The following is a 57671-nucleotide window of genomic DNA, read 5'->3' as shown; positions in this document are numbered from 1 at the left end:
GCCAGGTGCCATTTCACAATCAACAACGTCTAGCCTGTCTATGATCTTTTCCATTAAGGAAAAAATTTATTATCTTGGTCGATTGGATATGGCTAGATTTCCTCAGCATCTCATCCTAACGGAATGCTCCGCAAACGACCGCTTTTTTCCCCTATCCAAGAGGAGGCTTTAAACCTGAATCATCTAATTATTTAATTGTTTAATTGTAAGCATTCAGCTATTAGCAGTCAGCTTGAGCGCAATAAAAATGAACGATGTAGCTCCATAGACTTTTAAGGTTAACTGATAGACTTTTACAGTAACTTTTAATTAGCATGAAATCTCGCTTATTACTTTTTCCTCTATTACTTTTTCCTCTTTTAAAGGTAATGAAGCTGTTAACGTTTCGCTTTCCTACGGAATGCTAACGCAAACGCGACATGAAAAGCGTTTGCGGAGCATGACCTAGGATAGCTCCTCTGTTAGCGCAGCTCCTCCGGAGGAGGCAAGAGGCAGTTACGACCCAGGAGGCTAGCTGATAGCTGACCGCTGAATGCTTACGTTTAATTATTAATTATTTCGGTAAAAATCAGAGACTAGCTCCAACTTCTTCAATAACTTCTCTCACCATTTCTCCTTTTTAGGAATTTTAGCATTGTCCATAATAATACAAGCTCCCCTCCACAGTAATGGTACTACTTCTTTAACTATAAAAGCCTCAAAAGTTACTCCATCTACCGCTCCATATATAATTTTAACTCCTTGATTTATGAGATTAGTTGAGAGACATATTATTCAACCCACACATTGGTTTTATGCTGAAATTGACCGACTGTGTGTTTTGTCGAAAAATCTCTATAAATATAATGTCAAGATATACCAGATGCTCCAAATTTGGATAATACATTTTGAAGTGCATCAAGGGGAAAAGTCCCGTTACAAAAAGATTTGGTATGAGAATATTTTCTAGAACCAACTACAGGTAGTTTGCCTAAAAAGCTAGATTTCAACAAAGTGGTTGATTATTAACCAGGATCTACTAAAAAAGTTATAGCCATTAGCATAGGGAACATCGGAGCTGGGATCAGCGAAAACTTCTCCCCTTATTTAACCCCATTGCCTTACTAATTAAAATTTATCGCTCATCTTGATTGCTCATTGTTTGAATTTTATTCAGCAAGCCTAACTACTCATACTTAACAAATTAAAAAAATTTGTGATATACTAAAAAATTGGAGACCTTATCGGGTGGAGGTATAACCGCGCAGAATGAAACAATTGGGAACCCATCTAGTCGTTGATGCTTGGCATTCTCCCGCAGAGCTACTCAACGACCCAGAACGTATACGTCGCTCTTTAATTGAGGCAATTTCAGCAGGAGGAGCAACCCTCATAGATTTATGTGTTCATCAGTTTAGTCCTCATGGAGTGACGGCAACAGCAACACTGGCAGAATCTCATATTGCCATCCATACATGGCCGGAGTTAGGTTACTTTGCGGCTGACTTATTCTTTTGTGGCCATGGAAACCCACACAAAGCTATAGAGATTCTAGAAACCGCTCTCCAAGCTAAACAAATAAAATTGACAGAGCTGAAGCGCGGGTTTGAACCTGGGATGGTTTTCCAAGATACTGCTACAAAAAATCAAAATGCTAAAAGTTTGGTGGAAATCAAGTTGAACTAGCAACTAACTACTGAAGTTGGGGGTTGCACATTAAAGAATGATAATAGGTTTTAAACTGTACATATATGAAGAAAAGAATTACCTAAAAATATCTACTTTCAGAGTTCATCATTCCTGATTGTGCAACGCCTTGGCTTTAGGTAGTTCACCTTTTCAACAGTATGTTTAAGATCTGTTTTCCTTTCACGTTTCATCTATTTATTAAAGTTAAATAGTGTTCTATCGCTGATTTAAAATTGGCCTCACTACCCAATAACCAGCACCAAATGCAGCAATTACAATCAGACAAACAGCAACTACTAACCAAATTCCATTCAGATTAGAGACTTGTGTAGCACTAGAAAATCTACTGTAGCGACTTTTGTCTGATTCTTCTGTAAATAGATGTTCTGGAAAATCTGGCTCTGTTGGTTTAGGATCGGTAAATGGTAGAGAAGGAGAAGAGGATGATATTTCAGGAGAATCGACTGTAAAACCAGAACTTAAATAATTAGAGCTAACAGTATTAACGCTAGATTGAGAGTGAGGAAAAGAAGGTATTTGTGGTTGGGCTACCTTGGTTACTGACTGGGCAGCATTTAAAGCTTCTTGTAACTGTACTGCCGAGTTAATCACCTTTTCAATTTCTATTCTCAGTTTTTGATTTTGCTGCATTAACTGTTCATTATGAACTTTGAGAGATTCGAGTTTGATTTGAGCTGCTTGTAGTTCAGCAGTAGCTTCTCTATATAAAGAAATAGGTACAGATGGAGAATAGTTATTTTCTGATAATGGTCCATTTTTACCAGATGTGCTGATATTTTGCATTATGTTACTATGTAATATTAATTTGATGGATATTTTTCAATAATTATGATTGATAATTATTGCAATTAGACCAATAAAACAGAAATTCGTCAAGTTACAATCAAAAAAAAATATTTGCTTAGATAAATTGAATCTCTAAATAGTTGGATTTTGTTTGCTTAATCTATATGAATAATAATGAAATATCTCAAGATACAAATATGCAGGAACTTAAATATGGAGAACGGAATATATTGGAGGGAGAGTTAATTACTTTTCCAAATCCTCGTATCGGACGACGTTATGAGATAAATATCAATTTACCAGAATTTACTTGTAAATGTCCTTTTTCCGGTTATCCAGATTTTGCCACAATCTACATAAAATATGTTCCCAATGAACGAGTGGTAGAGTTGAAAGCCATAAAATTGTATATCAATAGTTATCGCGATCGCTACATTTCCCATGAAGAATCAGTGAATCAAATTTTAGATGACTTTGTAGCAGCTTGCGATCCTTTAGAAGTCAAAATTAAAGGTGATTTTTTTCCACGGGGAAATGTTCATACTACTGTCGAAGTTAAACATTATAAAGCAAATTAGAGTTAAGGATTAAGGTATGAGATGTGGGAGAAAGAGAAAGACATAAGAAGTTGTGAGTATCACAGGCGATAGTTTTCTCCATTGCTACCTCTATCGCTTGCCTTTGACTGCTCAAAGAAATCTCTTCCCTGAAATGTCCCTGGGGATGATATGTTTGTAGTATAGTCAAAGGGAAGATAAAGGAGTTTAAAGGTATAAAAAGCAGAAAGTCTTTTGTTTCGCTACGCGACATGAAACCCGGAGCGGAACTGACTTCTATCGGTAATTATCCAGAAAATGATTAAGTTTCAAATCATACCATTTCTGTGTAACAATGCACTTAATAATTCTCGCTCAAACCTTCATTTTGCCCATGATTACCATTTATATATTAAATGCAACTTCATAGAGAATATGGTATAAGTTTTTATTTATCGATTTTCCGTGTTAGTAAGAAGGTGTTCAAATTGAGGAAATAACATCTTTAACAGTTCTGCTTTTAACAACTGGTTGAGGCAATAGAGAGTTAGGAACAGAAATTAAATAAGACCGGGAAAATCTGGTTTCTGCCGTTGAAATATATTAGACGTCTCCGAAAAAGATATAGATTTTTTGAGGCTAGTAGGGAACAGGGAATATATTTTCACGAAAAAGATACGAAAAATGATTTTGGAGAGTTAATTTGACAACTCTAGCTTGTCTTAAATAAAGAGCAATTTTATTTTCTGGAGAGGTCTATTGACCGTAATTAATTTTATCCGGTTTTATTTTGTTCTCATTCCTCAGTGGAGGTTTTGATTGACTTATACTTTGACTTGACTCTAGTTTGCTTTTTAACAAAGCCTAAAATATTTCCAGAAGTTGGCTTCTGAGAACCTAGATCCCGATTGCGACAGACCTGAATCTTTAACACTCCATTCTGCAAGAAATTATCCTAAAACAAAATATAAATCTTGTGTTATTTATAGTATTTTTCATTAATATAGAGTACAGATATTTTGGCTTGAAGGCACTTATACTCACGGCAAAGACCATAAGTTTTGTAGTCAAAATTTTGGAAAACTGCTATAATATGCAAGAATTAATATAGTGTTTCTCAAGTTAGTGAGCTAAAGTTATTTTTCTTATTTTATTTCTTGGTGCGCTACCAGGTGCATCTGTCACACCCCGCGGGGTCGCACCCCTATTCCCTTTTTCCCACGTTACTACTCCCTACTCCCTAAAATCAACTAATTTTGTACCTCACGCTTTTTGGGAATTGCTATAACTAATTTTAATATCCAGAGAAATAATACCTCTTACCTGTTAGTAAACTTCTAGAAATATATAACTTATAAAATTATAAATTTATAAACTTATAAACTATTATGTATAAATCCTAAATAATTAGTGAATAGTAATTAACCTCAAGGTCAAGTATAGACATAATATTTCTGGAGAAATGTTACAAATCAGATAGAATTGCTATATATTAAAATTAAAAGTTTTTCAATCTAAGGAAAATGAAACAAAAATCCCTAAAAATTATCTTAGGAGCAATCCTAACCAGCGTATTAATAATTTTCACTTCCTGTCAACAAACGCCAACTTCTCAAACAGTTACTATTCGTAGTGCCAATAGTACCTGGATACAAGAATTATTTCAAACCTATATTGTCAATATAGGTCTAGAAAAATTAGGCTACAACGTAGAAAAACCAAAACAAATAGAATATCCTCCCATTTATATTTCCATTGCCAATGGAGATTTAGAGTATAGCACCGTTTATTATGACCCACAACACAATGAATACTTTGAAAATTCTGGTGGTAAAGAAAAGTTAGAGGCAGTTGGAATTTTAACCCCCGATGGCATACAAAGATATGATATTGACAAAAAAACAGCCGATAAATATAAAATTACTAACATTGAACAATTAAAAGATCCAAAAATAGCCAAACTTTTTGACTCAGATGGAGATGGAAAAGCTAATTTAGTAGGTTGCACTCCTGGTTGGTCTTGCGAGTTAGTATCAACCATCACCTCAAAACTTATGGATTAGAAGATACAGTAGAACATAATCAAGGACAATATGAAATTCTCCTGGCAGATGCAATGAGTCGCTACAAGCAAGGAAAATCTATTATTTATTATGCTTATAATCCTCACTGGATATCTACAGTTTTAAAACCAGGAGAAGATGTAGTTTCGTTAGAAGTACCTTTCACCTCCTTACCAAAAGGGATGGGAAATATAACTCAAAAAGATACATCTCTAGATGGAAAAAATCTTGGTTTTCCCATACTTCAACAGCGTATAGTTGCTAACAAAAAATTTTTAGCAGCTAACCCCGTTGCTAGAAAGTGGTTTGAATTAGTTCAAATTCCAATAGAAGATATGAATGGGGAAAGTTTACGCATTAAAGAGGGTGAAGACAAAGAAGAAGATATTTTCCGCCATGCTCAAGAGTGGGTAAAAAATAATCAGGAAAAATATGATAGTTGGTTAGAAACTGCCAAACAAGCATCTAATTAATTAGAGAAGTTTTGGAGTTTTGGAGGTAAGTAAAAATTTTGATAATTTTAGGAAACAGGAAAAAAGTCAAATAAAAGATCCAAAAATAGCCAAACTTTTTGACTCAGATGGAGATGGAAAAGCTAATTTAGTAGGTTGCACTCCTGGTTGGTCTTGCGAGTTAGTATCAACCATCACCTCAAAACTTATGGATTAGAAGATACAGTAGAACATAATCAAGGACAATATGAAATTCTCCTGGCAGATGCAATGAGTCGCTACAAGCAGGGAAAATCTATTATTTATTATGCCTACGACCCTCATTGGATATCTACACAATTAAAAAGAAATAAAGATGTAGTTTGGTTAGAAGTTCCTTTTACATCCTTACCAAAAGAGATGAGAAATTTGACTGAAAAAGATACATCCTTAGATGGAAAAAATTTTGGCTTTCCCATAATTCAACAGCGTATAGTAGCTAATAAAAAATTCCTAGAAGCTAACCCCGTTGCTCGAAAGTGGTTTGAATTAGTGCAAATTCCAGTGGCAGATATGAGTGCAGAAAGTTTACGCATTAAAGAGGTTGAAGACAAAGAAGAAGATATTTTCCGCCATGCTCAAGAGTGGGTAAAAAATAATCAGGAAAAATATAATAGTTGCTTAGAAATAGCAAGACAAGCAGCTAATTAATTACATAATTTTTGTAATTTTGGAGGTGAAAATTTTGAGCATTTTAGGTAACAGGAAAAAAGCCAAAGAGATTAATATTAAGCTTTACCTTCCTTTCCTCAAAACTTCTATAATTTTTATGCTATTAGTAGACTTAAAAAATCAGCAAAAGGCTGAGACTAGATTGAAAATATTTTAGTCGGATATTTTGTCCCTTGATTTTTCTGCCCTTGTCTACCCAAAATGCTAACTTTTTGAGCTTTTTACACCGAAAAGCTGGCACTTTTTTCAACCTAAAAACGCACTTGCCTTTATGTTTCAATGCTTTGATGGTTAATCCGCAAGCCCTAACTAAAATTTCAGTTTGACTCTATACCCATAAAATGGCGATTGAGACAAAAACACTAGATATAGTAATCAAAAACTATAACGTCTTATATATATAGCGCTTTGAAATTGAAGCGCCTAAATTATGATAATCTAATTAAAATTCAGTCTTCCTCTATCTCTGTAACAATATATAACAGTAAAACCACAAAATAAACAGCTAATGTCCAGCTCAGAATCTAATCCTTCTTCTGAACAACCAGAAAAAATCCATTTACCCCGCACTAGCGAGTCAGAAACTCTCAAAAAAATTCGCCATACCACATCCCATGTCATGGCAATGGCTGTACAAAAGCTATTTCCCAAAGCTCAGGTAACAATTGGCCCCTGGATTGAAAATGGCTTTTACTACGACTTTGATACCCCAGAATCATTTACAGAAGCTGACCTAAAAGCCATCAAAAAAGAGATGGTCAAAATAATTAAGCGCGATTTACCCGTAATTAGAGAAGAAGTCAGCCGGGAAGAAGCTAAAAGTCGAATTGAAGCAATTAAAGAACCTTACAAATTAGAGATTCTTGAAGATTTAGAAGACCCAATTACCATTTATCATCTTGGTGAAGAGTGGTGGGATTTATGTGCAGGTCCTCATATTGAAAGTACAAAACAAATTAATCCCAAAGCAATTGATTTAGAAACTGTTGCTGGTGCTTATTGGCGTGGAGATGAAAGTAAGGCTCAATTACAACGTATCTATGGTACTGCTTGGGAAACTCCAGAACAACTAACTGAATATAAAAGACGTAAAGAAGAAGCTCTCAAAAGAAACCATCGTAAACTAGGTAAAGAATTAGGACTATTTATGTTTTCCGACCTTGTTGGACCAGGATTACCTATCTGGACTCCCAAAGGTACAATGTTAAAGAATTCACTTAAAGACTTTCTCCAACAAGAACAACAGAAACGAGGTTATTTACCTGTAGATACTCCCCATATTGCCAGAATAGATTTATTCAAAACTTCCGGACATTGGCAAAAGTATAAAGAGGATATGTTCCCGATGATGGCTGAGGATGAAGAATCAGAAGCTCTGGAACAGGGTTTTGTTTTAAAACCGATGAACTGTCCTTTCCATATCCAAATCTATAAGAATGAATTACGTTCTTATCGGGAGTTACCAATACGACTTGCCGAGTTTGGCACTGTTTACCGCCATGAAAAGTCTGGGGAGTTAGGTGGTTTAACGCGAGTCCGAGGTTTCACTCAAGATGATTCTCATTTGTTTGTGACACCCGAACAACTTGAAGCCGAGTTTCTTAGTGTGGTAGACTTAACTCTATTTGTGTTTAAAAATCTACAACTAAATAATTTTAAGGCTAGATTAAGTTTCCGTGACCCTGAATCAGATAAGTATATTGGCTCTGATGAGGCTTGGGAAAAAGCTGAAGGTGCAATCCGTCGAGCTGTGGAAAAAATGGGTATGGAGCATTTTGAGGGAATTGGTGAAGCTGCATTTTATGGTCCAAAATTAGATTTTATTTTCCAGGATGCCTTGGAGCGAGAATGGCAGTTAGGGACTGTACAGGTAGACTATAATTTGCCCGAACGATTCGATCTAGAATATGTAGCAGAAGATGGCACTAGAAAACGTCCAGTGATGATTCACAGGGCACCTTTCGGTTCCCTCGAAAGGTTAATTGGAATTTTAATTGAGGAGTATGCAGGAGATTTTCCTCTATGGTTGGCTCCCACCCAGGCTAAACTTTTACCAGTTAATTCTGAATTTTTGCCTTTTGCTCAAGAGGTTGCCGAGCAGATGCGTCAAGTAGGTATTCGTGCTGAGGCGGATATAAGTAATGAGCGTTTGGGTAAATTGATTCGGAATGCAGAGAAGGCAAAAATTCCTGTGATGGCTGTCCTAGGTGCTAAGGAAGTTGAGTCTAATAGTTTGAGTATTCGGACTCGTAGTGCTGGAGAATTGGGAAGTATACCTGTGGGAGAAGTAATTCAGAAAATGACAGAGGCGATCGCCAACTATGAAAATTTCTAGGTTTTTGTGTACAGAACACCATTATCCTCAGTTTTGGGAATTTTCTGCTATCCCTAAACCTAGAATTTGGAGGAGGTCATTTCAGTTAACAGTACCTCCGGCTAAAACTAGAAGCTTGAAATACTGAATCGAATATTTTTTTCATTCCTTATCCAAGGAGAGACTTGAGACCTTATTTTTGAGTCCAGCTCTAAAGAGCTATACTCTTGAGTCGCCTCTCGATCAATTGAAAATTTAGAGTGAGTCTATTTATTTGATCTGTTATTTGATAAGCTCTTGATAGTATATGAAACTTTTGAGCTGAGAATGGGTAGTTGGCCATCAACTAATGATGACCAATTATCACTTATCCCTTTAAATCCTACTAAATTGTATTTGAGAGTCTATCTGTAGAAGGTGAAACTTTGGCATTGGTGAAGGGCAAGATAAATATAAGTGGGCTGGGAGCCTGCCCAGCCCGAAAATATCAGGAATAGGCAAGATGCCAATTCTACAAAACTATTCAAATCATCCTGCATTTATGCAATCCCTCTATCTATAGAAAGTAAAACTTTTATGTGAATATTTCTAAGTAGTCTTTAAGAAGTATATATAAATTGACAGAGATGATTGAGTAATAAATGACTAACTATAAGTAATTACACTGATAGTAGAAAACTCAAAATTATAGTATTCTCTTTCAAAAGTTCAATCAGATTGTTATATTATTAGTAGGTATATTACCTATTTTATTATCTAGAGCCAAGGTCGGCGATAATCTGAACTATTTTTTTTGCGAAAGGCGCTGGAACATGAAACCATCTAAATTAAAGGAACTATATGAGACCTACTGGTTTCAAAATAACAAAATTACAAATAAAAATGATTAATACATTTAGGGTTCCTCTGGGAAGAGGTGTGTTTTTCGCTTTTTTATGTCTGGAAAGCGCGAAAATGCAAAACACCAGATGTCGCTGTCCAGTGGCTCATGTACACCTAGGAACAGTGACTTAATAATATGAACTTTATGAGTACCGCTAAGAAAAAAGTAGAATCTCTATTAAGCAAATTGCCAGATAATTGCTCCCTTGAAGATGTTCAATATCATTTATATGTAATTGAAAAAGTTCTTCATGGTTTAGAAGTAGCTGATAAAGAAAGAAAAATTACACAAGAAGAAGCTGAAGGGCTTTTGAGTAAATGGGTTATAAAGTAGTTTGGTCTTCTAAAGCTATAGATGATGTGGATGCGATCGCTTCCTACATAGCTCGTGACTCTGTTTCCTATGCTGCGGCAGTAGTCCATAGGATAATTAATGTCACTAGAAATTTGATTAATAATCCTTTAGGGGGAGAAGTAGTCAAGGAGTTTGGTGATGATAGTTATCGACAAGATTATGCTTATAGTTATCGAGTCCTTTATAAGGTTAAGGGTGATGTGGTAATGGTTGCTGCTGTTATTCATGGAAAAAGGTTATTGAATTTATAATAAGGGAAAGCGATCGCTCCCCATCTAATATCAGCTCAGAACCGAGTTTCACCAGAAGCTCGGTTTTCTAACTGGGTAGGGAGTAGGGAGTAGTCAGTGTGGGAAGTATGGGAAGTGTGGGAAGTGGGAAGTGTGGGAAGTGGAGGAAGTGGAGGAATAATTGTAGCTGTATCTTTCTGTTCTTGTCTGCCACCCGTCCTAACTTTTTGGTCACTCAAGCTGAAAAATTTTTACTTTTTTCCGCCCCAAAAATGCTTTTGGCTTTATCTGTCAATCCTTTGAGATTTAATTAGCAAACCCTAAATAGAAACCAGGTTTATATGAAATGCCTGACTATAGTAATATCTGTCTCCCATAAATCCGGTTTCTTAATCAGCCTAGTATCCTGCATAATTCGAGTGAGTTAATGTAAATAATTCGATATAATATACTGCTTCATCACAGCTAAAATAGCAAATAAATTATCTTTTTTTGTTACTAAAGAACGTCTTTTTAATGATTGTATTGCTTTCCAGAAATCTGAGTGGGAAAGTGGAAAGTCTGGGGGAGTATTGGAAATATTTACTGCTGTTTCTTGACTTGCTATCCATAATATTACTTGTTTTTCTAGCTCTGACAAACGCTGAAAAATTATCTCTAATATCGGTTCTAAATCTCCTAAATATACACTAGGGCAAGATAAAAATTGAGCGACATTTCTATCACATAAATCTTCTACTGCATCGGCAATAATATTTAACCATAAGGGATTTCCGTCATAGAGATTAATCAAGTCTAACCATTTATCTTTATCTGTTAAGTTTTTACTTTCTAAAATTGCTGCTGCTGACTTTCCTAAACCATCAAGTTTTAAAGTCTGATAATAATTATTTGCTGATACTATTTTGGGTTTTTCTTGACTCAGAAGCAATAAACAACTTTGGTGGGATGATGTGGCTATTTGTTGAAAAAATTTACCATAATTTTCATGTTCTTCCAGATAAGTACCAGCTAATTTTCCACTGGCAAATATTTCTTGTAAATTATCAAAAATCAGTAAACAACGATATTTACGGAGGTAATCTATTAATTGATTGTTGATGGTTGGAGAATTGGAAAGTTTTTCTTTTTTCTGAGAGGGAGAATCTGTTTGAGATAAGAATTGAATAATGTTTGTTTGTAGAGATTCACAGGAGGGGTAGTTATCAATATTGCGCCAGATTATATAATCAAATTTATCTTTTATTTGTTGAATTAATTCTACAGTGAGGGTACTTTTGCCGATGCCAGTTAATCCTAATATAGTCAGGACTTACGCAAAGACACTATATATAGTGTATAGTAATTTTGGCGATCTTCACTATAGTTTTGTGCGTTAGCGGAGCTTTGCGTCAGCAATCGCTTGAGTTTTAATTAAAAAAAACTTCAGTTATTCAAGTTAAACAAGTTTCATTTTAATTGAAGGATATTTCAATTCTGAGACCAGATAATCTGATAACAATTCATGCTTAACTTGATAAATAGTTTTTCCTATTTTCACAGCCAACCTTTTTAAAAAATTCCACACCAACATCGCACAAGCAATATGATTTTTTTGAATTTTACCCAGACGACATTGGCAAAATTTTAGACCTGTTAATTGCTTAATTTATCTGTGGAATTCTTCAATTTTCCATCTAGGCAAGAGACTCAAATTCTACAGCATAAATGCGAAGATTGACTTAAGTCATTAGTTACAATGTATTCTGTTCTATTGGTAGAAATAGTTGCCCGTATGGAGCTTAACTTTCTTGTCTCTTGGAAACCCTTTAATCTTAATTATTTTACCTGATATTTTTTCTGATTCGTTCCAAGTTAATTCTCCAATATTTTTATATTTTTCTACACCACCAGTATCATCGACTAAACGATTTATTTTTAATGGACAATAATAAATTTTCCCTAAATTATCTATCAAGGCCATTAATCTTTGTGTTGCATACCAACTATCCATTAATACAGTTTTAAATGGTAGTTTTTTATGGTTTACAGCATAAAAAATCATTTCCTCAACATGATCTATTTTAGTTTTTTTGTCAGTATCTGGGTCATAAATTCTATAATCTATTATCCAACACTGTTCACTTTGAGGATGGAAATAAACACAGTTAACTACTCCTATACCTCGAATTACTTGATGAACCGATACCACTATATTGTCTGCGAACAATTTCAATTTTATCAGAAAATTTCTTGTTAATAACTGTATCATCAAAAATTAGATACCCTTCTTTGTCAGTCACAATTTATTCTTTGACATTTCGCCATAAATCTAGAGAGTTTAAATTTGCTATTCTTAAATAGCGATTAATTGTATCATGGCTAATATTTTCGCTTCGGATTTGCTAAATTTGTGATTGTATAGTTTGTTTGAAAATTGAGTAAATATTGACAGTAATCAACATAGGTAAAATCCATATTTTATACATTGGTGGTGGTGCATAGTAATGGTAGAGAAAGTGTGGAAAGTGTGGGGAGTGTGGGAAGAAATTAAAAAAAATATACATCTTCACCATTACTATGCAGGACTACCTATACATTTATACAATAATCAAATTATCTAACAATTACATTTCTATGGTGAATTTATTTAATAAAATTAAACAATGTTTACCAAAAATTTATGCTCTGATTTATACTAGAAAACGACTGGTATTTAAGATAGTATATATCCCCAAAAACTATGAACTAGAATCGAACCTACTCAACACATGAAGATACACTATATATAGCGTACCTGCGTAAGTCGTGTGTATATGAAATGATGCCAAAGTTGAGGGAGCGTAAAAGACGCTTTTGGGGAGACTATAACCCCTGTACAAAATGGTTTAATTTTGTTGTAAATTACGATGGTTTAATCTATCCCTGTATGGGTCTTGTTGGTATCGATGCTTGTTCTATTGGAACCATTGAACAGCCTCTACCTGTGGTCTGGGAAGTAATGAAGCGTCACTCGTTAAATCTGGAGCAATTGGCAAGTCAAGGACCGAAGCTAAACTTAGTTAATGTAGCATTAGAGGGGTTGAATTTTGGAAGCATTTGTGAAGCTCATCGTTATGAAATTCAAAGTCAAGAAAAGAAAAATACTGTGCTGGAAAAAATTTAAGCATAAAATAGCGATCGCTCCTTTCCAAACAAACCAGATTTTAGGAGCGATCGCCCCTCCTATAGCCAACTTTTTTCTAATTGGTATTAAACCTATGATTTCTTCTCTCTTTTCCCTGAATTCAAAACCTTCACAGCCGCTCCATCATTCAACCTTTGTATACCCGAAACAATCAACCTATCGCCAGACTCCAAACCAGATACCACCTCAGCCATATCACCCCGAACCAAACCCAACTCAATTATTTGACGCCTTGCCTTTTGCTGTTCACCTTCTCCCTCCAACAAATACACAAACCGTGTCTCCCCTTCAAAACCCACTGCCGTCATAGGAACTACTACTGCTTGACGCTGCTCCCAAATTACATTAACTTCCACAAACTGACCATCCTTTAAATTTCCAGCACTATTATCCACATCTACCTTAACCAAAATAGTTTGAGAATCACTAACAGTAGGAGAAATAAAACTAACCTTCCCGATTCCCAAAACCTTACCTTCAGGACTCCTAATCTCCACAGGTAAACCCAATCGTAAATCTCCTCGTCGCTCCAACGGAATTGGTAAATTTATATCTAATACCCGATTTGCCGTCACAGTAGTCATAGTGTCACCATCATTAACAAAATCTCCTATCTTGACAATCATATCTCCAATTAAACCTGCAAAAGGAGCTACAACTACCGTATCCTCAAACTCAGCCTGCCAACTTTCTACTTCTGCTAATGCTGCTGCTACTTCTGCTTGCCCCTGAACAATTTCTTCAGAGCGAGTACCATTTTGCAACTCCTCTAAATTACTACGAGCCTCTGCTACCTCTGCCTCTGCCCTCGCAATTTCTTCTGGGCGAGTACCATTTTGCAACTCCTCCAAATTACTACGAACCTCCGCTACCTCCGCCTCTGCCCTAGCAATTTCTTCTGGGCGAGTACCATTTTCCAGCCTTCTCAATATCTGCCTTTGTTGTTCCAATGCTGCTTCTAAAGTTTGAATCATAGACTCTCGATTTCTTTCCAACTGAGTTACTCGTCTTTTTGCTTCCTCTACCCTTGCCTGAGCTGCTCTCTCCTCCTGAAAAATTTCCTGAAAACTTAACTCAGCGATCGCTCCTTCTGCTCTTAATTTTTCGTTTCGCCTAACTTGTTCCCTAGCTAATTCTAATTCTGCTTGTTGTACTTCTATTTGCGCCTTAGCTTGAGCAATTTCTTCTAAAAGACTACCCGATCTGGCATTTTCTAATCGTACTTGTGCCTCTTGTAATTCTGCTTTTGCCTGAGCAATCTCTTCATCGCGAGTACCCGCCTCCAATTCAGCCAAGGTAGCCTGAGATTGTTGGAGACGCGCTTTAGCTGCTGCAATTTGTTCTGGTCGCGTACCTCTTTTCAGTTCAGCCAAAGTAGCCTGAGATTGTTGGAGACGCGCTCTAGCTGCTGAAATTTGTTCCGGTCTTGCCCCTGTTCTCAGTTGTGCTAAACGAGCTTCACTTTGCTGGAGGTGAGCTTTGGCTCTCCTTAAATTAGCTTCCACATTATCGCTTTTAAGTTTAGCGATCGCCTGCCCCTCAGAGACGAAAGTTCCTTCCTGTACTAAGATTTCTACTATCCTACCATCTATTTGTGGTCTGATTCTGACAGAGCGTTTTGCTTCCATAGTTCCCACAAATTCTGAGGTTTCTTGGAGAGAGGTAATTTTTATTGGTATTGCTTTAACCAAGATACTTCGTCGTCTACCTGGTGCTGGTTTTGATGGTTGGTTTGGTGTTTCATTGCTACGAGACTGCCACCATTGTCCTCCGATAAATCCGACTCCGAGAGTAGTAATAATTACTGTTGCCCAAAGTACAACAGAAAAATTCTTTTTGTCAGAATGAGATGATTTAGGAGTAGTGTTTTTCTGCTCCTCATGGAATTCTATTGTCGTATTTTCTTGTATATTTTCTGGAGATTTAGGTTTGTCTTTAATTGCTGAATTTGATGAATTATTGTTTAGCATTTTTTACCTTTGATTTTGATTATTTTGACTTAATCTATAGCGATTTATATACTTTTGAGATACAAAAATAGTGATTTTTAGACATTAGGGAGCAGGAGTTATGATTATGTGCGAATAGGAAAAAAAACCGTAATTCACTGATTTTATAAACGCTATTGTTCTGAGTTACCGAAATAATTAATAATTAAACAATTAAATAATTAGATTATTCACGCCTTGAAGCCTCCCCTTTCAAGGGGAAGAGAATAAATTTTTTCCTTAAATGTCAATCCTCTCCCTTTTAGGGAGAGGTAATTATCAATTATCCATTATCAATTATCAATTATTGAATACTCATTTTTTATACTGCCTTAGATTGAGAATTGAGCAGTTATAATTCTCTTTTTACCGAAAAATTTTGGTTTAAAGCCTCCCCTTGGATAGGGGATAATCAATAAAAATTTTCATGATTAGTCAATCCTATCCGTTTTCAAGGAGAGGTAATAATTAATTATTCATTATTCATTATTCATTATTCATTATTGAACTAACTTATTTTATTTCTAATTACTTTTGATTTCCGTAAAACGGTATAACTTACGAAAAAAAGTATTTTGATAGAATGAAATATATCTTAACAAATGATTAGTTAATTTTCAATATTTCTTAATACTTGTCCAACCTTGTTTAATGATTCATCGTGTTACAGTAAATAAATGTATTATTATTTATATAATAAATAAAAACTATAACGTTATAGTTATGACTGTCTCATTCGTAAGTACAACAGAAGCAGCATTTCTACTTAATATCTCAACAGGTAGATTACGATTGCTATTGAATCAAAAGCGAGTCATCGGTGCGAAAAAAGTTGGCAGACTTTGGAGGATGCCCCTCAACCATCGGGGAATGCCAGAAATTATAGCTGGTTGTCGCGGTCCTGAAGGTACTTGGAATAAATTTCAACGAGAAGCCAAAACTATTATTCATGTGCTGCGAAAGACTATTGATTATAACCGAGACAACGGAACTTCTCATCCAGCGGTTGCTGTGAAAGTAGGAAATCAAAAGGATTATTGCCATGCTCTGAAAATTCATGGCGGTTGCCAAATAGTTTATCAACCCCATCAGCCAAATAGAAGTCAAGCTGGGGGAGCCCGTTTGTGGATTGAAGTAGAACCAGAAAATATAGTAGAGCGAGTGTACTTTTCAGACGGAGATTATGGTCCACCTCCTGAAGTAGTTCAGCAAAGAGCGAGATTTGAAAATAAAAAATCAAAAGTTAAAAAGAGAAAGCCAAAAAAGAAAGGTAAAAAGTAAAAAGAGAATCAGTTCAATAAAAAATAAGGATGAAAAAGAGAATTTTTGAGCAGAGGTAATGTTCTGTTCTATTTTTGGGTGTCTATCCGAGGCATTAATCCTTTCTGATCTGAAATTTTTCTTGCTAATATAGAAAAAAAATGGATGCTTAGGGAATTTTTTTCCCTGTTGTCTTGTTCGTGTTTTATGGTTACTTTTACTCTTAACTACTTTTCTAACCAACTACTTCTTTTCCATGGAGTAAAATAAAAATTTGTCTAGCAGTTTTTTATCAGACAATTTCCGTAAATTTAAGGAGTTATAAGATAGTCATCCATACAACCAGATTACCTGCAAAAAAACTTAGTCAATCTGTGATTTTGGGTTAATTGTCTTGAGTTTTTTCAACCTTAGTGTCTTTATTAAATAAGTTCAATTGGGTGTTTTTCTATGAGAAGCAATCGCTTTATTTATTTATTGGGTCTGATAATTCCATTAGCTGTTCTTTTTTTTATATTTTTTCTACCAACATTGTCAAAAATACTAAAGGGAACTAATTTTTGTGAAGTTCAGGACATTAAGAATGAAATACCTCTATCCGTAAGAGATTGTTTGTAAAGGAAATATAAAAAGGAGATAGGGAACAGGGAACAGGGAACAGGGAACAGGGAACAGGGAATAGGGAATAGGGAATAGGGAATAAGGAGGAAGAAATCAAGACAAATATTTGTCGCTTAAAAATCTAGGAATATATGTACTGAATACTTCTCTACCTACCAAATTTCAATCTCTTGAAGTATTACCGCTTTTAGATTTTAGTCACTCGCATGTTCTCTTAATACTTATTTTACAAACAGTCTCTAAGTGTGCAACCTAATACTTCTATATATGGAAGTTTATTTGGAAATCAAAATTGTTTACCACACAAAATAATTTTAAGATTACCTGTAAATGCCATAATACAAAACAGTAAAAGTAGCCTTGAAAATGAAAAACATACTCCAAAAGTTTCGACAATAGTTACTTTCTCTAATCAACCTGAAACTTTTTATATAAGACGTATAGATGAACTTAAAGATGGTCTAAAGTATAGTGATGATGATACTTGTTTTGCTGGAAAATGGTCAAGTGAGGGAGACGAAGTAGTTTTTCACGCTAGTATGGAAAGAAATTTACTGATTAGCAATCCAGATATTACAAGTATTATTTTTATTGTGTCTCTTCCTCTAGAGATTAAAGAAGCAAAAACTAAGATTTTTATTGATAAGTATACTTGGGATAGAGTAGGAAATGAAAATAATTTTAGATTCAGAGAATATCAAAATATAAAATCTGTATTGAGAGGAAATGATAAGCGCAAAAATAATCAAACTGATGATGTTTCTAGTGGAGATAAAGTTAACGCAGACGTGGCTAGTGAATTAGAAAATTTGGTTAGAAAAGGAGGATTATATTTAGAAAAATATGTTGCTGAACTTGTAGAAAGTCAAGGTAAACCGCCAGTAAAGTATGACCGGAATCAATTTCCTTTTAGTTGCGCTATACCGAAAGATTGGAATTGATGACAAAAACTTCTGTTAGTTAGATAAAATTGATTGTTCATTTCAAGCATAATTATGAATGAATTTAGCCCAGAAAATCAGAAGAAAATTTATCAACAAATAGAAAATAAGAAAGAATACCGCGAACAACTTGAAGAGAGATATAGAAATCAAGAAAACACAGCCTTTTTGGCTATTTGTTTACTTACAACATTTTTATTAATCTCTAGTATTTCTCAGTTTGCAATACTAGACTATGCTTTAGAAATTTTATTTGACTTAGATGATTCTGAGCAAATTTTTAATATTCCGATCGAAACTTTAATAAGCTTATTGGTAACAGCATTTTTACCTGTTGCTTGTATCGTAGATGAGTCTAGAACCAAACCTGAAAAGTTAAAGTTTTTAGGGTTTATACCTTCAATATGGTTTTTATTTTTAGCAGATATCTATCTAACATTTATAGCTATATTGGTAATTAGTAATAAAGAAATATTGCAAATAACTGATACGAAAGATATTTGGATACACGTGACATCTCTTGTCATAGCAGCAGTATTATCCATACTAGCCTCACGTGTGAGTCGAGCCATAGTTAAATTTTTCGAGGAATGGAAAAAAGCCAGAGATGACCAAAAAACAGTAAATATATATGGTGTTGACCCTAAACCTTTGTATAAAGATACAGAGCAAATAAAGTTAAGTGAAGAAAAGGAAGCAGCAAAGCAAGAGGCAAAAGAAGCTAGAGAAGAACTTAAGGAAGAAAAAGCTAGATATGAGGAGCAAATCACATCTCAAGAAACAAAGTACACTCAAAAAATACAAGGGCTTGAGGATAAGTTGATTAATTATAAAGAGTATTCAGATTCTATGTTTGAGTTAAAGAAAAATTTTAATCCAGTTAAAAAACTGATTGTAGATTTTGCCTCTCAAAGTAAAAATATTTTTGACAAATTATCTCGTTTGGATGAGTCAGTTAAAGAACTTAATTTTCCTCAACCTCCTCAAATAGATATCTCTTCAGAGAGTAACAATGAAGTGATTGAAAAGCCTACATATTACTGGGCAGATTATGATAAATCCGAGGAAAATTTACGACTACCATCAGAATTATCTCCTGTTGGATATCTGTTGCTTGAAGCAATACAAAAGGAACATTTGCCAAAACCTATTGTGAGAGAATATGCACCAAAGGAAGGTTTACCAAAGTGTCTAGTCCTAGATTTTGATGACTATAATGTTATTGTTTATTGCCGAGATGAAGAATTCAAAGGAGGAGAACAAAAATGGAATATTGACGATGAAACTAATTTCAAATCTAGGTTTAACCAGCATAATATGGAAGGAATACAAGGTTTAGTATTCACGGCAGAGGAAATTATGAATAATCCTTCAAAAATATCAGTACAGATAAAAGATGTTATTTCTAGTAAAGATGTTATTTCTAGTAAAGTCTAACTAAAGTTTTTGATAGCTATGAAGATTCGTTTTGAACTTAGAATTAAAGGTCAGGAAATTTCTGATCCAGAATCATTTGAAGTACCTTATTTATATGAAGGAAACCTTTGCAGTGTCATAGTTTACGGTAGTCTAAATAAACCTCAAATATTAGTAGAATCTTTAGCAGAGAAAAAGCAATTACCTTTAACTTCAAAATACTGGTTTTTTATCAGAATTTCTTGGTCAAAGGTAGATGGTTTTAAATTTTCTCAATATACTGACCCAAAAACTAGGATTTCTCTGAGTTCTAATAGTGAACCAAAAACTACTACTTCTCTTAGTTCGACTGGTGAACTGAGAGGAGGAGATAAAATAGAACTTGGTAATAACAATAACAATAATTTAGCTACGATAATATTTAAAGCTGAAGTTAATCAAGAGGATTTAGACACTATTGAGCCAACAATATTTCTTGAAAAGTGTAGTGAATTTGGAATTAGAGTAGTAGATACTAAGTTTTCAAATTTGGAAGCAGTAGTTGATGGATTTTCATGTGCTAATTGCTATTTATTTAATGTAGAGTTTTCTGAAGCTCAACTTCAAGGTGTAGATTTTTCTAATAGTTACCTTAAGCAAGTTAAATTTTTCAACTCTAATCTTAATCGTGCAAAGTTTAGTAATTCAAAGTTGACTGAAGTCGAGTTTTATCAATGTAATAATTTTACAAAAGCTACTTTTGATAAGTGTAGTAGCGCTTATGGTAAACAGAGAATAGAAAATAATGAAATAATAATTTTCAACAATTGTGATTTAACTGGTTCTAGCTTTAAAAATGCTCTACTTTGTAGCAAATTTGAAGACTGCAATTTATCTAAAACTGATTTTTCCTCAGCAAAGTTTTTAGCTTGTAGATTTTACGATTGTGAATTTTTAGAGACTATATTTTCTCATTCTGAATTTAAGTTTTTTAGAAAACAGGTAGATAAAAATAAGAAGCAAAATGATAATAATGATGAATTAATTAATTGTTATATAGGAGTTAAACCGGACTCTTCTAGTAAGGAAGAAAAAACTGATAATTCGACAATCAGGAAATGTAAGTTTGATGGTGCTTTAATGGATTTTGTTGAAATTAGTGAAAATACAAAAATTGAAGAAAGTAACTTTGAAGCCACAAGTTTACGCAAATCTAAACTTCGTAACTGTACATTTGTTGAAACTGATTTTAATGGCAAAGCTATGAAGTCAGCGGATCTTTCATTTGCTGATATTTCAGGTAGTAAATTTGAGGATTGCAATTTGAATGAGGTCAACTTATTTCGAGTAAAAATGATAAAAGCCACATTTTATAAAGAGTCTAAGCTAGTAAGAGCTAGCTTCTGCAATGCTAATTTAAGAGGTAGTAAATTCTTAGATAGTGATTTAACAGGAATTGATTTTAGATATGCAGATTTAACCCTATTAAATATAGATAAATGTATTCTTAACTGCGCCAATTTTTTTCAAACTCAAAGAGGTGGTATTAACTTAAATATTAGTAATGAACAAAATGAAAAAGAAAAACCACTAAAAACAAGTTGTACTATTTCTTGTATTGATTGGAGTCCTAAAAGGGATGGTGAAATACAAATTAGTAAAGAAGCTTTTTTAGATATAATTCAAGGAAAACAATCAGCCGTTGCTGTGATTACTAATCTGTCAAAAGAAGGAGCTAGTTATATATTCAATACTTACGCAAATGCCAACGCAAAAAGTGCTGAAAACTTAAATGATTCCTCAGTAAATACTCAAGGAGAAGTGAGTGATAGTTCATTTGATACAGGAAATATTGAAGCAGGTTCTAATGAAGAGGTAGAACAATATGAAGATAATAATCTAGAGAATAATGAAACTCCATCTAATGATTCATCTGATGAAGAGAATGAGGAAACTTAGTTCTTACTGGATTTCCATTTGAAATAAAAGTAGTAGTTAAAACAACCTAGTTATTAGAAACTATTTCAGGTTAAAAATTTTCTACTACTATTTGAAAAATGCTAGACTAATTTTATGTAAAAACAAGAGGCAAAACGATGAGTAAAAAAAATAATACATCTATGAAAGTCAGTGGTTTAATGAAAAATACTACTGCGAAAACTGGAAATATTCACACTCCTAAAGATTCACTTTCTGAGGAAAGTAATACATCTATAAATATGTCAGACATAGGATGATGGTAATTTAGAGACAGGAAATATTGACGAAAGACTTGAAAATTATCAATTAGAAGTAGAAATTCAGGAACTTAGAAAGGAAATTCAACGACTATTAGAACATCTTCCCCAAAATCCCATAACTGCAAATGAAGCTTTGGCAGAAACAGACATTCAACAGCAAATAAATGACAATCCAACTCTTAGAAAGCGACTAATCAGTGCTTTAGAAGCAGGAGGTATTCAGGCATTAAAAGCAATATTTAATAATCCTGCAATCTCTATTCCAGTAGAGATAATCAGGGGATTTTTGAAAGCACGATAATATCTTCAACAGATATTTGAAAATTTCAGACAAATTAAGCGATCGCTCATTTCCTAAAAGTTAAAACCGCTGTAGATTGAGAATAAATCTCATAACAAAAAATCCTATAGCGGTTAATAACTCTTTATCTATAACAAAACTAAGCTACAGCCTTTTGCGACTCAATAAACTACAAAAATAATAAATAGCCTATCTCCAAACAATAACTAAATAAAAATTTCACAACTTCAAACTCAATTGCTCATCCGGCGGACTAAAACCCAAATGCCTCCAACCTGCGGAAGTCACAACTCTCCCACGAGGAGTACGCTGCATAAACCCAATCTGCATCAAATATGGCTCATAAACCTCCTCAATAGTTTGAGCATCCTCCCCTGTCGCTGCCGCCATAGTCTCCAAACCAGCAGGTCCCCCATTATAATTCTCAATCATCGTCCTCAATAAATTACGGTCAGTCCAATCCAAACCTAGAGGATCAACATTAAACAACTCCAAAGCTTCACCTGCAACCTCAGCATTTATCGGAGTCAACTTTTTCACCTCCGAATAATCTCTCACTCGCCTAAGTAAACGATTAGCAATTCGAGGCGTACCCCGGGAACGACGGGCAACCTCCTCAGCACCATCCTCTGTAATATCCGTATTTAAAAGTTTTGCTGCTCGAATAATAATTAAACTCAATTCATCAACCTCATAAAACCGTAACCTCTGAATAATTCCGAAGCGATCGCGCAGAGGAGAAGTTAAAGAACCAACCCTAGTAGTTGCTCCTACTAAGGTAAAAGGTTTGAGAGGAATGCTCCTAGTCTTAGATGTTTTACCTTGACCGACCGTAATATCAAGTCGAAAATCTTCCATCGCCGGATAAAGTATTTCTTCTGTCATTTTAGAAAGGCGATGAATTTCATCTATAAACAAAACGTCTCCTTTTTGTAAACCTACTAGCAAACCAACTATATCTCTAGGTTTTTCAATAGCAGGTGCAGTAGTAATTTTACAATTAACCTCCATTTCTGCTGCCAATATTAGAGACATAGTAGTTTTACCCAATCCCGGAGGACCATACAAAAGTAAATGGTCTAGAGATTCCTTTCTAGATTTAGCCGCCGAAATCGCAATATTCAATACTTCTTTCAGGTCTTTCTGTCCGATATATTCATCTAACCTTTGAGGTCGGATTTTTTCTTCATTTTGATTACCCCCTTTTTCTTCAGTAGTCGCCTCTGCTGCTAATAAAGCTTCTAATTCCCCTGATTCAGATTGAGATTTTGATTTTTTGGTTTTATATGAAGTTTTTTTTTCGGAGGCTAAGAAAATGTTTTCATCTGGCCTTTCTGGTTGAGGAGATTGTTTTTTAGAAGAAATTATGGCCATAACTAGAAAATGATCGTTTATTTACTATTATACAGAGAGTCAATATTAATAATTGTCCCAAAATTATGAAATCCTTATTATCAGTACCAGAAAATATAACATTTGAAGAAGCGATCGCCCTGACTCAAGAAATCATGTCCGAGATAGAAACAGGCCAACTATCGGAAGATAAAATAGAATTATTAATTGGGGATTTAGTCAAGAGTAAAAATGGTGCTAGAGGATTTTTCGTTAGTTATCTTACAGACTCTAGACCTTTGGCAGATAATCCATCACCATCAATATTCAAAGCCTTAGAATCAGCTCCAGAAATAGTGGTAGAACTGTTGGTTAAAAATCTGGCCATGTGTTCGGCAATGGTAGTCCACCATCAAAGAAATCAAGATGAGGAGACAGCCAATGAATCGAAAAGAGTGCGATCGCGAACCACAAAACTAATAAAAAGTGTCAATATATCGAGCTTATTAGGTAATATTCAGGAATTATATCAAGCTACAACTACTGGCCAGGGAAATTACAAAGACTTTCTCAAACGTTGGGGTTATGATACTGAGCAATTAAAGGCAATTGAGCAATCCATAGAACCCTTACTGAACTAGAATAGTTGGACAATTGACATCTTCCCGACGCTGCCTCGTAAGAGGCAGCGTGGGATTTCCTAGCATTGCTAGTAGGGGCTTTCTGTTTCTTAGCACCCGCATAAACGAGATTTACTCCCTTCAGGTCTTACGGTCGCTCCACAGACAAGCCAGCGCAGTCTTGGGGGTCTCCCCCATAAGCGACTGGCGCTAACACTGCGAATCCCCCAGCCTTCTTGGTGGGCGTTCCCTCTCTTGGTCAGCATTCCCTCTTTTGGTGCGCATTCCCTTGCGTCTGACGCCGACGCGGGGTCGCACCGCTTGCGCCTGTCGGCGACGCGGGGTCTGACCGCTTGCGTCTTGCGCTGACGCGGGTTCCCATCCGCAAAATATTTATACTTGCATTAATGTCCCTGTCATGTTGACTGCCACATTCTGGGCAATCCCATTCTCTAATATTTAGAGGTAATTTTTCTACTACATGGCCACAATTAGAACAACGCTTAGAACTGGGGAAATATCTATCAATTTTTATTAGCTTCCGTCGATACCAGTCAGCTTTGTACTCTAATTGCCTGACTATTTCTCCCCAGTTAGCATCACTGATAGCTTTAGCTAACTTGTTATTCTTGACCATATTTTTCACAGCTAAATTCTCAACTACTATCCCCGGATTTCTCTTATTAGTCGAGTTGTCAGCTTATGAGTGTAGTCAAGTCTTGAATCTTTAATTTTGGCGTGTATCCTAGTGCAGAATGGCGGAAATAACTGACCAGTTACAAAACCCTAAAAGCCTTGCCAATCAATACTTTTGACTTCTGACTTCTGACTTCTGACTTCCGCGTAGCGGCACTAGCTACTTTAACCCGTGCTTTTTGATAATTATTTGAACCGTACGAAAAAAACTGTAGAAAATCGTGACAGCTTTTATCTTGATATTGGATTAACCAATATAGGCGCTCTCGGCACAGCTCACTATTTCCTCAGCAGTAAATGCTCCTGGGAATTTATTTCTAATAATTTAATAAATAATAGATAATGACCTCTGGTTAAAACCGTAATGGAATTGAATATAAGGAAATCTTTTTAATTGATAACGGATAGTGGATAATGAAAACCATCTCTAATTATCAATTATTGATTAATAAAAGCTATCTCTAAATTATCAATTGTCAATTATCCATTATCCATTATCCATTAGTAAAGAGAGACTTTAAACCGGATTGATTAATTATAAATTATCCATTGGTAAACATCTAATAGGAAAAAAGTGACATTTCTGAACAACAGTATGATTTTTGGTAATCATAATAAATTAAGTTAAATAGTACCACAAATAATCACCTGAAAACCTTGTCAGTAAAACTATTCATGCTAAGTTATCTTGTTTGTTAACTTTGAATTTTGAACTTTTGATTTTTGAGTTACTAATTTTTTCTTGCATAGTGGAGGGAAAGAGTACATTATATACATTTAACATCAAGCAACTTTGCTTGAGTGTGGTGTAGAGCAGAAAAACAGAAAATCAGTAGGACTATGAAAGGTATTGTCCGCAAAACTAGCAGGGTTAGTAGTTTGGTAACTGTAATAAATACTCATTGGTTAGTTAACCTAAACCTACTATTCACATTAGTACGAAGAGATTTGGAAGCTAAGTATAAAGGCTCAATTCTTGGCAATTTATGGCCACTACTTAATCAGCTATCTCAACTTTTAATTTATACCTACGTCTTCTCAATTATTCTTAAAGTTAAGCTTGACCTAAAAGGATTACCAGAAGATAGTAAGTTAACCTTTGGATTATGGCTATTTGCAGGATTAATACCTTGGTTAGCTTTTACTAATGGATTGACTCAAGCTTCTGGATGTGTCATTAGGCAGCCAAATTTGGTTAAAAAAGTAGTATTTCCCCTCGGTTTATTACCCTTAGTTCCGATTCTTTCAACATTTATAGAAAGTACATTTGGATTAGTAGCTTTAACAGGAATGGTTTGTATATCATCTGGGGTAATAAATCAAACATTATGGCTACTACCTTTAGTGTGTATACCTCAGCTTTTATTAACAGCAGGTTTAGGATATTTTACTGCTGGATTAACAGTATTTTTACGAGATATTCCACAGACTTTAGGAGTAATTATTAATCTTTGGTTTTATGTTACACCAATAGTATATCCGGCGTCAGTAATTCCAGAAAATTGGCGAGTTTGGGTATTTTGGTGTAATCCTTTAACAGCGATCGCTGAAGTATATCGTGACTTAGTATTAGTAGGAGAAATTAAACACTGGGGAGAATTAGGGATTGCTGCTTTAATGTCTGTACTAATATTTTATTTTGGCTTGTGGGTTTATCAAAAATTACGTCCTGCTTTTGCTGATGTTTTATAAGAAGGAAGAAGGCTTTAGTTATCTAGGAGAGAAGGAAAAAATATTCAAAAAAAACTTTAAAATTATGTATGTCACTAATCTGATTGCTCCCATACTTGACTTCTGACTACCACCAAAATATTACAACTTAACAATGATAGATCATCATCATAAAAAACTCTAATTTGTAGAAAAATATAAGCAATAGTTAAAACAGATAAATAAACAAAAGGAAGAAAAAAAGTAACCAATTAATATCCACCCCTTTCCAGGCGAAGTTTAAATGAATATTTATCAAGATTAAGAAAGACTACTTTTACAGTAACTTTTAATTATCCCTTGATTTTTCAATAACTTTTACCTCCTCCATTTTTAAATAGCTAATGGCCGAATACTTATGAAAAAAGATTAATTTTTGACAAATAGAAGATATAATAGATACTACTAATTGCCTTTTTATTTACTGTGGAATGTTGCGCAAATATAACTTTTAATTCTCCTTGGAGACTAATTGCTCCTTGGATGTGATAATAAGGAATGAGGATCAAATAATATCCACAGTTTTTAGCTAGAAGTATTAAACTGAAATACTTCTGTAAAGGAAATCTGGAAGTTAATAAATCCTCATTCGTAAGTCAACAAATCATAGCTGACAGCTAATAGCTGACTGCTGAAAGCTTACATATAAAATCCATAATGCCTGAAAATGTAATCTCACTACAAAATGTTTCTAAATGTTTTAAACGGTATCGACATCCTGTAGACCGTTTAAAAGAAATTTTACTCCCTGGAAAAAGTCGTGCTGATGAATTCTGGGCAGTACAAAATATAAATATGGAGATAGAAAGAGGACATACTTTAGGAATTGTGGGACGGAATGGTTCAGGAAAAAGTACCCTTTTACAAATAATTGTGGGAACTCTAACACCAACAATAGGAAAAGTAAAAGTTCAAGGGAGAATTTCTGCACTGCTGGAACTAGGTAGTGGATTTAATCCAGAATTTACAGGGAGACAAAACGTTTTTTTTAACGGTCAGTTATTAGGATTAAAAACATCAGAAATAGAAGCAAAATTTGACAAAATTGCTAGTTTTGCCGATATTGGTGATTTTATTGATCAACCTGTAAAAACTTATTCTAGTGGAATGTTTGTTAGGTTAGGATTTGCTGTAGCTACGAGTGTAGATCCAGATATTTTAGTGGTTGATGAAGCACTTTCAGTAGGAGATGAAGCATTTCAAAGAAAATGTTTTGCTCGTATTCAAGATATTCAAGAAAGAGGGGGAACAATTTTATTTGTCTCTCATGCTGCTTCTACAGTGGTTCAGCTTTGTGATTCAGCAATTTTGATGGATAATGGTGAAATGTTACTTTATAATGCTCCTAAATATGTGGTTTCTAAATATCAGAAATTAATCTACGCTTTCCCTGATAAAATTCACTCAATAAGAGAGGAAATTCGCCAAATTCCTAACTTAACCATTCAGGATTTATTTGATGATGAGGAGACAGATGAATCAACATCTAAATCACAACAAAATAGTGAAAATCAAAGTCAATATCGGATTGCAGAATCAACAGAATATGAAGAAATTTATGACCCAGAGATGATACCTTCAAATACTGTACATTATCCTAATAAGGGAGCAGAAATTATTGACCCCCATCTTATTACTTTGGATGGTAAAAGGGTAAATCATTTAATTAGTCGCCGGGAATATTACTATACATACAGAGTAAAGTTTATTAATTCCACATCTAAGGTTAGGTTTGGAATGTTGATAAAAACTCTGAGTGGTTTTGACTTGGGTGGAGCGTCTTTACATGGTTCTACTAAATCAGTAGAATATATTGCAGCACAACAAACAGTTATAGTTAAGTTTAAGTTCAAATGTTTACTAAATCCTGGTGTATATTTTTTAAATGCTGGAGTTGTAGGAATGGCAGAGGATCATCTGACGTATTTATCCCGTTGCATTGACATTGCTATGTTTAGAGTTCAACATTATAGTGATTCATGTGGTACAGGTGTAGTTGACTTTTTAATAGAACCTAACTTAAACATTAAAGATGGGACTCTTAATAAGCACGCAGAAATTGAATATATTTAGGGAGTAGGGAGCAGGGAAATTAGACACTGAAACTTTCCAGGTCTAGTTCAGAAATTGGATAATTTATTTTTTGGCAATTCCCTTAAAATCAGTAAGAAGTGAAAAAGGAAAGTTAGTTTAAAAGTATTTACTTATGATTTGTAATTAGATATTAGGAATTTTGAAAAGCAAAAGGAACAAAATTTTACTTCTCTTATACTAATCTGCTCAAATAATGTTACAAATAACTCATGGTATTTGAGATGCTTATAAACTTAATTTAGTATGGTAGGAAATTTAATATTTATCTACTTGAAGATTTAAGACTTGTAAGCAGTTTAGTTGTAAGCATTCAGATCTTAGTAGTCAGCTAGCCTCCTGGGGAGGAACTGCGTTAAAAGCAAATAATGAATAATTCCTTCTAAGGTTAAAGGAGCTGACTTTGGCAGTAACTTTTTATTCTCTCTCAATTTCTCAATTGCTTTGATATTCTCCTATCATTATATAGCTGATGACTGAATGCTTAGGTTGAGTTCACAAATTAATACAGTAACAATCTTTGTTTAAAATGGTATTACCTCTTAACTTTACTGCCTAGTTCTACCTATTTAATAAAAAACGAGAGAAGCAAATTAAAATCTAAAAATATGAATGCTGAAAAAATATATTTCAATAATAAGTTAACTATAGATACATTTATTCAAGACCAAACTATAAAACCTGAAAAAATTAATGTGAAAATTCATCCACAAGATGAAATGTATCTCTATGCTTTGAAAAATACAGACGGGAGGAAAGATGAAGCATTACTACGATATTTTTCTAATGGCAAAAGAATTTTGGATGCAGTTAAACAAATTGTAGAATGGTATTTTGATGGTTTTGAAAATATATCCTCTTTTCTAGATTTTGCTAGTGGTTATGGGCGTTTTAGTAGATTTTTGCTTCAGGAAATACCGATCGATAAAATATGGGTTTCGGATATTTATCCTGGAGCAGTAGAATTTCAAAAACAAGAGTTTAGTGTTGCAGGGATAGTTTCAACTAATGCTCCTGAAGATTATCAAATAAATCAAAAATTTGACTGTATTTTTGCCTGTTCTTTTTTTAGTCACACTCCCCAAAAAACTTTTACTGGTTGGTTAGAAAAGTTATATAGTTGCTTGACTGAAAACGGCATATTAATCTTCAGTACCCATGATTTATCTTTAATGACTATAGAGACAGATGTAGAAGCAGAAGAAATTTATTTTACTCCAGAAAGTGAAAGTCTTTTTCTCAAAACTGAAGATTATGGAGTTACTTATGTAGGGGAGAAATGGGTAGGTAAAGTTATTCAAAAAGTGACTCAGGGAAAGGGAAAATGGCATCGAATTAAAAGAGGTATTTGTGGATATCATGACTTATATATTGTCTGGAATAATTTGGAAGTCAGAAGGAAGAAGTCAGAAGGAATAAGGAAGAAGGAAGAAGTTATAAAGGAAAATATCTTTATAAATTCAGAAGTTGCAGTTAAGAAGTCAGAAGGAATAAGGAAGAAGGAAGAAGTTATAAAGGAAGATATCTTTATAAATTCAGAAGTTGCAGTTAAGAAGTCAGAAGTTGGAAAGAAAGATGTCTTTATAAATTCAGAAGTTATAAATGAAGGAGTTGCAGAACAAATAGATGAGTGCTTAAACTTTCATTGTCATCCTGATGGAGGTTGTAAACAAATTAAAATGACAGCTACAGGAGATATTTATTTAGAGGGATGGGCAGCAGATATTAATCCAGAAGAAAAGGTAGAAAAAATATCAGTTTTAGCAAATGGAAAGGAAGTCGGAAGCTGTTGCCCAAAGCATGAAAGTCAAAGTCAAAGGTATCAATGGTCATGTACTATTAATAGTCAAAATTTATCAGCAGATGACATTATACTGGTGAAAATTATTAATAACTTTAACTTAGAACGAGTAGTTAATATTTCTATCGTTAATAACATTGCATTACTACCACCAAGTCATCTGTTACTAAGAATTAGTGGAAACCCTAGTGCAAAGGCTTTTATTAGTTCGTTTGATGACCTTAGATATACAGTAAAAAATTATCTCCAAACAGCAGGATTTAATTTTAATCAATTTGATAAAATACTGGATTTTGGCTGTGGAGTAGGACGCTATTTAATGGCATTTGAACCTGAACTTTTGCCTAATCAAAAACTATTTGGTTGTGACGTTTTTGCCGAATGTGCTGAATGGTGTCAAGAAAATATTAAATTTGCCACAGTCAAACATAACGATATTCAACCACCATTACCTTTTGAAAATAATCAGTTTGACTTAATTAATGCTATTTCAGTATTCACTCATCTAAGTTTAGATTTACAGCATCTTTGGGCGTGGGATATTTATCGAGTTTTGCGACCAGGCGGAATATTATTTATGACTCTTCACGGACCTCAATTTTTCCCGATAGTTTATGATATTTTTCGTACTGGTAATGCTCATAAAGCAGAAATGTATAGTATTGGTGAAGAGGGATTATTTTTATATCTTGACCATCAAGGAGAAACAGACGGTCAAGGTCAACATACTATTGCAGCAGTTCATACACCTACAGCTTATCAGGAAATATTTTCTATGTTTAAACACATTAAAAGATTTCCTCAAAGTAATTTGGCAAATGGGCAAGACTTATATATTTTACAAAAGCCTATTTCTGGCAGTTTAGTTGCTCAACCTCTCAGTATAAATTCAGAATTGAGAATTCAGAATTCAGAAGTTAAGAATTTTGGTAAGGAAGAGGAAGTTGCAACTGTTAAGGAAGAAATAATAGAAAAAAAGATAGAAGTAGAAAAAATTCCTATATCTGATAATCAAGAAACTAAAAATTTGTCGGAAAAAATATTGTCTGAGACTCAGAGCAACAAGGAAGTAACTACAGAAGTTGATGAACTACTTTTATCTGATAATGGAGAAACTGAAAATTTACCACATGAAATATTATCTGAAGCTCAGAGCAGCAAGCAAGTAACAACAGAAGTTGATGAACTACCTTTATCTGATAATCAAGAAACTGAAAATTTGCCACAGAAAATATTGTCTGATAGTGAAACAAAGAAGCAAGTAACAACAGAAGTTGAGAAATTACCTTTATCTGATAATCAAGAGAAAATATTGTCTGATAGTGAAATAAAGAGGCAAGTAACAACAGAAGTTGAGAAATTACCTTTATCTGATAATCAAGAAACTGAAAATTTACCACAGAAAATATTGTTTGATAGTGAAACAAAGAGGCAAGTAACAACAGAAGTTGATGAACTACCTTTATCTGATAATCAAGAAACTGAAAATTTGCCACAGAAAATATTGTCTGAGACTCACAGCAACAAGCAAGTAATAACAGAAGTGGCAAAAATACCTTTATCTAATGATGGAAAAACTGAAAATTTACCAGAAAAAATATTCTCTGATAGTCATCAGTATCAGACTGAGATAAAATTTCAAATAGAAGGTCAAAAAAAGTTTCGAGTTTATCCACAAATAGAACCTATAGGTACTTATTCTATTGCCTGTGAAATTGAGATTATTAATAGCAAAAATGGAGAAATTTTAGTACAAAAAACTATTCCACTAAACAATAAAAATATATTTGGTAAAACTAACTATGGAGCCATTGAAATAGAAATTCCAGAATATTCAGGGGAAGTAATGGTCAGATTAAAAACTCTAATTACTGACAGAATTACTTTGCCACCAGAGCAGGAAGTATTAGTATCTTGGAATTTTGCAAATTTTGCTTAAAAAATTGGAGAATAAGTCAGATGAAATCAAAAGTTTTTATGATTACAGGGATGCACCGTTCCGGAACCTCATTAACTGCTTCTTTATTTCAGAGTGTAGGAGTAAATATTGGGGAAAAATTAGTCGGACCAGAATATGGAAATATTAGGGGACATTTTGAAGATATAGAGTTTGTAGAACTCCATAAAGGAATATTGTGCTCGCAAGGTATCGACGACTTAGGTGGCAACGTAGAAATCAAAGAAATTCCAGTTAAAAAACAATATTTAAAAGCAGCGAAAAGACTAATAAAAAATCGTCAAGAAGAAAACGAGAAAAAAAGTAAAAGCTGGGGATGGAAAGACCCTAGAACAACATTATTTTTAAACTTTTGGTTAGACTTATTGCCCGATGCTAAGTTTATTTTTGTTTATCGTTCCCCTTGGGAAGTAGTAGATTCTATTTATCGGCGCGGTACCGATGAAAAGTTATTACAGCAACCAGAAATAGCTGTGAAAATGTGGTTGGATTATAATCAGAGAATTTTAGATTTTTATGAACAATTTTCAGCACAATGTTTAATAGGCAAAGTTGATAGTATTGGCAAAAATCCGGAAAGCTTTATCCAGGCGGTTAACGAAAAATTTGAAATAGATTTAGCAGCGCCTCCTCCTGGAAATTTTGCTGAGTCTTTATTAGTAAAAGATATTAGTGAAACTACTAAACCTAGTTTGATAGAAAAATATTTCCCACAAACATTAGAGGTTTATCAGCAACTAGAAAAAATTGGTATAGGTGGAAGTAAAGAATTCAAAAGTCAAAAGCAAGTGCGTAATTCTGAGGTTTCCTCAGAATCTAAGACGCATTCAAGACAGTCAAAAATCAAAAGTGAACTAGAATTATGGGAATTTCGGGATTGGTTAAATATTCGAGGTTTAGAAAAACAAATTAATAGTTTAGAAACAGATGTAGAAAGATGGCAAGAAATATTTCGAGAAGCAAAACAGAAAGTAGGAAATTTAGAGACAGAATTAGGTGAAACTCAGCAAGAACTTGATATTAGATTGGTCAAGCTCCAACAGTCTAGTCAAAAGCTAGAATTACTAGAAGTAGAATTAGGTAAAACTCAAGTTCAACTTGAAGGTAAAGAAACAAATTTACAAGCATCTCAAACTAAAGTAGTAAAATTAGAAAGAAAACTAGGGCAGACTGAATCTCAACTGGAAAACAATCAAACAAAATTAGAAGAATCTCAACAGAAAATTATTAGATTAGAAATAGATTTAGGGCAAGCTCAGGCACAACTTGATAATTCAAAAACTAGGTTTCAAGAAGCATTAGTTAAAATATTGAGTTTAGAAACGGAGTTAGGAAAAACTCAAGTTCAGCTAGAAGGTACTCAGATTAAATTAACTGAGTCTCAGAAAAAATTATTAGGAGTAGAAACGGAATTCGGGCAGATTAAAGTTCAACTTGAGGGGAATAAGGTTAAGTTACAAGAGTCTCAGGAAAAAATTGGCATATTAGAGACAGAATTAGGTCAGACTCAAATACAACTCAATGGTAATATCCTGAAATTACAGGAGTCTCAAACTCAAATTAAACGTTTAGAAACCGAATTAGGAAAAACTCAACAAAAGTTAGATGGTACTCAGGTAAAACTACAAGAATCTCAAGCTCAAATTCAACTGTTAGAAACCGAATTAGGAAAAACTCAACAAAAGTTAGATGGTACTCAGGTAAAACTACAAGAATCTCAAGCTCAAATTCAACTTTTAGAAACCGAATTAGGAAATGCTCAACAAAAATTAGATGGTACTCAGGTAAAACTACAAGAATCTCAAGCTCAAATTCAACTTTTAGAAACTGAACTAGGAAAAACCCAAACCAGTCTAGCCCAAACCCAAACTACTCTTGAGGAAACCAAAGTTGAATTAAACGCTCAAAACTATGAAACAGAAACACTTAGGGTAGAAGTTTCTGCCATGAAATCTTCCAAATTCTGGAAACTGCGAGAAAAGTGGTTTACTCTCAAAAGTCAACTTCAGAAGTTACGACCGCACTTCCTTTTTTCTATCGACTCTCCTATTAACTGGCAAATTTCTAACTCGGAAATAGAAATAGTAGGTTGGTGTTTCCACAATACTTTCAATATCCAAAATATTCGTGCCAAAGTAGGAACAGAAATTTTTCTTGGTAACTATGGCATCTCCCGACCAGATGTTATCCAAAAATATAATGATATTTCTACTGCTTTTAGCTCTGGATTTGAAATATTTGTACAACTCTCTCCAGGAAATTATGAATTAATACTCGAAGCAGAGAATAAAAAAGGAGAATGGCAGAAATTCGCAAGTTATCCTATATCAGTATCTAACGTCGAAGCAAATTTTGATGCTCCGGCAAAGTGGCAATTGCGGGAAGGAGAAATTTTATTTGCCGGTTGGTGTTGCCATCCAGAACAGAAAATTACTAAATTAGTTCTCAAATATGGGGAGGTTTCTATAGAGTGTGCCTATGGTTTGCGTCGGAAGGATGTGGGAGAAGTTTTCCCAGATTGGGTGGGAAGTCAGCATAGTGGATTTGAAGTAACTGTGGAAGTTCCATCTGGAAAATGGGAGATTAGTTTGGAGGCGTATTTGGAAAGTGGGGAAGTAGTAGGTTTTTATTGCTCGGAAATTTTGGAACTAAGACGTTATGGTTTTTCGGAAAAAGCTAAGGATAAATTTCAGGGGTTATCTAAATTTGCTCAAGCTATTTGGAAACGGACTGCCGAAAGACAACAAAGGTTAGGTCGCATCTTACCTCTACCCTCAGAATTACCCAATATTGCCAGACAAATATTAACAATATATAGACAGCAACAAAAACAAGGGGGAGAATTATTACTTCCTCCTGGATTTGTCCTGCCAGAAACTATAGATGTTTATGATGCTTGGTTGGCAGTAAATAAGTGGGGCGATCGCTCTCGTCAATATTTGGTATCCCGTTTGGAAGGTTGTCGGACTCCTTTACCGAAAATTTCTGTGGTTATGCCAGTTTATAATCCTCCGGTGGAATTTTTACGCAAGGGAATAGCCAGTGTACAAAACCAAGTATACCAAAATTGGGAATTTTGCATAGCGGATGACTGTAGTAGTAATCCAGATATTCGGGAAATTCTGACGGAAGTAGCTAAGACTGACTCCCGGATTAAACTGACTTTCCGTTCGGAGAATGGCAATATTAGTGCTGCGACTAATTCTGCTGCCGAACTTGCCACGGGAGATTTTATTCTGTTTTTGGATAATGATGATGAACTTACTCCGGATGCTTTAGGAGAAGTTGCTCTATATATAAGTCAAAATCCAGAAACAGATTTTCTTTATTCGGACGACGATAAAATTAGTACGGAAGGCAAAAGGTTCGACCCTCAATTTAAACCGGAATATTCTCCAGAATTATTACTTTCCTATATGTATATGGGTCATTTGTGCGTGGTGAGAAAGGAAATTTTTGACAAAATAGGAGGTTTAAGAGTTGGTTTTGAAGGCTCTCAAGATTATGATTTTGCTTTAAGAGCAACGGAAATTTCTCGTCATGTCGGACATCTACCTTTAGTGTTATATCATTGGCGAACTTCTCCTGGTTCGACTGCTATTTCTGGAGGGGAAAAACCGAAAAGTTTTCTAGCAGGTGAAAAAGCAGTTCAAGAAAGTTTAAACCGTCGAGGAATAGTAGGAAATATTTATCATCCAGATTGGGCAATGCGGGAAAGGTTAGGAATTTTTAAACCAACTTTTCCCGATCAAGGTGACTCAGTAACTATTATTATTCCAACTAAAAATCAAGCTAAGTTATTGAAAGCTTGCATTGAGTCTCTGCGAAAGACGACTTATCAGAATTATCAAGTTTTTGTGATTGATAATGAAAGTGATGAGTCTGAAACTTTAGAGTATTTGGCAAGCTTGAAAGATTTATATTTTGGGGAAGCAAATATATCAGTTATCCCTATTGCCAATACTGATGGAAAATTTAATTTTGCTGCTATAAACAACCGCGCTGTCGAGCTAATTTCAAAAAATGCAAAAACTGAATATATTCTCTTTCTAAATAATGACACGGAAATTATTTCTCCTAACTGGTTAAGTCAGATGATGGGTTATGCAAAAATTCCTGGAGTCGGAGCAGTCGGAGCTAAATTAATTTATCCCGATCAAAGGATTCAACACGCCGGCGTAATTCATGGTTTACATCATGGTTTGGCAGGTCATGCTTTTAAATTATTACATAGTGAAAATAGAGGTTATCTTTCTCAAGCTTCGGTATCAAGAAATTATTCGGCAGTAACGGCAGCTTGTATGTTAACTTCCCGGAAATTATTTTTAGATAATGGTGGATTTGATGAGGAAAATTTTGCCGTTGCTTATAATGATGCAGATTATGGTTATCGACTTTTAGTTCGGCGTTTTAATAATAGTTATCGTTCGGTTTATTGTCCGGATGCTGAGTTAATTCATAAGGAAGGAACGAGTCGCGGTTATTCTGATAATCCTCAAGAAGAGGCAAATTATCGTCGGAAATATTCTCGGATGATAGATGGATTTTATAGTCCTCATTTTTCTCTGGAAAGTGAGTTGTTTGAAATTCAACCGAGAAGATTTTTTATGAAGGAGACAGGAGACAGGAGACAGGAGACAGGAGGGAAGAAGGAGTCAGAAGTTTTTCAGAAGTCAGGAAGTCTTCAGGAGACAGGAGACAGGAGACAGGAGACAGGAGGGAAGAAGGAGTCAGGAGTTTTTCAGAAGTCAGGAAGTCTTCACGAGTCAGGAGTCAGAAGTCAGAAGTTAGAAAGTTTTGATAAAGACTCAGAAGTAAATGTTCAGGCAAAAGTCGATGATTCTCAGAAAGATTCGGAATTAAATCCTCAAACTCTACAGACAAATTCTTTCAATGAAGCAGAATTAAATGCTCAGGCAAAAGTCGATGATTCTCAGAAAGATTCGGAATTAAATCCTCAAACTCTACAGACAAATTCTTTCAATGAAGCAGAAATAAATGTTCAGGCAAAATTTGATAATTCTGAGAAAGAATCAGAGCAAGAGTCGGAAATAAATCCTCAGACTCTAGAGACAAATTCTCTGAATGAATCAGAATTAAATGCTCAGGCAAAAGTCGATAATTCTCAGAAAGACTCAGAATTAAATCCTCAAACTCTAGAGGCAAATTCTCTAAATGAATCAAAAATAAATACTCAGGTAAAAGTCGATAATTCTCAGAAAGAGTCAGAATTAAATCCTCAGACTTTAGAGGCAAATTCTTTCAATGAATCAGAATTAAATGTTCAGGCAAAAGTTGATAATTCTCGGCAAGAGTCAGAATTAAATCCTCAAACTCCAGAGGCAAATTTTTCAAAAGAAGGAAGAAGTCGGAAGTTGGAAGGAAAGAGTAAAAAGTTCAATGCTTTTGAGAAAGGAGTCAAAATAAATAGTCAAACAAAATCAGAAATAAATCCTCAAACTCTAGAGGCAAATTCTCTGAATGAATCAGAATTAAATGCTCAGGCAAAAGTTGATAATTCTCGGCAAGAGTCGGAAATAAATCCTCAGACTCTAGAGGCAAATTCTCTGAATGAATCAGAATTAAATGCTCAGGCAAAAGTTGATAATCCCAATAAAGAATCAGAATTAAATACTCAGATATCAGAAATAGATACTCACGCAATTGACTCCCTGTTCCCTGTTCCCTATTCCCTGTTCCCTTCTAATGCTTTTCCTAGAATTAAATTATTGATGTGTAGTAATTCTTTAGACCTAACTGGCGCCCCACTTCATCAATTAGAAATCGCCCTAAAGTTAGCAAAAGATGGAATTGTCAAACCAATAATATTTTCTGTAAATGATGGGGAGTTGAGAGAAATTTATCAACAACAAAATATTCAAGTTATTGTTAAAGATAATCCCCTAGAACATATCTATCAAAGAGATGCTTATAATGCCGCTTTAACCACCTTTGCTCAAGAAATAAAATCTCTAAATATTGATGTAATGTATATCAATACTTTAGAAAACTTTTTTATGGTAGACGTCGCTCAAATGTTAAACATTCCCAGTGTCTGGAATGTGCATGAAAGTCAACCTTGGCAAACTTATTTTAATCGTTTTGGAAACGAGATAGCTGCCAGAGCATTAGAATGTTTCCGTTATCCTTATCGCATAATTTTTGTTTCCGATGCTACTCGAAATAAATATCTCCCTTTAAATAGTCATCACAATTTTACCGTCGTTCATAATGGATTAGATTTAGAACTATTAAAAAAAGCTAGTGCTAAATGGTCTAGACAAGAAGCAAGGTCAGCTTTGGAAGTAAAAAAAGACGAAATAGCCATTCTATTATTAGGTACTGTCTGCGAAAGAAAAGGTCAACACGACTTAGTAAAATCTCTATCATTTATCCCAGAAAAAGAAAGAGAGAAAATCAAATGTTTTTTGGTAGGCGATCGCCCAAATCTTTACAGTTTAAAGTTACATGAACTTGTCAAAAATTTACCAGAAGAAATTCAGCAAAGAGTAGAAATAGTAGGAGAAACTTCAGAAACAGCAAAATATTATCAAGCAGCAGATATATTTGTTTGTACTTCTCGCATCGAAAGTTTTCCCAGAGTAATATTAGAAGCAATGGCTTATAATTTACCTATAGTTACTACTCCAGTTTTTGGCATAGTTGAACAAGTAAAACCAAATATTAACGGTTTATTCTATGCTCCTGACAACCCAGAAGAATTAGCAAATGTTTTGATGTCTTTATTAATAGATGAAGAATTACGTCAGCGACTTGCTGGTAATGCTAAATATGTACTGGAGTCATTAAATACCTTTGCAGAAATGACTGAAACTTATGGTCAGATATTTCAAGAAGCTTACTTTTCTTTAGATAAATTAGCAGACACTGATTATGTCACAGATATACGAATTAAAAGGAAAAAGAATACTTGATAGACTATCTAATTTATGACATTGAATTAATCTTTGTAGAATTGCTAAAATTCAAGAAATAAATTTCATAATTAGTAACGCTCACTGATAAATGTCTTTATTTTTTCAATAGTGCAGGTAATTGATATACTATACTAGAAATTATGGTAGAAGTGCCAGAAATAAATGAAGCATTTTTACTTGCTAATCAAGCTAATTTAACTAGGGAATAATTTGAAAATTTAGAGGCTATAAAAATCTATATACATGAAAAAAAAATGCCATAAAGATAGTTAAGAATCAAGCAATTCAGGAAGGTAATTTCAGTTATCAGTTATCAGTTATCAGTACCGACCACTAAAGTATTGGGATTCAAATACTGAATTGAACATTTTTTTCATCCCCTTAAAAGAGGAGACTTTAGACATTATTTTTTGGTAAACAAATAGGTATTCAAGAAACTAAAATCGAAATTGCTAAAAGATTACTGGAATTTTTAGATACAGAAACAGTGAGTCAAAATACAAGTCTGAGTTTAGAAGAAGTTCAACGTTTGAGAGACCAATCAAAGCACACACAGATTATGGCACGAATATCACTGATTAATTATTGCCTTTAGCGCTACAGGTCATACTTTATCAAAATAGAAAATGTTTAATCTAGATTTTCCTAAAGGTACAGAAATAGATTACCTAACCAAATTTTCTGGTTGGTATATTCCTGAAAATAACCGGAATGTAAAACTAACTTTGAATCTAAATTCTCAACCTTATGCTTCCCTTTTACATGGTGGATATAGACCGGATGTAGCTGCTGCTTTCCCAGAGAAAAAATATGCTAGTCATAGTGGTTTTTGGGGTGAAGTTTTACTGCCAGAGAATATTAAACCAGACACAAATATAAAAATAGAAATATTTATTGATGGAGACGAAAAAACATTATTATTTCAAAATCAATTCAAAGTTATTGGTCAACCCCCTAAACTTCCCACAAGACAGAAAAATTTTAACCTAGAAAAAATCTCTATCTGCCCAGAATGTGGTCAAAAAGCTAAACCTTGTAATGCAGAAAATTGTCATGTATGGATTAGGGGAAATACTCCTTATATTTTACAACTAGGAGAATTACCATTTATTAAACTGACAGAAACAGAAACAACTCATCCTTATTCAGAAGAAATTTTAAAAGTATTAAATCAAATTGGGGAAAATGGAATAGTTTTAGATTTTGGTGCAGGTAATACTCAAAAAGAATATCTCAAGCCAAATATTTGTTATTTAGATGTGCAGCAATATCAATATACAGATATAGTTTGTTCAACATTAAAATTACCATTTATTGATAATTGCTTTGATGGGATAATTAGTCATGCTGTTTTTGAACATTTACCAAATCCATTTATAACTGCCAAAGAACTTTATCGGATTTTAAAACCAGGTGGTTTAATCTTTATTGATACTGCTTTTTTACAACCACTTCATGCTGACCCTAGTCATTATTTTAATATGACAGTTCATGGTTTACGGCAAATTTTGTCAGACTTTGAAGAAATTAATAGTGGTATTTTTCCTCATCACTATCCATCTTATAGTATGATGATGTTAATTCAAACTATTTGGCCTTATATTCAACAAAAAGAATGGCAAGACCGTTTAGAAGATTGGCACGCTTTTTTAGTACAAGAGGGCGATAATTTAGATATAGCATTAGGACAAAAAGGCAGGGAAATTTTGGCAGCAGGAGTATTTTTTGAAGGAAAGAAAACAATGAAAAATAATACTTATTGACCAAATAAGGGCTGAAAAATTCAGAGACAGTTATACCAAATCCGGTTATCAAAAGTCCGTTTTTAAAATTCCTCTCTAACCCTTCAGCATAAGTGCCCTCTGCCTTCTGCCTTGCCTTCATAAATATCGGTTCTTTCTAAACCGGATTTAGTATTATTTATCTTATCATGCCTATAATTCCCATTTCTCCTGACTAATGACTGTTGATTCCTTATCGAAAAATTAAGGTATAAAGCCTCTCTATTCATGGATAAAAAAGAAAAAAATTCCTTTTAGCCAATTAATTATTAATTGTTAATTATTAATTATTAATTATTTAATACTCCCTAATTATGTCAGAAAAAAGTTTAGATAATCAAAGTCAAGCGCAAAAATATTGGAAAGATAATCCCAAAGCAGCTTTAGTAAGTAGCAATAGATGGATATCTAATTTAGTTATTGAAAAAGCTATTAATAAAAGAATATCTGGTGGTAAAACAGAAAAATATTGGCTTGCTTGGTTGATAGAAGACTTTTTTGCTGGCAGAAAATTTGATAGTTTATTGTCTATTGGTTGTGGGGTTGGTAATCACGAAATACTAATGGCTCAGTTAGACTTTGCTAAGAATATTGATGCTTTTGATTTTTCTGAATCAGCTTTAGAAATTGCTAGAAGAGATGCTGAAAAGGCTGGAGTTAAAATTAATTTCTATCAAGATGATTTTAATACTTTTACTATTAAAGAAAATAAAAAATATGACTTAATAATGTGTTTGGGTTCTTTACATCATGTGAAAGAATTGGAACACTGTTTATCAACTATAAGAAATCATCTCAAACCTCAAGGATATGTAATATTAAATGAGTATGTTGGTGATTGCTACAACATTTATGAAAAGCCTCAATTAGATTTAATTAATCGTATATATAATTGCTTTGATGATAGTCTTAAGTCTATAAAAATTTCAAAATATAAAAGCCCAACTATTGAAGATGTATTTGCAGTAGACCCCTCAGAAGCAGTACGTTCAAAACTTATATTATCCTTCATTAAATATTATTTTCATGTAGAAGTTTTAAACGAATACGGGGGAGGATTAATTCACGAATTATACCAACTATTAGATAGTAATCAATTTTCTCCTGGAGATCCTAAAGGAGACACAATAATTAGACTATTATTGGAAATTGAAGAAATTCTTATGGAAATTCCAGGAGGATTAAAAAGTGATTTTTGTGTATCTATTCTCCGACATAAAAATTTTACTCCCCTTCCAGAAAAACCTAACTTTTTAATAATTGGAGCGCAGAAATGTGGGGTGAATTATTTACATAAATATCTTTTTCACCATCCTCAAGTAATAGCTCCTAAACAACCATCATTACACTTTTTTGACTTGAATTTTCATCAAGGAATAAATTGGTATCAAGCTCAATTTGAAAATACAAAAAATAGTAATTTAATTACAGGAGAATCAACTCCTTACTATTTATTTCATCCTCTTGTTCCTGAAAGAGTTTACAATTTATATCCTCATATCAAGTTAATTGTTATACTGAGAAATCCCATAGATAGAGCAATTCAACATTATCAACATGAAGTTAAATTAGGGTATGAATCTCTGAGTTTGAAAGAGGCGATCGCTCAAGAATCTAATCGTCTAGAAGGTGAATTATCTAAAATTATAGAAACAGAAACATATTCTAGTTTTAACCATCAACACTATACATATTTATCTCGTGGTAGATACATTGAGCAACTTGAGAATTGGATGAAATTTTTCCCCAGAGAACAACTTTTAATCTTGGAAACAGAAGACTTATTCGAGCGTCCTCAAGCAACAATGAATAAAGTATTTAATTTTCTAAACTTGCAACCAAAATCTGTATATTATTCTCTCAATATTGAGCAGGAAACAAAAATTGATATTGACTCAGAAATATATCAGAACTTAATTGAATACTTTCAACCATATAATCAAAAATTAAATGAATATATTGGCATCAACTTTAACAAAAAAGAGCGCAATCCTATCCACAGAAAAATAAACAATAACAAACCTCATTTTTTGATAATTGGAGCACAGAAATGTGGTACTAATTCCTTATACAGCTATTTAACTCAACATCCTTTAATTGCTCCATCTTTACAACATGAGATTCATTATTTTGACTTGAATTTTGACAAAGATTTAAAATGGTATGAATCACAATTTTCCGAATTAGAATCAGGAATGATTACTGGAGAATCAAGTCCTTACTATTTATTTCATCCTCTTGTTCCTGAAAGAGTTTTTGAGAAATATCCTCAGATGAAACTAATTGTTCTTTTAAGGAACCCAGCAGAAAGAGCTATTTCTCATTACTACCATGAAGTCAGATTAGGATATGAATCTTTAAGTTTGAAAGAGGCGATCGCTGCCGAAAAAAATCGGTTGAAGGGAGAAGTTGATAAAATTATAGAAACAGGAACATATTACAGTTTTAACCATCAACATTATACATATAGAGCAAGAGGAATATATATTGAGCAACTCCAAAATTGGATGAGCTTTTTTCCCAAAGAACAATTTCTCATCCTCAAAAGTGAAGACTTATTTAGTCGCCCCCAACAAACTATGAACAAAGTATTTCAATTTTTGGAACTACCTGCACATTCTTCAGAAAAATATCTTCAATATAATTCTGGAAATTACTCACAACCTAGTGAAGAAATATATCAGGAATTAGTAGATTTTTTTCAACCATATAATCAAAAATTAACTGAAGATATGAGAATTAATTTAGGCTAAATTCAAGAAGATAATTAAATTAAAATAATTCTGGGAATTACTAACAATATAGTGAAAAATATATCAGGAATTAGTAGATTTTTTCCAACCATGCAATCAAAAATTAGTGAATATGCTTAAATTAACTTAAAGTGGTAAATTTATCAATTTGATAACTCAATTTTTGCCACAAGCAGAGTATAATAAACGTTGTACATAAATATATTCATATATAGTCAAATAATTTCAAATGTCTAAGTATTTGACAAAATTTAATAACTCTCGACCTTATGTTTAATGGTATAATGAAATTAGCGCTTAATTCAAGACAAATAATCAGAAAAACTCATCAATGTTCAGAGCATTTAGTAATTTTAACTCCTTGATTTATGAAATTAGTTGAGAGACATATCCCATACAAAAAATAATCCGTTTTATCCGGAAATTGACCGACTGTGTTTCTTGTCTAAAAATCTCTTAAACTCATGCTAATTACTTAGTGCGTCAGTCTTGGATATTTGAAAAGATAAATCTATCCTATTATGACTTGCTGGGTACACTCTCTACTCAATCAGACTATCAAGCAATGCCAGCTAAAGTATCTCAACAAATATTGATGATACTAGATAGAAACACCTTATGACTTGCTGCATACACTCTCTACTCAATCAGACTATCAAGCAATGCCAGCTAAAGTATCTCAACAAATATTGATGACACTAGATAGAAACACCGAAAAGCTTTTTAACAGCTAACGAAGTTTATAAACAGAACTCATCAAAGTTTCAATCTCGTCCTCGTCTTCCTAGATATAAAAATAAAATAACTGGAAGAAATATTGTAGTTTATATCACACAAGCCATCAGCAAGAGGCAATTAAAACAAAGAATTATTAATCTAAGTAAAACTGGGATTTATCTAAAAACATTAGTACCTACTTCATAAATTAAACAAGTTCGTCTAGTCCCTAGACTTAGAGACTGTTTGTAAAATAAGTATTAAGAGAACATGCGAGTGACTAAAATCTAAAAGCGGTAATACTTCAAGAGATTGAAATTTGGTAGGTAGAGAAGTATTCAGTACATATATTCCTAGATTTTTAAGCGACAAATATTTGTCTTGATTTCTTCCTCCTTATTCCCTATTCCCTATTCCCTATTCCCTGTTCCCTGTTCCCTGTTCCCTGTTCCCTGTTCCCTATCTCCTTTTTATATTTCCTTTACAAACAATCTCTTAACCATTATGCAATAGAGGTAATTTATGAAGCGACGGAAAAACAATACGAGCTAGAAAAAAATCGTTGTGCAAGTATTGATATAGGATTAAACAACTTAGCTACATTAACTTTTAATCAAGCCAACATAAAACCCAAGAGTGATAAATGGCAGACCGTTAAAATCTATCAATCAATACTATAAAAACAATACTATAAAAAAATTAAGAGCTTCCTACAATCTCAACTCCTGGAAAATCAATCAAGTCTCAGGCAGAAAAAACTTATGTTAAAAAGAGAATTTGCTCATCAATGATTATCTCCACAAATCATCTCGTTTGATTATTGATACTCTAATTAATCAGATGCAGAGGAACATTGATAATAGGTCAAAATGAAGAGTGGAAGCAGAAGATAAACTTAGGGAAAAGAAATAATCACGCATTTTGTATCTGTTCCCTATAATAAGTTAATTGAAATGTTATCTTATAAACCTCAGATGGTAGGGATAAATGTAATTATTACAGAATCCTCCCGAAAATTAACTAACTTTCCCACCTATCAAAAATATAGATATAGTCATTTCAGTTTAGATTGAGACGACCGTTTCTGGCTGTGAAAGGGTTTCAAGCGAAAAAGTGTTTCATTCTTATTTGAAATGACTATAACTGCCAAATTTTTCCCATCATCGAATCTTTCCATCCATTGCTCCTAAGTAGAAAACCGCCAACATTTTCATTTTCTGAAGCTTCTGAAAAATTCTTCAACGCAGGAATTTTCAGTTGCATCCTCGCAAAAATTCTGATATTATAGAAAAAAGTTGGGGTTCTTCGTCTGTACGCATGATTTTTTATTCAACGCAATCCCTCAGGTTTCAGGGCAAACGCATCTAATTTGCGTATTCCTGTATATAGTGTTTTTAAAATTAAATGCACACTATATGTGGAAAGTATATTCTCAACAAGCGCAATAAACCGGGGTTTATTGATAATTACCCCCAATTTATTGACAAGATGCGTTTGCCCTGCCTCAGGTTTTAGAAAGAAAAATCAATCTCAAAGATATCAAATGGGTTCTATAAGTAGGGCTTGCTGAATAAAGCTAAAAGTTAGGATAGCTTAGAGTAATGGAGCTTTTTATATTAAGTTGATCTCCAAGTTTATGGCTATTATTGCCCTCAAAATACTGAAATTTTCTGCTGAAATTCAAGAAAATTTATTCACATAAAATGGCCGAAACCGTTGCCTGTTCCCCCGCGTCTGTGCGTCCCCGTGTCCTACCCCCACCAACCAATTTTTTCAGCAAACCCTAAGTAGGTAGGTATGATCGAACAGAAGTTATGTTTAGTTTGGTAAAATCATCAGAAATAACCTATTTATCGATCTATTTATGACATAGATTGATTTTTTAATACTCACCCTTATTTAATATTGATAAATTAGTATTTTCCTATCCTACTAAAGAATTTTCATGTGTATAATTAAACTGCTAATCCAAACTTTCTCTACTTTTTTCAAGTATACTTAATTTTGATTCTTTTTTGCTCCCTGTCTCCTAAAACTTATAAATTTGTACTTTACTCAAACCTCAGAATTGGTATCTTAACTAAGAAACTTACAAAAGAAAACCATATTATATAACATGATGATTAATTATCAAGTAGAATGTCAAGTAGACAAATATTACTCTCATTAAACCTTTTATAAGGTCAAGTTTATTTGATTTTTTTATGCTTCCTATTCCATCAAACCTGAGAATTTGTCTATAGCAATCCGCGCTTATGTTGTAATATCTTATCATAGGGTTTTGGTCACAAATCATTATACAGATATATAACATGACTATTGATTACGAAAAAGCATGGGAAGACTATGCAAAAAAATGGCAAGAACATTACCCAGAATTAACCCATGTAGGTGATGAATGGATAGGCAAAGCAGCCGGAGCAGCAAACTCATTAGTAGAGTATGAAAAATTAATAGAAGAAAAATTTATCGTACCTTATGTCAAACCCAAAGATACAGTATTAGAAATAGGAATTGGTGGGGGAAGAACCGCAGCATTGTTACTCAAATATTGCCAAAAATTAATATGTGCTGATATTTCCAATTCCATGTTAAATGCTACTAAAAATAGACTTGGTGAAGATAGAATAAAATTTGTAAAACTTGACGGAATAACATTAAATGAAATTGAATCACAAGTAGCAGATATTTGCTTTTGCTATGACACAATGGTGCATTTAGAACCCAGAGATATTTTTAACTACCTAACTAAAATCCCTGCCAAATTAAAAGGGCAAAAACTTTGCATATTTCACCACACAAATACTCTCAGCAATCTAGGTTGGGAAAGATTTCTCAAAGATTGGGATAAAAATCTTATGGGTAAACGAAATGGCACTGCCCACTCAGTAATGACAGACACAATAATGAAAAAATTTCTCTCCCATCTTAACTACCAAATTATTTATAAAGATACTAACTCAGTTCCCAGAGATTGTGTTTGGATTTGTCAAGCACCTGACAATAATTAATAATTAACAATTAATAATTAATTATTAAGGGAATAGCAAAAAATAAATTATCCAATTTTTGAACTAAATCTGGAAAGTTTCGCTGACTCTATTCCCTACTCCCTCAATTCAGAGTCATTGTATCAGGACTTACACATAAACACTATATACAGTGTTCAAAAACTCTAACGTTATAGATATGTAGTGTTTAGAACTCAAAAATGCGTAAATCCTGTATATATTTTTTTATTTGGAAGTCCCTAACTAATTTAGTATTAAACCACAATCACCAATCACTAAACTTATGAAAGCCTTATTTCTGCACCCGAATTTTCCTGCCCAATATCGTCATATTATTACCGCTTTAGGAGCTAACCCAGAAAATAAAGTCGTCTTCGGTACAAAAAACGAACGGCCAGAATGGAAAATACCAGGAGTTTATAAAGCACTATTCAACCCCAGTCGCGAACCCCGCCCAGAAACCCACCATTATGTTCGCCCTCTAGAAAGTGCAGTAATTTATGGACAAGCCGTATTTAGAATGGCAGAACAACTCAAGGCCCAGGGATTTGTGCCAGACGTAATTTGCGGTCACTCTGGGTGGGGACCAACCCTATTTGTCAAAGAAGCATTTCCGGGAACTCCCCTCCTATGCTACTTTGAATGGTTCTATCATTCTCAGGGTTCCGATGCAGATTTTGACCCCGCAGAACCCCTAACAATAGATGACATGGCCAGAATCAGGGTAAAAAATGCCCCCATATTAATAGACTTGTACTCTTGTGATTGGGGATTATCTCCCACATATTGGCAACGTTCTCAATTTCCCCCAGAACTTCAAACCAAACTATCCGTACTCCACGATGGAGTAGATACCGAATATTTCAAACCAGATCCCGGCGCCAAACTGGTACTGCCCAATCTAGACTTATCTGGAGTAGATGAACTGGTGACCTATGTAGCGCGAGGAATGGAACCCTACCGCGGTTTTCCAGAATTTATCGAAGCGATCGCCTATCTCCAAGAAAGAAGGCCAAACTGTCATGTAATAGTAGTAGGTTCCGAAAGAGTTTGCTATGGTAAATCTTTGCCCAATGGTAAAACTTATAAACAAGAGATGCTAGAAAAAATCCCTTTGGACTTATCACGAGTTCATTTTGTTGGCTCATTGCCCTATGGACTATATTTGAAAGTCATTCAAGCATCGGATGTTCACATTTACTTAACCAGACCTTTTGTGCTCTCATGGTCAATGATTGAATCCCTATCTACTGGCTGTTTAATTGTAGGTTCAGACACAGCACCAGTCAGGGAAATTATTCAAGATGGGGAAAATGGCCTATTAGTAGACTTCTTCTCTCCCAAGCAAATAGCTGACCGTGTTGATGAAGTTTTAGATCACCCAACTCGCATGGCAGAAATAAGGAAAAAAGCACGCCAAACTGTATTAGAACGTTATGCTTTACCAGATTTATTAGGAAAACATTTAGAACTAATTAATCAAGTTGCCAATCGTACCCTCACACCAACTATAGGTACAGAGACAAAACAATCTCCAACCTTCTCCAAGTTCTAGCTATCTTCAAAATTGACCTATCTGGGAACCTAAAATTAATTAATCCCGTCCTCGGATAATGTTCAGAATATAATCAATCATTAAAAAATATGCTGCCTGAGAATAAAGACTTTGTTGTACTTCAAAGTCAATAATGCTAAACTCACAGGCAAATCATAATTAGGCCCATTTTGGGCTAATAATTTTTGTAGTTAAAAGGCTAGACTTATTCTAGATAAACAGGTTAAACTACAGCCGAATATAAAATTAGTTGTGTTCTAAGTAGTATAACCAAATAGAACAATTCACCATAAATTTATAGATGTAGAGGAGTGAAACGGTATGGTAACACTAACTGAGGGAGATGATATCTTCAATCAGGACGATGCAGGAAATCAGAAACCTGATACAATTGAAGCTCTTGGTGGAGATGACCTAATATTGACTTCTACCCTAGGAGGTAGTCTAGTTCAAGGTGGAGATGGAAACGATAGTTTGGTGTCCAGAGGCCCATCTGGCCTTAATAATTCTGGTCAAGCTGACACTCTTGAAGGTGGGAATGGAAATGATTCCCTGGAATTCCAAGCTGCAGCAGGTTTTGGATTTGGAGATGCAGACAATGATACTTTAGTAGCTATTTCCCGAACAAGCCTTTATGGAGGTGATGGGGATGACTTTATACGAGGTTTGATTGGAGATAACTGGTTCTCTGCCAATCGAGGTAATGATATCCTACTTGTAGGTGCAAGAGACAGTATCTATGGTGGTAGGGGATCTGACACTATCAGTGTATTTACTCCGGAAGTATTAGATGTACTAGACTTCGATGCCTTACCAACATTTACAGGTGATACAGGTCAAGACGAGAACTTTATATCTGCAAACCGAGACGCAGATTTAGTTGTTGGTTTTGGCGATCGCGATAGTATATATGGTGGTAGAGATGCTGATACATTATATTCTTTAGGCAGCCAAGTTCGTGTAAGCGGAGATCGAGCTGATGATATAATCATTAACTTGAATCAGGAAAGGACAGGTACTCCAGTTGATTCTGAGGCTATAGTTTTAGTTCCAATAGAAAGGTCTACTCTACTAGGTGGTGAAGGTAATGATTTTATTCAAGGTGCGGTAGGATCATTCGGTGATGGTAGAAATTCTTTAGATGGTGGAGCTGGCGACGATACTCTTCAAGGTCAAGCTGCCAGGGATACCTTGAGTGGTGGTGAAGGAGATGACTTCATTGTTACAGAGTTACTGGAAGAAAATGAGGGTAAATTTAGCCCTAATGGTGTAGCAGTTGAAACTGCAGGTTTTTCTGGTCAAAACAGACTAGATGGAGGAGAAGGTAACGATACTATAGAAGCAGGCTTTATCACAGATACCATGATTGGTGGTGTGGGCAATGATAGCCTGAGTGGTATTTTTAATCGCGTCGATGGTGGTATTGGCAACGACACTATTGATGCTACAGGCATCAGTACCGATGCTTCGGGTGGTGCTGCTATTGAAGTTACTCTGATTGGTGGTGCAGGTAATGACAGACTTTTGGGTAGTTCAAACCCAGGTGTATCGAACTTCTTTGATGGTGGTACAGGCAATGACTTTATCCAGTTTGGTGGAACTAGCGATCAATTAATAGGTAATACGCAAGGTAATGATACTGTCATAGCAGCTCAGGGTGGAGGTACAGCAACTTTCCTCATAGAAGATACTCAAGGTAATAACACCTTAAGTGGTGGTGATGGAAATGACACCCTAGTTACTGGAGCTGGTAATGACTCCATTGTTGGTGGTACTACAGATGAAACAGGAAACGATAGTATTGTTGCTGGTGCAGGGGATGACATTATATTTGGCCGTGGTGGCACAGATACTATTCTCGGTGGTGGAGGTGACGACTATATCGCAGCAGGTCTTAATGGTACGGGCGACTCATTAATTGGTGGTGAAGGAGACGATAGCTTTGTTTATTTTGCTGTTGAGGACGAGGTTACTGAAAATAGTGTTATCGTAGATTTCGATCCTGCTGACGACCGAATACTACTTCTGGATGATGGATTTAATTTAGCTAATTCAAGCGAAGGCTCAGTTATAGCCACTGCTGATTTTGTTCTTGTTGACGCAGGCGATAACTATGAAAATAGCTTTGCTCGAGGTACAACTCCTGTAATTATCTACGAACGTAACCCAGTAGCCGATCCTAGTGCTGAAGTACCCGACGGAGAAAGCCCAATTCTAGTTGGTTCTGGTTTATTAAAGTACGATCCTAGTGGTAGTGGTAGTCCTAGTGACGATCCTAATGATTTAAGTGATGTTGTTACTATTGCTCGCCTCAACGGTACTCCAAATCTACTTCAAAGCGATATTTTAATCATCTAATCATCTATATATTTAGAAAAAAATATGAGGTTGTGATTTATTTTTAATCACTCCTCTTTTTTTGTCTTAATTAGCGGGACTTACACAAAAAAGTAGCAAAAAATAGGCTCAAATATAGACAGCTAGAGGTTTTTACGTCGAAAAGGTATAATTCCTTTATTACCAAGGGTTTTAGCCATTTTTAGAGCTTTGACGTAATTCCCTTGTCTAGACTGACTTTCAAGCATTTTTCTGCCCATAAATTGTGTAAGTCCCATTAGGCTTTACTGAATAAAACCAAGCGTGAAAAACGAATAATAAGTGTGATTAAAAGACTTTACAGCCCACATTCCGCACTTCAAAATGTAGTAAAAAATAGCATAAAGGAGCGATATAGCTATCGCACTTGCTCCGCTAACGAGATTAATTAAATTTAAAAAAGAAAAATTGGTGTGGCTAGAACATTCAAAAGAAAAAGCAGCTTGGGTTAGGCATGAGAAAAATGCTCCAACTCAAGATATGACAAATAGGTTTGAGTTGGATCCCAACTCCATTAAATTAAAAGCCTTTGGGAATTGAAAAAGAACTAGCGAGAGAACCATTGTTTTCCCTAAATAAGGAGATAATAACCCTGAAAAGATTCGGGAAAAAACTTTAATACATCTAATCGTTCATTGGTTAAATTAGATGTCTATTTAATTCCCTGAATAACGAAGACGTGAACGGATTGAAAACATTGAAATATCCATGGTAGAGTCGGTCTATCTGTAAGGCGACCTAACTGGTTTTTAACTCCAGTTTTCATCCTTTTTAAAGTTTGACGAAGTTCTCGTTGTCCCAAGGTATAAACTAATAAACAGAAACCCATAATTAATCCCAAAGCTTCAATACGTTTTGGAGATTTAAGAAAGACGCTATCAATTAAAAACATCGGATATTTAAGGAAACTAAAACCTCTTAATTCCATCATAAATTGTTTTAAATCTGGCCGATGTTCATTAATGGATAATGGATAATTTATAATTACCTCTGGTTAAAACAGACAGGATTGAATATATGGAAAATAGAAGAATTTCACGCCAGAATTAAGCAATTAACAGGACTTGAGTTTTGCCAATGTCGTCGTGCAAAAATTCAAATAAATCATATTGCTTGTGCTATGTTAGTCTGGAATCATTTGAAAAAAATACCAAATCTATACGGGAAAAACTATATATCAATTGAAACATCAATTATTATCCAAATATCTAGTATCTGAACTCAAATATCCGACAATTAAAATGACAGTTGTTTAAGTTTTTATGGAATTGAATAGAATCAGCAAGGCTAGGCGATCGCTATGATTTTTTAAGCGTTAGCGGAGCTTTGCGCCAGCAATCGCCTAAATTAGTAGACTCTATATGTATATGTAGTATCTTTGCGTAAGTCCTGTTGAAATAACTTAGGATTTTTACTAATAATATTTTTTCAATTTTTTTGCCATACCAGTATTAATCTCTAATTATAGCGGTTTTCCAAAATGTTGACTACAAAACTTCTGCCTCTCTTGGTGCGCATTCCCTCTCTTGGTCAGCATTCCCTTGCGCCTGTGGGCGACGCGGGGTCTGACCGCTTGCGACTTGCCTCTTGCAGAGGAGCTGCCTCTTGCCTCCTTCGGAGGAGCTGCGCTAACAGAGGAGCTGCCTCTTGCAGAGGAGCTTCGCTAACACTAACGCTTTTCATGTCGCGAAGCGAAACGTCGTCGCGGGGTCGCACCGCTTGCGCAAGACGCACCCCGCGGTATCTGACCGCTTGCGTCTGTCGCCCCCCGCGGTATCGCCCCCCTTCTCTTCTGCCCTCAGCATAAGTGCCTTTAAGCCAAAATCTCTGTATTCTATGTTAATCAAAAGCGCTATAATTGTGTTGACGGAGGAATTGCGGCAGCTATATCGCTCTCTATATGCTATTTTTGTACTGCATTTTGAAGTGCTGAATGTGGGTTATAAAGCCTCTCCATTCATTGAGAAAAAGCGGTTGTTTTGCTGACTCACTTTCCTATCGGAATGCTTTTCATGTCGCGTAGCGAAACGCAAACGCACTTTACTAGCGCACAACTTCGCACTTCGGTGACTCGCCGACTTGAATTGCGGAGTGGCTATACCAGAGGGCGTTTCCCTTCCCTCCAGTCACGAGGAGAACGCCATATTCAATCGACCAACAGAAGAAAAAAAATTCCTTTAAGCCAATCTTTCTATTACAGAATAGGTAATTATTAATTATTAGTTGTTTTGGCTGTCACCGATCTGTTTTTATTTTTCTTTCTTGACTTTATTTTTAGCTTCAGTCTGAGTTTTTTCTTTACCCTGAACTTGTTTTTCCCATAGTGGAATTTGATTACCAATTAAACTCAAAAATACAGTACCAAAATGCTGAATTTCCAGAAAACTAGCATGAGCGGCAGCAGGTTTATAAACTCGAAAAGTCTTCATCACTCCTAGAGTGGCAGCACTTTCTAAAGGACCAATAAAACTTGTATCTCTATCTAAAAAATAAGGTTTACTAACCCATTCCGCCATTTGTTCAGCATTCAAAAAATAACAACCAGAATGGGGGTTAAGAGTTCTGTGAAAAGCAATAACTTTCTCCATAACTTTCCCCTTAAGCTGAGATTGCTCTTGAATATTTTGAAATTTAGCTGTTATTTCTGGTCTTAAATTTCCATCTATATAAGCTTTTGGTACAGTTCCCAAAGGTGAAAGTTCATAACGATTAGGTTGAAGTAAATTACCATTTCCTGTATGGTGATTAAACCATTTTAATTTCACAAAGAACCAAGGGTCGTGTAGAACTAAATCATCTTCTAAATAACAATAATAATCATACTTTCCCAAACATGATTTGAGTACCGCTTGACATTCAAATCCTAATAACATAGGTTCCACATTAGTGTTGTGGTGCATCAGAAAATCTGACGACAAAGGAATTTGAGATAATAGGTGAAAACCTTTGGTTGTACAAACAATAATATCAAGATCGTGACCGTTACCTTGATTGGCAGGAATAGCTTCATGTCTGCCAATATCAATCATATACTGAGATTTATCATATAGGGTGCGTAATGCAGTTAAACAGGTGGTTAAAGCTATACGTCGTGTTTGTGGGTCTTTGCGTAAGGAAGCATGTTGTCCGCTACCTTCAGGGTTAAAGAAATGAGCAATTGTAAATAATATTCGCATTGTTAATTGTTATCAAATAAATCGGTAAATAGGGAAGAGGAAACAAGGAAATTTACTAACTTTATTCTATCAGTATGATGGTTTTATGTAAAATTGAACCAGGAGTCAGAAGTCAGAATTAATCAGTGCTGGATCTGGATATCTAGACTAGCTTTCCTTCAGTATTCTCCACGAATACCAATTCTCAAAATTCCGAAAAAGTATAGCAATACTTGGAAGTTGGAAAAAAATCATGTTCATTCATCACATAAGTTGCAAAATATCGAGTATTCACTCCAACAAATAATATTTATAAATATCAAATCAAAGTATAGCAAAATTCATGGTAATTAGTGTCATTCAATAGCGATCGGGAATAAGAATTTTATTACTTACATAATTTAGAAAGATTCTGGTTTAATCTATTTAAGCTTTGCTTTTTAACTTCTGTATTTTATTTCATCCTCAATCTTATATTTAGGATTGAAAGAGAGATTAAACCAATTTATACTCTTGCACAGAAACCAGCTATATCTACCAGTTATACATAATTCAATTTTGAATTATGTTCGTTGCCAAACTTACGCCTCTTCTACCTCAATTTTTTCTTGATAATACTTCAATTTTTTCATTATTTTACTCTATAAAACCAGCCACGATCAATGTTTACTACAAATAGGAAATCTTGATTATAACTTCTTCCTTATTGTCTAAAATTATTGATATAATTGAGCAATAAAATCTATAACTTTTATGTTTTTTTCTTCTTTATTCCTTCTTCCTTACCGAAAAATTAAGATTTTAAGCCTCTTATTTCAGTGAAAAAAAATTTCCTGTTAACCAATCCTTCTATTACAGAAAAGGTAATTATTCATTATTAATTGTTTTCTGTTTGCCATGCGTAGCATTCATGTCGCGCAGCAAAACGGCTGTCGCCGACATGAAAGTTATTAATTATTGAACTATACCATTTGTAACATTCTTTTTTCATGCTTGATATAAGTTGGCAATTTAATACGGAAATATACTAATTTTTCCTGAAAATTACCCGATTTTTTCATCATCAATCAAAAAGTTCTGGAACACGATTTTTTAACTCTTTATTTAAACGTGGTAATTCATCTCGCATTTGTAGATACCAATCTCGACGCTGACGATAATATTGACAAAATAAACGATTATTTTTTACCCAATTATAAGCATTAATTACTATTTTTTGCCGTATATCTTGATCGATTATAAGTTGTCTAAATTTTCTGGCAAAGTCTGACAGAGAATAATAAATTAAACCTGTTTCACCATCAACAATTGAATTTTGGTAAACTGTTGGACTGGCAAGCACAGCAACTCCATAACCTGCACATTCAAGAAACTTTAAGTCGGATTTCATTTGATTAATTTGATTTTCATTTAAAGGCAATAAACCAATATCGCAACTACCAAGAATTTGCAGGTACTTATCATAACTACAAAATGGATAAAATTCTTTATTGGCTGTATTTAAGCTTTCAAAAAATAACTCATCATGGATTACCTTTACCCTAATTTTATCCTGATAATCTGACAAAATTTGATTAATTATTGGCATAATTTCTTTCCAGTCTGCTTCCCTATTGACAGCTCCGAAAAATATGCTAAGATAATTATTATGGGAATAGGCGTGCTCAGATAGGGGTAGTATTCTGGCCAACTGATTCTGAAAAACTACAACGTTAGAGTTATATTGTTGTAAAAATTTAGCTAGAGACTCAGTAGAAGTTTGAACACAGTGACAGCCACGATAACTAAGATAATTATTTTCCCCATATTCAGGACGACGTAACGGATTATCATCAATTTCAGCTACTATCAGATAATTCTTTTCCAGCAAAGACTTAATTTTATAGAAGTCAGAAGGATAATTTAAAATTGTACGTTGCCAAATAAACACCTTTTCCTCTTCAGACAACCCCACATTCAAATCAGCAGTTTTAACAGTAGAAATAGTTCTGACTCCAGGAATAGTAGCACTAAACTTATCAGGTTCCCAAACTCTGAGAGTACCACAAACTTTTGGGTCCATAATTATTGTTTGAATTAACAATCTCCGGGGTGGGATAGTAGAGTTGGTAGCTCGTACAATGAAATATTCAGCAGCCGTCTGAGTAGCAAACTTTTTTCCGTCTAAACCCAAAGCATCAACCAGAGTTTGGGTAACTTGGAGAAACTTTTCAAACTCCTCTCCCTTTTCCCCACGAGTTTGTACTTCATATATTTGTAAACCTGCTGTAGCAAAACATGATTTGAGACTTTCCAGACTAAACCAATGTCGAATCATTTCCGAAATTTCCCAGTTACCTTTTAGCAAATTAATAATTCTGCGCCAATACCGTACATTTGCTATTATTGCCAATACTTGAGCATCATCTTTTAACCAAGTTTGAGAGTATTTCAAAACTTCAGTTGGGTCAGCGATCGCCATTAAATTTAAACCATAAATCAGACAGTCTACTGTTTTTGGAGAGATATTTAAAGTAGAAATATTTTCTGGTATATTTCCCACTAAAATTATATCTACTTGTGCAGCAGCATTTTTAGCAAACTCTGGATTAGATTCAATGCCAATATAATGACAATGAGGATTAATTTGTTTATATTGAGAAGCGATTGTGCCATTACCACAACCTAACTCTAAAACAACTTTAGCATCGGCGGGAATAAATTTGAGTAATTCTTGGTGAACAGAAGTTTCTGAAAAATAAAATTTAGCTGGAGTCATTAGGTCTGATTGAAAGTTTTCCTGATGGTGAAATAAATTTCTTACCCATTATCCATTATATGTATAAAGGTATTTGTTAATTATTGAATAAAAATCAGTCTATTTTCTGAAGCAAACTACCAATCATCAACAAGTGATGGTCAGAGAAACTCTGAGGTAACTAAAATTTTGCCCAGAAAACATGAGTGGAAGTCAGATAATCTCAGGTCTACTTCAGAAAATCAACAACTTATTCAGATTTATCCGATACATCTATATATAGATAGTCAATTTTCGAGATAATTTCTCACCATCAAAAATTCAGTTACTCAGAAATAAATTTGAGCAAAGCATCCATCATATCCATATATTTAACCTCTGACTCTCATCAGGGAAAAAATTAGTAGACTTGCCGAAGCAACCCATCCATAATTAACAAATCACAGTCAGAGAAATTCTGAGGTAACTAAAATTTTGCCCAGAAAACATGAGTGGAAGTCAGATAATCTCA

General features: G+C 34.3%; 33 protein-coding genes and 6 pseudogenes (1 of these 39 running past the window's edge). 25 read left to right on the top strand and 14 right to left on the bottom strand.

Features of this window, described 5'->3' with window-relative positions:
• A protein-coding gene (locus ACP6PM_RS07340) for a phytanoyl-CoA dioxygenase family protein (RefSeq protein ID WP_426583227.1) crosses the window boundary here: on the bottom strand, positions 1–54 show its 5' end (the start). The gene continues 249 nt to the left of window position 1, outside the view; 54 of the gene's 303 nt are visible here — the first part of the coding sequence; its start codon is at positions 52–54; its stop codon lies off the left edge, out of view.
• A gap of 517 nt (positions 55–571) precedes the next feature.
• Positions 572–729, bottom strand: a pseudogene (locus tag ACP6PM_RS07335) (IS630-like element ISMae26 family transposase); the annotation flags it as partial.
• 519 nt (positions 730–1248) lie between these two features.
• Here ACP6PM_RS07335 and speD point away from each other — a divergent pair.
• Positions 1249–1665 carry an adenosylmethionine decarboxylase gene (speD, locus tag ACP6PM_RS07330; protein WP_426583225.1) on the top strand — a complete coding sequence of 139 codons (417 nt, stop codon included), beginning with the start codon at positions 1249–1251 and terminating at the stop codon, positions 1663–1665.
• Between the two features lie 219 nt (positions 1666–1884).
• Here the strand turns inward: speD and ACP6PM_RS07325 are convergent, their stop codons facing one another.
• Complete coding sequence (locus ACP6PM_RS07325) at positions 1885–2472, bottom strand: hypothetical protein (RefSeq protein ID WP_426583223.1); 588 nt, start codon at positions 2470–2472, stop codon at positions 1885–1887.
• A 167-nt stretch (positions 2473–2639) separates the two neighbouring features.
• Here ACP6PM_RS07325 and queF point away from each other — a divergent pair, with 167 nt between their 5' ends.
• The 6 genes and pseudogenes from queF (at position 2640) to ACP6PM_RS07295 (ending at position 10039) form a co-directional block, all read left to right on the top strand.
• Positions 2640–3053: a preQ(1) synthase gene (gene queF, locus ACP6PM_RS07320; protein WP_426583221.1), complete on the top strand. Its 414-nt coding sequence runs from the start codon at positions 2640–2642 to the stop codon at positions 3051–3053.
• 1481 nt (positions 3054–4534) lie between these two features.
• A pseudogene (gene proX, locus ACP6PM_RS07315) lies at positions 4535–5547 on the top strand (glycine betaine/L-proline ABC transporter substrate-binding protein ProX).
• A gap of 135 nt (positions 5548–5682) precedes the next feature.
• Positions 5683–6216 (top strand): glycine betaine/L-proline ABC transporter substrate-binding protein ProX, encoded by a 534-nt coding sequence (gene proX, locus ACP6PM_RS07310; protein ID WP_426583219.1) that lies wholly within the window; start codon positions 5683–5685, stop codon positions 6214–6216.
• Between the two features lie 529 nt (positions 6217–6745).
• Positions 6746–8572: a threonine--tRNA ligase gene (gene thrS / locus ACP6PM_RS07305; protein ID WP_426583217.1), complete on the top strand. Its 1827-nt coding sequence runs from the start codon at positions 6746–6748 to the stop codon at positions 8570–8572.
• 997 nt (positions 8573–9569) lie between these two features.
• Positions 9570–9767 carry a hypothetical protein gene (locus ACP6PM_RS07300; RefSeq protein WP_375340154.1) on the top strand — a complete coding sequence of 66 codons (198 nt, stop codon included), beginning with the start codon at positions 9570–9572 and terminating at the stop codon, positions 9765–9767.
• Positions 9752–10039, top strand: a complete 288-nt coding sequence (locus ACP6PM_RS07295; RefSeq protein WP_293097440.1) for a type II toxin-antitoxin system RelE/ParE family toxin — start codon at positions 9752–9754, stop codon at positions 10037–10039. Before ACP6PM_RS07300 ends, ACP6PM_RS07295 begins: the two co-directional genes overlap by 16 nt.
• A gap of 35 nt (positions 10040–10074) precedes the next feature.
• Here the strand turns inward: ACP6PM_RS07295 and ACP6PM_RS07290 are convergent, their stop codons facing one another.
• The 4 genes and pseudogenes from ACP6PM_RS07290 to ACP6PM_RS07275 form a co-directional block, all read right to left on the bottom strand.
• Complete coding sequence (locus ACP6PM_RS07290) at positions 10075–10257, bottom strand: hypothetical protein (RefSeq protein ID WP_426583215.1); 183 nt, start codon at positions 10255–10257, stop codon at positions 10075–10077.
• Positions 10258–10442: 185 nt separating this feature from the next.
• Positions 10443–10949 (bottom strand): hypothetical protein, encoded by a 507-nt coding sequence (locus ACP6PM_RS07285; RefSeq protein WP_426583213.1) that lies wholly within the window; start codon positions 10947–10949, stop codon positions 10443–10445.
• A gap of 120 nt (positions 10950–11069) precedes the next feature.
• Positions 11070–11321, bottom strand: a pseudogene (locus tag ACP6PM_RS07280) (NB-ARC domain-containing protein); the annotation flags it as partial.
• A gap of 135 nt (positions 11322–11456) precedes the next feature.
• Positions 11457–12475, bottom strand: a pseudogene (locus ACP6PM_RS07275) (IS701 family transposase).
• 343 nt (positions 12476–12818) lie between these two features.
• On the opposite strand from ACP6PM_RS07275, the gene ACP6PM_RS07270 reads away from it, so the two are divergent.
• The gene (locus ACP6PM_RS07270; protein WP_426583211.1) at positions 12819–13163 is read left to right on the top strand and encodes a hypothetical protein; all 345 of its coding nucleotides are present in this window, start codon (positions 12819–12821) and stop codon (positions 13161–13163) included.
• A gap of 92 nt (positions 13164–13255) precedes the next feature.
• Here ACP6PM_RS07270 and ACP6PM_RS07265 read toward each other — a convergent pair whose 3' ends face one another.
• Entirely contained in the window at positions 13256–15154 is a 1899-nt protein-coding gene (locus ACP6PM_RS07265; RefSeq protein WP_426583209.1) for an efflux RND transporter periplasmic adaptor subunit, read from the bottom strand.
• A 741-nt stretch (positions 15155–15895) separates the two neighbouring features.
• Between ACP6PM_RS07265 and ACP6PM_RS07260 the strand changes: the two genes are divergently transcribed.
• From ACP6PM_RS07260 to ACP6PM_RS07235, 6 genes are all read left to right on the top strand, one after another.
• Positions 15896–16453 carry a hypothetical protein gene (locus ACP6PM_RS07260; protein WP_426583207.1) on the top strand — a complete coding sequence of 186 codons (558 nt, stop codon included), beginning with the start codon at positions 15896–15898 and terminating at the stop codon, positions 16451–16453.
• Positions 16454–17298: 845 nt separating this feature from the next.
• Positions 17299–17994, top strand: coding sequence for a hypothetical protein (locus ACP6PM_RS07255; RefSeq protein ID WP_426583206.1), 696 nt, complete (start codon positions 17299–17301; stop codon positions 17992–17994).
• 54 nt (positions 17995–18048) lie between these two features.
• On the top strand, positions 18049–19431 hold the full coding sequence (locus tag ACP6PM_RS07250) for a hypothetical protein (protein WP_426583204.1): 1383 nt from the start codon (positions 18049–18051) through the stop codon (positions 19429–19431).
• Positions 19432–19449: 18 nt separating this feature from the next.
• Positions 19450–21348 (top strand): pentapeptide repeat-containing protein, encoded by a 1899-nt coding sequence (locus ACP6PM_RS07245; RefSeq protein WP_426583202.1) that lies wholly within the window; start codon positions 19450–19452, stop codon positions 21346–21348.
• Positions 21349–21485: 137 nt separating this feature from the next.
• A complete protein-coding gene (locus tag ACP6PM_RS07240; RefSeq protein ID WP_426583200.1) occupies positions 21486–21626 on the top strand; it encodes a hypothetical protein in 141 nt (46 codons plus the stop codon).
• A gap of 136 nt (positions 21627–21762) precedes the next feature.
• Entirely contained in the window at positions 21763–21930 is a 168-nt protein-coding gene (locus ACP6PM_RS07235; RefSeq protein ID WP_426583198.1) for a hypothetical protein, read from the top strand.
• 219 nt (positions 21931–22149) lie between these two features.
• On the opposite strand, the gene ruvB is transcribed toward ACP6PM_RS07235, so the two are convergent.
• Entirely contained in the window at positions 22150–23304 is a 1155-nt protein-coding gene (gene ruvB / locus ACP6PM_RS07230) for a Holliday junction branch migration DNA helicase RuvB (protein ID WP_426583196.1), read from the bottom strand.
• Positions 23305–23369: 65 nt separating this feature from the next.
• Here ruvB and ACP6PM_RS07225 point away from each other — a divergent pair, with 65 nt between their 5' ends.
• Positions 23370–23903: a hypothetical protein gene (locus tag ACP6PM_RS07225; RefSeq protein ID WP_426583194.1), complete on the top strand. Its 534-nt coding sequence runs from the start codon at positions 23370–23372 to the stop codon at positions 23901–23903.
• Positions 23904–24141: 238 nt separating this feature from the next.
• On the opposite strand, the gene ACP6PM_RS07220 is transcribed toward ACP6PM_RS07225, so the two are convergent.
• Positions 24142–24519, bottom strand: a complete 378-nt coding sequence (locus tag ACP6PM_RS07220; RefSeq protein ID WP_426583192.1) for an RNA-guided endonuclease TnpB family protein — start codon at positions 24517–24519, stop codon at positions 24142–24144.
• An 899-nt stretch (positions 24520–25418) separates the two neighbouring features.
• Between ACP6PM_RS07220 and ACP6PM_RS07215 the strand changes: the two genes are divergently transcribed.
• From ACP6PM_RS07215 to ACP6PM_RS07190, 6 genes are all read left to right on the top strand, one after another.
• On the top strand, positions 25419–26270 hold the full coding sequence (locus ACP6PM_RS07215; RefSeq protein WP_426583190.1) for an ABC transporter permease: 852 nt from the start codon (positions 25419–25421) through the stop codon (positions 26268–26270).
• 675 nt (positions 26271–26945) lie between these two features.
• Positions 26946–28361, top strand: a complete 1416-nt coding sequence (locus ACP6PM_RS07210) for an ABC transporter ATP-binding protein (protein ID WP_426583188.1) — start codon at positions 26946–26948, stop codon at positions 28359–28361.
• Positions 28362–28987: 626 nt separating this feature from the next.
• Positions 28988–32119, top strand: a complete 3132-nt coding sequence (locus ACP6PM_RS07205; protein WP_426583186.1) for a methyltransferase — start codon at positions 28988–28990, stop codon at positions 32117–32119.
• A gap of 20 nt (positions 32120–32139) precedes the next feature.
• On the top strand, positions 32140–39072 hold the full coding sequence (locus tag ACP6PM_RS07200) for a glycosyltransferase (protein WP_426583184.1): 6933 nt from the start codon (positions 32140–32142) through the stop codon (positions 39070–39072).
• 629 nt (positions 39073–39701) lie between these two features.
• On the top strand, positions 39702–40838 hold the full coding sequence (locus tag ACP6PM_RS07195) for a class I SAM-dependent methyltransferase (RefSeq protein WP_426583182.1): 1137 nt from the start codon (positions 39702–39704) through the stop codon (positions 40836–40838).
• A 332-nt stretch (positions 40839–41170) separates the two neighbouring features.
• On the top strand, positions 41171–43609 hold the full coding sequence (locus ACP6PM_RS07190; RefSeq protein ID WP_426583180.1) for a sulfotransferase domain-containing protein: 2439 nt from the start codon (positions 41171–41173) through the stop codon (positions 43607–43609).
• 1854 nt (positions 43610–45463) lie between these two features.
• On the opposite strand, the gene ACP6PM_RS07185 is transcribed toward ACP6PM_RS07190, so the two are convergent.
• A complete protein-coding gene (locus tag ACP6PM_RS07185) occupies positions 45464–45589 on the bottom strand; it encodes a hypothetical protein (protein WP_426583178.1) in 126 nt (41 codons plus the stop codon).
• Positions 45590–46638: 1049 nt separating this feature from the next.
• Here ACP6PM_RS07185 and ACP6PM_RS07180 point away from each other — a divergent pair.
• The 3 genes from ACP6PM_RS07180 to ACP6PM_RS07170 all read left to right on the top strand — a co-directional run bounded on the left by ACP6PM_RS07180 (position 46639) and on the right by ACP6PM_RS07170 (position 51250).
• A complete protein-coding gene (locus ACP6PM_RS07180; protein ID WP_426583176.1) occupies positions 46639–47337 on the top strand; it encodes a class I SAM-dependent methyltransferase in 699 nt (232 codons plus the stop codon).
• Between the two features lie 283 nt (positions 47338–47620).
• Entirely contained in the window at positions 47621–48892 is a 1272-nt protein-coding gene (locus ACP6PM_RS07175) for a glycosyltransferase family 4 protein (RefSeq protein WP_426583174.1), read from the top strand.
• Positions 48893–49213: 321 nt separating this feature from the next.
• On the top strand, positions 49214–51250 hold the full coding sequence (locus tag ACP6PM_RS07170) for a calcium-binding protein (RefSeq protein WP_426583172.1): 2037 nt from the start codon (positions 49214–49216) through the stop codon (positions 51248–51250).
• Between the two features lie 589 nt (positions 51251–51839).
• Here the strand turns inward: ACP6PM_RS07170 and ACP6PM_RS07165 are convergent.
• A pseudogene (locus ACP6PM_RS07165) lies at positions 51840–52187 on the bottom strand (IS1634 family transposase); the annotation flags it as partial.
• A 93-nt stretch (positions 52188–52280) separates the two neighbouring features.
• Between ACP6PM_RS07165 and ACP6PM_RS07160 the strand changes: the two are divergent.
• A pseudogene (locus tag ACP6PM_RS07160) lies at positions 52281–52524 on the top strand (IS701-like element ISPlag1 family transposase); the annotation flags it as partial.
• A 993-nt stretch (positions 52525–53517) separates the two neighbouring features.
• On the opposite strand, the gene ACP6PM_RS07155 reads toward ACP6PM_RS07160, so the two are convergent.
• Positions 53518–54444: a calcium-binding protein gene (locus tag ACP6PM_RS07155; RefSeq protein WP_426583171.1), complete on the bottom strand. Its 927-nt coding sequence runs from the start codon at positions 54442–54444 to the stop codon at positions 53518–53520.
• Between the two features lie 1042 nt (positions 54445–55486).
• Positions 55487–57181, bottom strand: coding sequence for a methyltransferase domain-containing protein (locus ACP6PM_RS07150; protein ID WP_426583169.1), 1695 nt, complete (start codon positions 57179–57181; stop codon positions 55487–55489).
• Positions 57182–57671: the final 490 nt, after the last annotated feature.

This window comes from Dapis brunnea BLCC-M229, from assembly GCF_050015995.1.
Lineage (GTDB): Bacteria > Cyanobacteriota > Cyanobacteriia > Cyanobacteriales > Microcoleaceae > Trichodesmium.
This window is presented reverse-complemented; position numbering and strand designations above follow the sequence as displayed.

What these genes read in the sequence shown, in the direction of transcription:
- speD (WP_426583225.1), top strand. Translation starts at nt 1,249, where the DNA reads ATGAAACAATTGGGAACCCATCTAGTCGTTGATGCTTGGCATTCTCCC.
- ACP6PM_RS07325 (WP_426583223.1), bottom strand. Translation starts at nt 2,472, where the DNA reads ATGCAAAATATCAGCACATCTGGTAAAAATGGACCATTATCAGAAAAT.
- queF (WP_426583221.1), top strand. Translation starts at nt 2,640, where the DNA reads ATGAATAATAATGAAATATCTCAAGATACAAATATGCAGGAACTTAAA.
- ACP6PM_RS07205 (WP_426583186.1), top strand. Translation starts at nt 28,988, where the DNA reads ATGAATGCTGAAAAAATATATTTCAATAATAAGTTAACTATAGATACA.
- ACP6PM_RS07225 (WP_426583194.1), top strand. Translation starts at nt 23,370, where the DNA reads ATGAAATCCTTATTATCAGTACCAGAAAATATAACATTTGAAGAAGCG.
- ACP6PM_RS07195 (WP_426583182.1), top strand. Translation starts at nt 39,702, where the DNA reads ATGTTTAATCTAGATTTTCCTAAAGGTACAGAAATAGATTACCTAACC.
- ACP6PM_RS07265 (WP_426583209.1), bottom strand. Translation starts at nt 15,154, where the DNA reads ATGCTAAACAATAATTCATCAAATTCAGCAATTAAAGACAAACCTAAA.
- ACP6PM_RS07180 (WP_426583176.1), top strand. Translation starts at nt 46,639, where the DNA reads ATGACTATTGATTACGAAAAAGCATGGGAAGACTATGCAAAAAAATGG.
- ACP6PM_RS07210 (WP_426583188.1), top strand. Translation starts at nt 26,946, where the DNA reads ATGCCTGAAAATGTAATCTCACTACAAAATGTTTCTAAATGTTTTAAA.
- ACP6PM_RS07150 (WP_426583169.1), bottom strand. Translation starts at nt 57,181, where the DNA reads ATGACTCCAGCTAAATTTTATTTTTCAGAAACTTCTGTTCACCAAGAA.
- ACP6PM_RS07175 (WP_426583174.1), top strand. Translation starts at nt 47,621, where the DNA reads ATGAAAGCCTTATTTCTGCACCCGAATTTTCCTGCCCAATATCGTCAT.
- ACP6PM_RS07200 (WP_426583184.1), top strand. Translation starts at nt 32,140, where the DNA reads ATGAAATCAAAAGTTTTTATGATTACAGGGATGCACCGTTCCGGAACC.
- ACP6PM_RS07215 (WP_426583190.1), top strand. Translation starts at nt 25,419, where the DNA reads ATGAAAGGTATTGTCCGCAAAACTAGCAGGGTTAGTAGTTTGGTAACT.
- ACP6PM_RS07270 (WP_426583211.1), top strand. Translation starts at nt 12,819, where the DNA reads ATGATGCCAAAGTTGAGGGAGCGTAAAAGACGCTTTTGGGGAGACTAT.
- ACP6PM_RS07300 (WP_375340154.1), top strand. Translation starts at nt 9,570, where the DNA reads ATGAACTTTATGAGTACCGCTAAGAAAAAAGTAGAATCTCTATTAAGC.
- ACP6PM_RS07250 (WP_426583204.1), top strand. Translation starts at nt 18,049, where the DNA reads ATGAATGAATTTAGCCCAGAAAATCAGAAGAAAATTTATCAACAAATA.
- ACP6PM_RS07295 (WP_293097440.1), top strand. Translation starts at nt 9,752, where the DNA reads ATGGGTTATAAAGTAGTTTGGTCTTCTAAAGCTATAGATGATGTGGAT.
- ACP6PM_RS07245 (WP_426583202.1), top strand. Translation starts at nt 19,450, where the DNA reads ATGAAGATTCGTTTTGAACTTAGAATTAAAGGTCAGGAAATTTCTGAT.
- ACP6PM_RS07220 (WP_426583192.1), bottom strand. Translation starts at nt 24,519, where the DNA reads ATGGTCAAGAATAACAAGTTAGCTAAAGCTATCAGTGATGCTAACTGG.
- ACP6PM_RS07260 (WP_426583207.1), top strand. Translation starts at nt 15,896, where the DNA reads ATGACTGTCTCATTCGTAAGTACAACAGAAGCAGCATTTCTACTTAAT.
- ACP6PM_RS07155 (WP_426583171.1), bottom strand. Translation starts at nt 54,444, where the DNA reads ATGCGAATATTATTTACAATTGCTCATTTCTTTAACCCTGAAGGTAGC.
- ACP6PM_RS07185 (WP_426583178.1), bottom strand. Translation starts at nt 45,589, where the DNA reads ATGCAACTGAAAATTCCTGCGTTGAAGAATTTTTCAGAAGCTTCAGAA.
- ACP6PM_RS07170 (WP_426583172.1), top strand. Translation starts at nt 49,214, where the DNA reads ATGGTAACACTAACTGAGGGAGATGATATCTTCAATCAGGACGATGCA.
- thrS (WP_426583217.1), top strand. Translation starts at nt 6,746, where the DNA reads ATGTCCAGCTCAGAATCTAATCCTTCTTCTGAACAACCAGAAAAAATC.
- ruvB (WP_426583196.1), bottom strand. Translation starts at nt 23,304, where the DNA reads ATGGCCATAATTTCTTCTAAAAAACAATCTCCTCAACCAGAAAGGCCA.
- ACP6PM_RS07190 (WP_426583180.1), top strand. Translation starts at nt 41,171, where the DNA reads ATGTCAGAAAAAAGTTTAGATAATCAAAGTCAAGCGCAAAAATATTGG.
- ACP6PM_RS07240 (WP_426583200.1), top strand. Translation starts at nt 21,486, where the DNA reads ATGAGTAAAAAAAATAATACATCTATGAAAGTCAGTGGTTTAATGAAA.